This is a genomic window from Niveispirillum sp. BGYR6 (assembly GCF_027568365.1).
Lineage (GTDB): Bacteria > Pseudomonadota > Alphaproteobacteria > Azospirillales > Azospirillaceae > Niveispirillum.
In genome coordinates this window covers 1-56,878 of record NZ_JANLNL010000005.1, presented here as the reverse complement: position 1 = coordinate 56,878, position 56,878 = coordinate 1, and the positions used below count along the sequence as shown (strand labels likewise).

At 63.6% G+C, this 56,878-nt stretch carries 48 protein-coding genes and 2 pseudogenes (1 of these 50 cut by a window edge); 21 read left to right on the top strand and 29 right to left on the bottom strand.

The features are described from left to right. The 5 genes from trpS to PCJ49_RS12665 all read right to left on the bottom strand — a co-directional run. Positions 1-551: the 5' portion of a tryptophan--tRNA ligase gene (gene trpS / locus PCJ49_RS12685; RefSeq protein WP_269911227.1), read on the bottom strand. Its footprint begins 451 nt before the window's first position; only the first 551 of its 1,002 coding nucleotides appear in the window; the start codon lies at positions 549-551; its stop codon lies beyond the left edge, outside the window. Between the two features lie 101 nt (positions 552-652). Next, positions 653-2,224: a murein biosynthesis integral membrane protein MurJ gene (gene murJ / locus PCJ49_RS12680; RefSeq protein ID WP_269911226.1), complete on the bottom strand. Its 1,572-nt coding sequence runs from the start codon at positions 2,222-2,224 to the stop codon at positions 653-655. A gap of 278 nt (positions 2,225-2,502) precedes the next feature. Further along, entirely contained in the window at positions 2,503-3,246 is a 744-nt protein-coding gene (locus PCJ49_RS12675) for a DUF599 domain-containing protein (RefSeq protein WP_269911225.1), read from the bottom strand. 10 nt (positions 3,247-3,256) lie between these two features. Beyond that, positions 3,257-4,768 carry a pentapeptide repeat-containing protein gene (locus tag PCJ49_RS12670; RefSeq protein WP_269911224.1) on the bottom strand — a complete coding sequence of 504 codons (1,512 nt, stop codon included), beginning with the start codon at positions 4,766-4,768 and terminating at the stop codon, positions 3,257-3,259. A gap of 139 nt (positions 4,769-4,907) precedes the next feature. After that, complete coding sequence (locus PCJ49_RS12665; RefSeq protein WP_089288703.1) at positions 4,908-5,327, bottom strand: polymer-forming cytoskeletal protein; 420 nt, start codon at positions 5,325-5,327, stop codon at positions 4,908-4,910. 329 nt (positions 5,328-5,656) lie between these two features. Between PCJ49_RS12665 and PCJ49_RS12660 the strand changes: the two genes are divergently transcribed. From PCJ49_RS12660 to PCJ49_RS12640, 5 genes are all read left to right on the top strand, one after another. After that, positions 5,657-6,826, top strand: coding sequence for an aspartate aminotransferase family protein (locus tag PCJ49_RS12660; protein ID WP_269911223.1), 1,170 nt, complete (start codon positions 5,657-5,659; stop codon positions 6,824-6,826). Further along, positions 6,826-7,740: an ornithine carbamoyltransferase gene (gene argF / locus PCJ49_RS12655; RefSeq protein WP_269911222.1), complete on the top strand. Its 915-nt coding sequence runs from the start codon at positions 6,826-6,828 to the stop codon at positions 7,738-7,740. The genes PCJ49_RS12660 and argF overlap by 1 nt, the downstream gene beginning before the upstream one ends. Continuing rightward, positions 7,737-8,711 (top strand): Hsp33 family molecular chaperone HslO, encoded by a 975-nt coding sequence (locus PCJ49_RS12650; protein WP_269911221.1) that lies wholly within the window; start codon positions 7,737-7,739, stop codon positions 8,709-8,711. Before argF ends, PCJ49_RS12650 begins: the two co-directional genes overlap by 4 nt. Positions 8,712-8,920: 209 nt before the next feature. Continuing rightward, the gene (locus PCJ49_RS12645) at positions 8,921-9,361 is read left to right on the top strand and encodes a hypothetical protein (protein WP_269911220.1); all 441 of its coding nucleotides are present in this window, start codon (positions 8,921-8,923) and stop codon (positions 9,359-9,361) included. 79 nt (positions 9,362-9,440) lie between these two features. Beyond that, positions 9,441-9,629, top strand: a complete 189-nt coding sequence (locus PCJ49_RS12640; protein WP_089288708.1) for a hypothetical protein — start codon at positions 9,441-9,443, stop codon at positions 9,627-9,629. A gap of 63 nt (positions 9,630-9,692) precedes the next feature. Here the strand turns inward: PCJ49_RS12640 and PCJ49_RS12635 are convergent, their stop codons facing one another. Both PCJ49_RS12635 and PCJ49_RS12630 read right to left on the bottom strand, forming a co-directional pair. Further along, on the bottom strand, positions 9,693-10,931 hold the full coding sequence (locus tag PCJ49_RS12635; RefSeq protein ID WP_269911219.1) for a murein transglycosylase A: 1,239 nt from the start codon (positions 10,929-10,931) through the stop codon (positions 9,693-9,695). A 53-nt stretch (positions 10,932-10,984) separates the two neighbouring features. Further along, positions 10,985-11,674, bottom strand: coding sequence for a Tim44/TimA family putative adaptor protein (locus PCJ49_RS12630; protein ID WP_347710434.1), 690 nt, complete (start codon positions 11,672-11,674; stop codon positions 10,985-10,987). Positions 11,675-11,895: 221 nt separating this feature from the next. Here PCJ49_RS12630 and PCJ49_RS12625 point away from each other — a divergent pair, with 221 nt between their 5' ends. Continuing rightward, positions 11,896-12,417 (top strand): FxsA family protein, encoded by a 522-nt coding sequence (locus PCJ49_RS12625; protein WP_269911218.1) that lies wholly within the window; start codon positions 11,896-11,898, stop codon positions 12,415-12,417. A gap of 354 nt (positions 12,418-12,771) precedes the next feature. On the opposite strand, the gene PCJ49_RS12620 is transcribed toward PCJ49_RS12625, so the two are convergent. From PCJ49_RS12620 to PCJ49_RS12605, 4 genes are all read right to left on the bottom strand, one after another. Continuing rightward, a complete protein-coding gene (locus PCJ49_RS12620) occupies positions 12,772-13,170 on the bottom strand; it encodes a hypothetical protein (protein WP_269911217.1) in 399 nt (132 codons plus the stop codon). Positions 13,171-13,440: 270 nt separating this feature from the next. Next, positions 13,441-14,850, bottom strand: coding sequence for a hypothetical protein (locus PCJ49_RS12615; protein WP_269911216.1), 1,410 nt, complete (start codon positions 14,848-14,850; stop codon positions 13,441-13,443). Next, positions 14,847-15,719, bottom strand: coding sequence for a hypothetical protein (locus PCJ49_RS12610; RefSeq protein ID WP_269911215.1), 873 nt, complete (start codon positions 15,717-15,719; stop codon positions 14,847-14,849). Before PCJ49_RS12610 ends, PCJ49_RS12615 begins: the two co-directional genes overlap by 4 nt. A gap of 170 nt (positions 15,720-15,889) precedes the next feature. Further along, positions 15,890-16,072, bottom strand: a complete 183-nt coding sequence (locus PCJ49_RS12605) for a hypothetical protein (protein ID WP_269911214.1) — start codon at positions 16,070-16,072, stop codon at positions 15,890-15,892. Between the two features lie 320 nt (positions 16,073-16,392). Here PCJ49_RS12605 and PCJ49_RS12600 point away from each other — a divergent pair, with 320 nt between their 5' ends. The 4 genes from PCJ49_RS12600 (at position 16,393) to truA (ending at position 21,117) form a co-directional block, all read left to right on the top strand. Continuing rightward, positions 16,393-19,125 (top strand): EAL domain-containing protein, encoded by a 2,733-nt coding sequence (locus tag PCJ49_RS12600; protein WP_269911213.1) that lies wholly within the window; start codon positions 16,393-16,395, stop codon positions 19,123-19,125. Positions 19,126-19,241: 116 nt separating this feature from the next. Then, positions 19,242-19,505, top strand: coding sequence for a glutaredoxin 3 (grxC, locus tag PCJ49_RS12595; protein ID WP_269911212.1), 264 nt, complete (start codon positions 19,242-19,244; stop codon positions 19,503-19,505). A gap of 14 nt (positions 19,506-19,519) precedes the next feature. Then, positions 19,520-20,350, top strand: a complete 831-nt coding sequence (locus PCJ49_RS12590) for a carbon-nitrogen hydrolase family protein (RefSeq protein WP_269911211.1) — start codon at positions 19,520-19,522, stop codon at positions 20,348-20,350. A gap of 8 nt (positions 20,351-20,358) precedes the next feature. After that, a complete protein-coding gene (gene truA / locus PCJ49_RS12585; protein WP_269911210.1) occupies positions 20,359-21,117 on the top strand; it encodes a tRNA pseudouridine(38-40) synthase TruA in 759 nt (252 codons plus the stop codon). 6 nt (positions 21,118-21,123) lie between these two features. On the opposite strand, the gene PCJ49_RS12580 is transcribed toward truA, so the two are convergent. Further along, positions 21,124-22,185 carry a lysine-2,3-aminomutase-like protein gene (locus PCJ49_RS12580; RefSeq protein ID WP_269911209.1) on the bottom strand — a complete coding sequence of 354 codons (1,062 nt, stop codon included), beginning with the start codon at positions 22,183-22,185 and terminating at the stop codon, positions 21,124-21,126. Between the two features lie 133 nt (positions 22,186-22,318). After that, on the bottom strand, positions 22,319-22,873 hold the full coding sequence (ogt, locus tag PCJ49_RS12575) for a methylated-DNA--[protein]-cysteine S-methyltransferase (protein WP_269911208.1): 555 nt from the start codon (positions 22,871-22,873) through the stop codon (positions 22,319-22,321). A gap of 132 nt (positions 22,874-23,005) precedes the next feature. Here ogt and PCJ49_RS12570 point away from each other — a divergent pair, with 132 nt between their 5' ends. Together PCJ49_RS12570 and PCJ49_RS12565 are read left to right on the top strand one after the other, a co-directional pair. Next, complete coding sequence (locus tag PCJ49_RS12570) at positions 23,006-24,190, top strand: MFS transporter (RefSeq protein WP_269911207.1); 1,185 nt, start codon at positions 23,006-23,008, stop codon at positions 24,188-24,190. An 81-nt stretch (positions 24,191-24,271) separates the two neighbouring features. Next, positions 24,272-24,628 (top strand): hypothetical protein, encoded by a 357-nt coding sequence (locus PCJ49_RS12565; protein ID WP_269911206.1) that lies wholly within the window; start codon positions 24,272-24,274, stop codon positions 24,626-24,628. A 77-nt stretch (positions 24,629-24,705) separates the two neighbouring features. Here PCJ49_RS12565 and PCJ49_RS12560 read toward each other — a convergent pair whose 3' ends face one another. Then, positions 24,706-25,005, bottom strand: a complete 300-nt coding sequence (locus PCJ49_RS12560) for a DUF805 domain-containing protein (RefSeq protein ID WP_269911205.1) — start codon at positions 25,003-25,005, stop codon at positions 24,706-24,708. 185 nt (positions 25,006-25,190) lie between these two features. Beyond that, a complete protein-coding gene (locus PCJ49_RS12555; protein WP_269911204.1) occupies positions 25,191-25,814 on the bottom strand; it encodes a glutathione S-transferase in 624 nt (207 codons plus the stop codon). Positions 25,815-25,958: 144 nt separating this feature from the next. Between PCJ49_RS12555 and PCJ49_RS12550 the strand changes: the two genes are divergently transcribed. Continuing rightward, positions 25,959-26,516, top strand: coding sequence for a hypothetical protein (locus PCJ49_RS12550; protein ID WP_269911203.1), 558 nt, complete (start codon positions 25,959-25,961; stop codon positions 26,514-26,516). A gap of 195 nt (positions 26,517-26,711) precedes the next feature. After that, a complete protein-coding gene (locus PCJ49_RS12545) occupies positions 26,712-29,426 on the top strand; it encodes a bifunctional acetate--CoA ligase family protein/GNAT family N-acetyltransferase (RefSeq protein WP_269911202.1) in 2,715 nt (904 codons plus the stop codon). 21 nt (positions 29,427-29,447) lie between these two features. Here PCJ49_RS12545 and PCJ49_RS12540 read toward each other — a convergent pair whose 3' ends face one another. Both PCJ49_RS12540 and PCJ49_RS12535 read right to left on the bottom strand, forming a co-directional pair. Further along, the gene (locus PCJ49_RS12540) at positions 29,448-30,479 is read right to left on the bottom strand and encodes a 2-dehydropantoate 2-reductase (protein WP_269911201.1); all 1,032 of its coding nucleotides are present in this window, start codon (positions 30,477-30,479) and stop codon (positions 29,448-29,450) included. A 19-nt stretch (positions 30,480-30,498) separates the two neighbouring features. After that, complete coding sequence (locus tag PCJ49_RS12535) at positions 30,499-31,041, bottom strand: Mpo1-like protein (protein WP_269911200.1); 543 nt, start codon at positions 31,039-31,041, stop codon at positions 30,499-30,501. Between the two features lie 115 nt (positions 31,042-31,156). Between PCJ49_RS12535 and PCJ49_RS12530 the strand changes: the two genes are divergently transcribed. Beyond that, complete coding sequence (locus PCJ49_RS12530) at positions 31,157-31,780, top strand: TetR/AcrR family transcriptional regulator (RefSeq protein ID WP_269911199.1); 624 nt, start codon at positions 31,157-31,159, stop codon at positions 31,778-31,780. 3 nt (positions 31,781-31,783) lie between these two features. On the opposite strand, the gene PCJ49_RS12525 is transcribed toward PCJ49_RS12530, so the two are convergent. The 3 genes from PCJ49_RS12525 to PCJ49_RS12515 form a co-directional block, all read right to left on the bottom strand. Continuing rightward, positions 31,784-33,061: a DUF445 domain-containing protein gene (locus PCJ49_RS12525; RefSeq protein ID WP_269911198.1), complete on the bottom strand. Its 1,278-nt coding sequence runs from the start codon at positions 33,059-33,061 to the stop codon at positions 31,784-31,786. Between the two features lie 181 nt (positions 33,062-33,242). Next, positions 33,243-35,057 (bottom strand): DUF885 domain-containing protein, encoded by a 1,815-nt coding sequence (locus tag PCJ49_RS12520; protein ID WP_269911197.1) that lies wholly within the window; start codon positions 35,055-35,057, stop codon positions 33,243-33,245. Between the two features lie 100 nt (positions 35,058-35,157). Beyond that, complete coding sequence (locus PCJ49_RS12515) at positions 35,158-36,843, bottom strand: HAMP domain-containing methyl-accepting chemotaxis protein (protein WP_269911196.1); 1,686 nt, start codon at positions 36,841-36,843, stop codon at positions 35,158-35,160. 456 nt (positions 36,844-37,299) lie between these two features. On the opposite strand from PCJ49_RS12515, the gene PCJ49_RS12510 reads away from it, so the two are divergent. Together PCJ49_RS12510 and PCJ49_RS12505 are read left to right on the top strand one after the other, a co-directional pair. Then, positions 37,300-37,632 carry a hypothetical protein gene (locus tag PCJ49_RS12510; RefSeq protein WP_269911195.1) on the top strand — a complete coding sequence of 111 codons (333 nt, stop codon included), beginning with the start codon at positions 37,300-37,302 and terminating at the stop codon, positions 37,630-37,632. Then, the gene (locus PCJ49_RS12505) at positions 37,629-38,171 is read left to right on the top strand and encodes a helix-turn-helix transcriptional regulator (protein WP_160106229.1); all 543 of its coding nucleotides are present in this window, start codon (positions 37,629-37,631) and stop codon (positions 38,169-38,171) included. Before PCJ49_RS12510 ends, PCJ49_RS12505 begins: the two co-directional genes overlap by 4 nt. 100 nt (positions 38,172-38,271) lie before the next feature. Here the strand turns inward: PCJ49_RS12505 and PCJ49_RS12500 are convergent, their stop codons facing one another. Beyond that, positions 38,272-39,957: a methyl-accepting chemotaxis protein gene (locus tag PCJ49_RS12500; RefSeq protein WP_269911194.1), complete on the bottom strand. Its 1,686-nt coding sequence runs from the start codon at positions 39,955-39,957 to the stop codon at positions 38,272-38,274. A 311-nt stretch (positions 39,958-40,268) separates the two neighbouring features. Here PCJ49_RS12500 and PCJ49_RS12495 point away from each other — a divergent pair, with 311 nt between their 5' ends. Together PCJ49_RS12495 and PCJ49_RS12490 are read left to right on the top strand one after the other, a co-directional pair. Beyond that, positions 40,269-41,285, top strand: coding sequence for an LLM class flavin-dependent oxidoreductase (locus tag PCJ49_RS12495; RefSeq protein ID WP_269911193.1), 1,017 nt, complete (start codon positions 40,269-40,271; stop codon positions 41,283-41,285). A 508-nt stretch (positions 41,286-41,793) separates the two neighbouring features. Continuing rightward, positions 41,794-42,228, top strand: coding sequence for a septal ring lytic transglycosylase RlpA family protein (locus tag PCJ49_RS12490; protein ID WP_269911192.1), 435 nt, complete (start codon positions 41,794-41,796; stop codon positions 42,226-42,228). 6 nt (positions 42,229-42,234) lie between these two features. Here the strand turns inward: PCJ49_RS12490 and nadC are convergent, their stop codons facing one another. The 3 genes from nadC to nadA all read right to left on the bottom strand — a co-directional run bounded on the left by nadC (position 42,235) and on the right by nadA (position 45,961). Then, positions 42,235-43,086: a carboxylating nicotinate-nucleotide diphosphorylase gene (gene nadC / locus PCJ49_RS12485; RefSeq protein WP_269911191.1), complete on the bottom strand. Its 852-nt coding sequence runs from the start codon at positions 43,084-43,086 to the stop codon at positions 42,235-42,237. Positions 43,087-43,110: 24 nt separating this feature from the next. Then, a complete protein-coding gene (locus PCJ49_RS12480) occupies positions 43,111-44,736 on the bottom strand; it encodes an L-aspartate oxidase (RefSeq protein WP_269911190.1) in 1,626 nt (541 codons plus the stop codon). A gap of 211 nt (positions 44,737-44,947) precedes the next feature. Further along, positions 44,948-45,961, bottom strand: a complete 1,014-nt coding sequence (gene nadA / locus PCJ49_RS12475; protein WP_269911189.1) for a quinolinate synthase NadA — start codon at positions 45,959-45,961, stop codon at positions 44,948-44,950. Between the two features lie 131 nt (positions 45,962-46,092). Between nadA and PCJ49_RS12470 the strand changes: the two are divergent. After that, positions 46,093-46,824: pseudogene (locus PCJ49_RS12470) on the top strand (RNA pseudouridine synthase); the annotation flags it as partial. Positions 46,825-47,071: 247 nt separating this feature from the next. Here PCJ49_RS12470 and PCJ49_RS12465 read toward each other — a convergent pair. The 5 genes from PCJ49_RS12465 to PCJ49_RS12445 all read right to left on the bottom strand — a co-directional run bounded on the left by PCJ49_RS12465 (position 47,072) and on the right by PCJ49_RS12445 (position 56,189). Next, positions 47,072-47,398 carry a putative quinol monooxygenase gene (locus PCJ49_RS12465; protein ID WP_269911188.1) on the bottom strand — a complete coding sequence of 109 codons (327 nt, stop codon included), beginning with the start codon at positions 47,396-47,398 and terminating at the stop codon, positions 47,072-47,074. After that, a complete protein-coding gene (locus PCJ49_RS12460) occupies positions 47,398-47,904 on the bottom strand; it encodes a GDYXXLXY domain-containing protein (protein ID WP_269911187.1) in 507 nt (168 codons plus the stop codon). The genes PCJ49_RS12465 and PCJ49_RS12460 overlap by 1 nt, the downstream gene beginning before the upstream one ends. Continuing rightward, positions 47,901-49,112, bottom strand: coding sequence for a DUF2157 domain-containing protein (locus PCJ49_RS12455; RefSeq protein WP_269911186.1), 1,212 nt, complete (start codon positions 49,110-49,112; stop codon positions 47,901-47,903). Before PCJ49_RS12455 ends, PCJ49_RS12460 begins: the two co-directional genes overlap by 4 nt. Positions 49,113-49,195: 83 nt before the next feature. Further along, a complete protein-coding gene (locus PCJ49_RS12450; protein ID WP_269911185.1) occupies positions 49,196-52,816 on the bottom strand; it encodes a Calx-beta domain-containing protein in 3,621 nt (1,206 codons plus the stop codon). 250 nt (positions 52,817-53,066) lie between these two features. Then, positions 53,067-56,189 (bottom strand): M10 family metallopeptidase C-terminal domain-containing protein, encoded by a 3,123-nt coding sequence (locus tag PCJ49_RS12445; protein ID WP_269911184.1) that lies wholly within the window; start codon positions 56,187-56,189, stop codon positions 53,067-53,069. A gap of 551 nt (positions 56,190-56,740) precedes the next feature. On the opposite strand from PCJ49_RS12445, the pseudogene PCJ49_RS12440 reads away from it, so the two are divergent. Next, positions 56,741-56,878: pseudogene (locus PCJ49_RS12440) on the top strand (IS5/IS1182 family transposase); the annotation flags it as partial.

The window sequence follows — 56,878 nt, the reverse complement described above, 5'->3', positions numbered from 1 at the left end:
GTGGCTTCACCCAGGATTTGCGGTTCCGGCAGGGGGAAATAATCCTCGCGCTTGTAATAGCGGTTGAAGGCACCGGCAATGTCGCGCGCCAGTTCCAAATGCTGCTTCTGGTCCTCGCCCACCGGCACATGCGTGGCCTTGTAGAGCAGGATGTCCGCCGCCATCAGCACCGGATAGGCGTACAGGCCCAGAACGGCATTATCCTTCTGCTTGCCGGCCTTTTCCTTGAACTGGGTCATGCGGTTCAACCAGCCCAGCGGCGTATGGCAGGCCAGAATCCAGTTCAGCTCGGCATGGCCGGCAACGGCCGACTGGTTGAACAGGATGTTCTTTTCTGGATCAATGCCGGCCGCGATATAGGCCGCCGCCACTTCGCGGATGTTGGAGCGCAGCACCTCAGGATCATGGTCGATCGTGATGGCGTGCATATCCACAACGCAGAAAATGGCCTCATAATCGTGCTGCAGGCGCACCCAGTTGCGCAAAGCCCCCAGATAATTGCCGAGGTGCAGTTGGCGGGTGGGCTGCATACCCGAAAAAATGCGGTTCATGGGTCTGGTTCCCGAAGGATGTTTCGCTGGTGGAGGGCGAGGGCGCCGGCCCCCCGATGGGACCGGTCGCCCGCAGATATGGCGTTGTCAGGCAATGCCGGTCAAGCGGCTGGCGGTGCGCCCCCGCCCCGCCGACGCAGCAAACCTTTCAGTTCCCCCAGCCGGGCGGCCCCCAGCGCCAGGCAGAACAAGCCATAGCCAACCATGGCGGCCCCGATCAGCCCGGCCAGCGCCAGCACCTTCACCCCATGGGTGGTGCTGTACAGCCAGGGTTGCAGCGCCCAGCCCAGGCCCCAGGCCAGCCCGCCCATCAGGGCGGCGGCGGCCGTGATGCGGGCCAGCCGCCCGGCCAGCCTGGGGTCCAGGTGCAGCAACCCGCGCCGGCGCAGGCCGATGGCCAGCAGCAACACGTTCAGCCATGCCGTCAACCCCGGTGCCAGGGCCAGCCCGACATGGCCCAACGGCCCGATCAGGGCCAGGGACACACCGACATTGCCCAGCAGCACCACCACCGCCACCCGCACCGGCCCCTTTGTATCCTGCCGGGCGAAATAGGCGGTGGAGAGGATCTTGGCGGCGATGAAGGCGGGGATGCCGATGGCATAGGCCTGCAGCGCATCCGCCGTGGCCGTTGCTGCCTCCGCCCCAAAGGCCCCACCTTCGAACAGCACATGGATCAGCGCATCGGGAATGGCGATCAAGGCCACCGCCGCCGGCAGGCCCAGCAAGGCGGCGAACTCCATCCCGCGCGACAGGCTGTTACGCGCCCCTTCATGATCTTCCGCCGTGATCTGGCGGGACAGCAGGGGCAGCAGGGCCGTACCCACCGCCACGCCCACCACCGCCATGGGCAGCTGGTTCAACCGGTCGGCATATTGCAGATAGGAGACAGCACCCGTGGGCAGCCAGGTAGCCAGATTGGTGCCGATCAACAGGTTGAACTGATAGACCCCGGCCCCCAGGATGCCGGGGGCCAGCAGCGCGAACAGCTTCTTCACCCGCGGTGTCAGTTTGGGCCGGCGCAGCCGCACCACCATGCCGGCCCGCCGGCAGGCCAGGATCATCCAGACCAGTTGCGCCACACCGGCCACCGGCACGCCCCAGGCCAGCACCCAATGCACCGGCAGCCCCAGCGGCTGGCTGGCCAGCAGGCCGGTGATCTGCACGATGTTCAACAGCACCGGTGCCGCCGCAAAGGGGCCATAGCGGCCCAGCGCGTTGAGGATGGAGCCCAGCAGAGCGGTCAGCGAGATCAGCGCCAGATAGGGGAACATCACCTGTGACATGGAAACGGCCAGGGCGAACTGGCCGGGATCGTCGGTGAAACCCGTCGCCATGACGGAGACGACCAGCGGCATGGAAAGCGCCATCACCGCGCTGAACAGCAGCAGCAGGGCCACCATGAAGGCCAACGCCTCTTCCGCCAGCCCCTTGGCGCTGTCATGCCCTTCCTTCTGCAGGGTGCCGCTGAACATGGGCAGGAAGGCCGCCGTGAAGGCCCCCTCCGCGAACAGGGAGCGGAACAGGTTGGGCAGGCGGAAAGCGACAAAGAAGGCATCGGCCGCCGGCCCCGCCCCCAGATAGCGCGCCATCAGCATGTCACGCACAAAGCCCAGAACACGGGACACCATGGTAATGCCACCGACCGTGGCGATGGCGCGGGCGAAACTCATGATGGGTGACCGGCTTTCATGGGGTGTGGGGGGATGGTTGATGCCGGCGGCGGCCCGGCTTTCCCTAGCATATCCGTCACCCCGGCGCAGGCCGGGGTCCAGGATCGTAGATCAATATGCCTGCCATTCTGGACCCCGGCCTTCGCCGGGGTGACGGTGAAGAAAGCCGGGGTGACGGTGAAGAAGGAGGCAACGAGAGCCAAAAAGCTCTCTTGTCGGTGCCGCGTTCGTCGCCCCCGCTTACCCCAAAACCAAGGCGGGGAAAAGGCGGGTTGGGGTTAAATCCCCTTGCCCGGGCGGTCACGCGCCTGGGGCGGGCTGTCGCCGATGCCGTAGGAGGAATAACGCGCGATGGCGTCGAAGGCGGCGGAGCGGAATTGGCGGCGCCACAAAACATAGGTCACCAGCGTGACCAGAGCGATGAAGATGTAGGGGTGCACCAGCCAGCCCAGGCTGGCAAAGGCGTAATAATAGCCGCGCAGGCCCCGGTTGAAGCTGGTGATGGCCAGCGTCATCATCTTGGCGGCTGCCTTGGCGGTGATATTGGCCTCGTCCCCCGGCTCCAGCGGGGCGGCCCCCACCAGGGCGATGGTGTAATTGAACTGCCGCACCGCCCAGGTGAAGCAGAAGAAGCTGTAGACGAAGATGCCCAGCAGCAGCACCAGCTTCAGCTCGAACAGGTAACGGTCCGTCTGCATGGTGAAGCCCAGCTCCATCACCTTCTGATGCGAGGCCTCTGCGGAGGCCAGCACGCCCAGCAGACCCGCCAGCACCAGTACCGTGGTGCTGGCGAAGAAGGAGACGGAATGGATCAGATGGCCGATCAACATGCTGTCCATCACCCGGTTGTCCCGGTACAGCATGTTGGTCATCCAGCGGATGCGGATACGCAGCATATGCTGGTTCAGGCTGACGGGCGTGCGATTGCGGCGGTCGGTCAGCCAGCCATAGCCCCACCAGAGCAGGCTGAACCAGACCAGGGCCGCAATATCCAAGGGGGGCAAAGCAATCGACGGCATCATGATGCCAGCATCATCCCATTCGGTAGCGGGGCGCAACCAGCCCGTTGAGGTAGGTTTTCAGTTCCGCCGTCAGCGGCGCGAATTTCAAGGAGATGGTGCGCTCGGCCCCCTCGATCGCCACCACCTCGGCCGTAACCGGCACCGGGTCGCCGGCACCGGGGGCGGCGATCAGCAGGGTCATGCTCTCCCCCTCCCGGAACAGGGCCGGGTCGGCATCCAGCGCCACGCCGCCAAAGGACCAGTTGCGCGTTCTGGCGGCCCCCTTGCGGCTGCCCACCACCAACACCGGCTGGCTGAACCGGCGCAACCGGCGGCGTTGGGCATTGTCCTCCCCGGCGGCCGTGCGGGTGGCCCCGGTCAGGTCAGCGCCACGCAGGTTCAGCCCCGTGGTGATGGCCCCGCCCAGATCGGCCTTGCGCAGGATGGCGCCGGCCAGCACGGCGTTGGTCAGGTCCGCCCCGCGCAGGTTGGCCCCTTCCAGATTGGCGGGCCAGGTGCGGCCGCCGGCCATGGGCTGGGTGGTGACCTGGGCGCCGGCCAGATGGGCACCGGCCAGGTTCACCCGGCGCAATGTAGCCCCGGCCAGCACTGCACCATCCAGCATGGCATCGCGCAGGTCGCTATAGGAAAGATCGGCCATTTCCATATGGCTGTCGGCGCAATCGGCCCCGGTCAGGCGGCAGCGGCGCAGCCGGGCGCCGGCAAGATTGCGCCCATGCAGCACAGCCACATCCAGTTCGGCCATATCCAGATCCAGCCGGGCGCCGCGTGCCCCGCCGCTGTCGATCCAGGCTTCATGCGCATCGACCATGGCGGCAAGCTCGACGGCCGGCACAGGACGGCGCGCCGGTTCAACCAGGGCGGCCATGGCGCCATCGGGCAGGTGCCGCCCGCGCGACAGCATGTCCGCCTCCACCATGGTGCCAGCCAATTGCGCGCCCGACAGGTTGGCCCCCGACAGGTCCACCCCCAGCATCACGCATTTTGACAGGTCGGCGCCGGACAGGTCAGCATCCATCAAATCCGCCCCGGTCAGGTCACAACCGGTCAGCTTGGCGGCACAGAGGATGGCGCGTTCCAGCCGCGCCTCCGTCAGCACGGCCGCCCCGTCACGGCGCTTGGCGCCGCTGCTGTCGGTCAGCGTGCCGGACCGGAAATCGGCCCCACGCAGAATGACATCGGCCATGATGGCGCGGTGCAGGTTGGCCCCGCGCAGATCGGCCCCGGTCAGGTTAGCGGATGACAGGTCCGCCCCCTCCAGATCGGCGCCGAACAGGTCAGCCCGGCTGAGATCGACCCCTTCCAGCACACAATTGGACAGGTTGGCCCCGGCCAGCCGCGCCTCTGCCAGCCGGGCGCCCTTCAGATTCAGCCCGGACAGATCCTGGAATTGCAGTTCGGCCCGGCGGCCGCCCTTGCCTTCCTGCCATTGCCGGTGCAGGCCCAGCTCCCGGCGTAGAAATTCCAGATCGCGGGCCGGCGCGCCGGCGGCTTGTGTGGCGGTGGTGTGTGTGCTGCTCATCGGGGGCTCAAGCGGCAGAAGGCGTGGCAAGGGCCGCACACTATACCGGTATTCCGCAACAATATATCTAAAATGCAATCAATTCAGTCACCCCATCTGTCCGCAGGGGAGATCGCGGACAGATGGGAGAAACAAAGCCTCAAGCGCCGGCCTTGCCGGTCTGCAGCGTGCCGGTGACGGCGCCACCATCGGCGATGGAGATGCGGCCATAGCGGATGGTGCCTTCCACCTGGCCGGTTTCACCCACGGACAACATGCCCGTCACCTCAATGGTGCCGGTGGCGCGGCCATTGACGCGCATCTGTTCCACCTTGGCCGTGCCTTCAAAATGGCCGCCCTCGGCCACTTCCAGGATCTTGATCTCGCTCAGCGTGACATCAACCAGCCGCCCGGCCACATGCAGCGTATGGCAGTGGGAAATCTTCGCCCCCTCGATCCGCGCTTCGGTGGCGATGCTGGTGATGCCGCCCGTGGCGGGGGTGCCGTCGGCCACCGGTTCGGTGATGCCGTTGAAGCCGGGGCGCTGGAAGCTGCGCGGGTCCAGAATATCGTTCGGCATAGCCTTGAGCACTCTCCGCCTGTGGGCTGGGAAACCCGGATGTCGCACCTGATCCGGCCGACGGGGCCACAGCAATTTCGGCCGGATGCAGCACCATGGCCTGCCCCCGTCACCGAAATGTCAAATGCCCCCGCCTGACCTGTCGTTTCGGCTCCATTCATAAGCTGAAAGGGTTAAATCCGCAACGCCTCTTGCCCGTATCACAAGAGGGATGCGTGCGGTTGCGTTGACAGGCCCCGCGCGTGCGAACAATAGTCGCCGCTCTGGCGGAAATTTACTTTTCGCGCATCCGCCCGCCACGACACTTTCTGCTGTCAGGAGTATGTCCCGTGATCCCAGTCGTGATGCCCACCTATTCCCGGATCGACACCGTGTTCGAACGGGGTGAAGGCGCCTATCTGTGGGACACCAACGGCCGACGATTCCTTGATTTCACCGCCGGCATCGCGGTGAACGCCCTTGGCCACGCGCACCCCTATCTGGTGGAAAAGCTGGCGGAGCAGGCGGGCAAGCTGTGGCACACCTCCAACCTGTTCCGGGTGGCGGGGCAGGAAAAGCTGGGTGCACGGCTGAAGGAACTGACCTTTGCCGACACCATGTTCTTCACCAATTCCGGCGTGGAAGCCTGGGAATGCGCGGTGAAGACGGTGCGCAAGTACCATCATGACACCGGCCACCCGGAAAAGACCCGCTTCATCGTCGTGGGCGGGGCCTTCCATGGCCGTTCCACCACCGCCATCGCGGCCGCCAAGTCGGAAAAGATGGTGGGCGGTTTCGGGCCGCTGCTGGATGCGTTCGATCAGGTGTCTTACGACAATCTGAACGAGCTGCGCGCCGCCATCACCCCGGAAACGGCCGCCATCATGGTGGAACCGATTCTGGGCGAAGGCGGCATCCGCCCGGCCAGCATTGAGTATCTGAAGGCACTGCGCGCCACGGCCGATGAATTCGGCCTGCTGCTGGTGTTCGATGAAATCCAGTGCGGCGTCGGCCGTACCGGCAAGCTGTTCGCCTATGAGTGGGCCGGCATCGAACCGGATGTGATGTGCATTGCCAAGGGCATTGGCGGCGGCTTCCCCGTCGGCGCCTGTCTGGCCACGGAAAAGGCCGCCACCGGCATGGTGCCCGGCACCCATGGCAGCACCTTTGGGGGCAACCCGCTGGCCATGGCCGTGGCCAATGCCGTGCTGGATGTCATCACCGCCCCCGGTTTCCTGGATCAGGTCACCCAGACCGGCGACCTGCTGAAGGGCAAGCTGGAGGAACTGGTGGCCCGCTATCCCACCGTTCTGGCAGAGGCACGCGGCAAGGGCCTGATGCTGGGCCTGAAATGCGTGGTGAATTATGCCGATATGGTGACCCGCCTGCGTGAAAACGGCCTGCTGGTCGTGGGGGCGGCGGATAATGTGGTGCGCATCCTGCCGCCGCTGACCATCGGCGAAAAGGAAGTGACCGAAGCGATGGAAATCTTGGAAAAGACCTGCCGGGAGTTCGCATAATGGGTTCCACGAGCCAGGTTCGCCATTTTCTGGATATCCACCAGCATGATCTGGCCAGCCTGCGCCGGATGCTGGACAGTGCCGCCACGATGAAGCGCGGGGCCGGGGCGGAAAAGCCGCTGCTGGGCAAAACCCTGGCACTGATCTTCGAAAAGCCCAGCACCCGCACCCGTGTTTCGTTTGAGGTGGGGATGCGCCAGCTGGGCGGTGAGGTGATCTGCCTGACCGGCAAGGAAATCCAGCTGGGCCATGGGGAGACGATTGCCGATACGGCGCGCGTGCTCTCCCGCTATGTCGATATCATCATGCTGCGCACCGATCATGAGGCGAAGCTGCATGAGATGGCGGCGGCCGCCAGCGTGCCGGTGATCAACGGGCTGACCGACAGTTCGCACCCGGTGCAGATCATGGCCGACATCCTGACCTTTGAGGAACGCAAGGGTTCCATCAAGGATGCGGTGGTCTGCTGGACCGGCGACGCCAACAATGTCTGCGAAAGCTGGATCCATGCGGCGGTGCTGTTCGATTTCGAACTGCGCATCGCCTGTCCGGAGGAATTGTCCCCCCCGGCAGCCACCATGGACTGGGTGCGCCAGCATAATGGCCGCGTCAGCATCACCCGTAACGTGGAAGTGGCGGCGGCGGATGCCGATGCCATTGTCACCGACACCTGGGTATCGATGCATAATAAGGACGGCCAGCGCCGTCACAATCTGCTGAAGCCATATCAGGTCAACGCCCATGTCATGGGTCTGGCGAAAAAAGACGCCATATTCATGCATTGTCTCCCGGCCCACCGGGAGGAGGAGGTGACCTCCGCCGTGATCGACGGCCCGCAATCAGCGGTCTGGGATGAGGCGGAGAACCGTATGCACGCCCAGAAGGGCATTCTGACCTGGTGCCTTGACCGATGACTTCGTCTGAACCCGTGGCGGGCGGCCCCCGCCACGATACCGATCTTGTTTCGTCTGAATTCGATATCGTCCAGCCCTTCCAGCTCGACAGCGCCTCCTTCCGGGGGCGTTTTGTCCGGCTGGGTCCGGCGCTGGACGAGATCCTGACCCGTCATGCCTATCCCGTGCAGGTGCAGCCGCTGCTGGCGGAAACCATCCTGCTGGCAACAACGCTGGCCTCTGCCCTGAAATATGAGGGGATTTTCACCCTTCAGACCAAGGGCGACGGGCCGGTCGCCTATACCGTCTCCGACGTCACTTCGGTCGGCGATATGCGCGGCTATGCCCGTTTTGATGCCGACCGGCTGGCGGCGCAGATGGAGCATAAGGGCTTCCAGGCCGATCTGGGGTCGCTGCTGGGGGCGGGTTATGTCGCCTTTACGGTGGACCAGGGCGAACATACCGAACGCTATCAGGGCATTGTGGAACTGCGCGGTGCCGCCATGGCTGACGCCGTGCGCCATTATTTCCGCCAGTCCGAACAGATGGCCACCGCCATCAAATCCTTTGTCGGTAAGGACAAGGACGGCAAATGGGTCGGTGGCGCCATCATGCTGCAGGCCCTGCCGCCGGAAACGGCGGGCGTGATGGCTGAACATGTCCAGGGCAGCCGGGAAGAAGACTGGAATCGCGCCGCCATCTTGCTGGAAACGGTGACGGCGGCCGAGTTGCTGGATGGTGGGCTGGCGGCCAATGACCTGATCTACCGTCTGTTCCACGAGGAAGCGCCGCGTATTTACGAACGCACCGCCCTGCGGGCCGGTTGCCGCTGCTCGCGGGAGCGGGTGGAAAATGTGCTGCGCAGCCTGGACCGGTCGGAACTGGACGATCTGCGTGTCGAGGGGGAGGTGCGGGTCAGTTGCGAATTCTGCAATTCCACCTACGCCTTCGATGATGCGGCGCTGGACAAGGTGTATGGCGGCGGCTTCTGACCGGCCGGCTTCGGGTACCGCTCTGTGGAAGGCTTGTCCTTCGACAGAGCGGAGGCTGGCGACCGCCAGCCCGGCGCCCATGCGCCGCAAGCCAAGCCGCCGGATGGCGGCGCCCGGCGCTTGAGGGACATTTCTAAATATTGCCCTTTGCCGATTGCCGCCCCATCTGCCTGGATGGGGCGGCTTTCTTTTGCGGGAGTTGGCGGAAGATGATCTCAGCGATCAGGTTTGGCGGGGCGGTACTGGCCCTGGCGCTGCTGGGTGGTTGTGCCGGCAGAACGGATGTGCGGGCCACCGCGCCATCGCAGCTGGCCGGCATGGCGGAAACAGCCCTGTTCTCCTGCGCCGGGGTGCCCGACCGCCAGGGAACGGCCGCCGATGGCGCCCGCATCTATGTCTATCAGCGCACGGCCGGGCAGAAGGATGCCCCCTCCGTGCAGATCGGCCTGGGCGGCGGCGGGCGGCATGTCGGCGGTGGGCTGGGCATCAGCCTGCCGGTGGGCAGCCGCCCGCCCGATGGCTGTGAGGCCACCTTCACCGTGCGGGATGGCAAGGTCGCCAGCCTGTTTTTCACCCCGGATCAGGATGACCGCGACGCCTGTTATACCATTGTCGAGAATTGCCTGCCGGCCATTCCTGCCCGACAATAGGAACCGCAGGGGTCCTGCCGGTTGGGGGCGGTGGGGTGATTGCCGGCAGAATGGCGGAATTCCAGGGGTTTAGCAGAAAATGCGTGGGCAAGAGGGTGATGATGGGCGCGACATGGCCAGCGGGGGCCGTCGCGTGCAGGTGGATAATCCGGCACCGGCACTGACGCCGGAGCAGCTGTTGCAGGCAAAACAGGCCGAACGCATCCGCGACTTGGAGCGGTTGATGCGTGCCGCCATCGGCTTTGCCCGCGACGGATCGTCGCAGTAACATCAAGGGGCATGGGAGATGCCCCTTGATATTTTCCTGTGCCTTCAGGCGCCGGGCGCTGCCTCAGCTCACCGGTACGGTCACACTGCGCGGCAGCAGCAGCCAGTAACGGCCCTTGCTCTTCATCAGGCCGGCGCGGGTTTCGGCATCCTTGCCATGGCCCCAGAAGACGTCACCGCGCACGGGGCCACGGATGGCGCCGCCGGTATCCTGGGCCACCATCAGGCGGCGGATGCTGGTGCTGCTGTTCAGCGGGTCTTCCGCTTCCAGCCATAGCGGCATTCCATAGGGCACAAAGCTGCGATCCACCGCCAGCGACCGGCCGGGGGTGAGCGCCACGCCCTGCGCGCCGACCGGGCCTTCGCCCTCCAGCTGGCGAAAGAAGACATAGGACGGGTTGGTCTGCATCAGGGCCAGGGCCTGGGTGGGATTGGCATCCAGCCAGGCGCGGATGCTCTGCATGGAGACCTGATCCTTGGTCAGCGCCCCGCGCGCCACCAGCTCCCGCCCGATGGCGACATAGGGATGGCCGTTCTGCCCATCATAGCCGACGCGGATTTCCCGCCCGTCGGGCAGGGTCACCCGGCCTGATCCCTGAATGGCCAGGAAAAACGCGTCGATGGCATTATCGACATAGAGCAGTTCCAGCCCCTTGCCGGCCAGCGATCCGGCATCAATGGCCTTGCGGTCATCATAGGGTTTCAACTGGCCGTTCTGCACCCGGCCGGCGATGCGTTCGCCCTTCAGGTTGGGGCGGAATTCACCCAGATCGACCATCACCAGATCGGCCGGCCGCTTGTAAAGCGGGGTCTGGTATGGCCCCTGCCGTTTCAGGCTGCCGCGCAGCGCGCTTTCATAATAGCCGGTGAACAGGCCCTGGCTGTCGCCATTATTACCGGCGACAAAGGGTTGGAACCAGCGTTCCACCCAGGCGCGGGCGGCCGCATGGTCGCCCGGTTTCAGCTTGGACAGGGCAGCGCAAGGAGCCTGCCAGTCGGCAATGCGGCCCAGCATTCCATCCGGCCCCAGCGCGCGGTCGGCCGGCTGGCGCACCAGCCTGTCGCAGCTTTTCACCATGGCGGGGATGGCATCGGCCTGCCGGTCCTGTGCCCAGCCGGGCAGATCGGCAAAGCGCGCCGGTTTCAGGGTCAGCTTGGCCGGCGGTGCCTCCGGGGCGGTGGGGCCAGCGGGGGCGGTTCCCGGCTTGGGCGGCTGTTGCGGCGTCTGGGCGCAACCAGACAGCAGGGCGACGGACACGGCAACGGCGATGCCGGCCAGCGACAGACGGGACGGACGACGCATCAGCAAACCCCGGCGAGATCAGGCATGGAAACAGGCGGACGGCTGCGGGTGGCTCAGCCGGGGGTGCGGGTTTCCACCAACAGCCAGTTGGGGGTGCTGGCGCGGGTATTGCGCTGGAAGGTCCAGATATCCACCACCTCTTCCTGGGTGGCGGGATTGCCTTCCACGATGGTGCCGGCGGAATCGCGGGTCACATGGGTCTGATAGCTGGTGATGGCGACGGTGCAGATGGCGGTACGGCCATCCAGCCGGGCCTCTGTCAGGTCCACGCTTTCAATCTTGTGGATGCGGCTCTCCAGCACCTCACCCGCCTGCTGGCGCTGGCGGATGGCGGCGGCGAACTGGTCATAGATGTCATCGGCCAGCAGCGGGCGCAGGGTGGGCGTATCGCCGGCGGCAAAGGCGCCGACAATCATCTCAAACGCGGCGCGTGCGCCGGTCAGGAAGCCCTTTTCGCTGAAATTGGCATCGGCGGACTGAATCTGGCGCACCCCGTCGGCCACGGAAATCGGGCCATCATCGGGGAAGCTGACCGGTTCTGCCACGCGGCGATCCGGCAGGGGGATGACATTGTCAGCCTCTGCCGCCGGCGCGCTGTCGCCCTGGCGCTGCACATAGGGGTTGGGGCGTTCGCGCTCCTCCCCATGGCGGCGGCCCAGCACGCTGCGCAGCCGATAGATGAAGAAGGCCGCGACCGCCGCGAAAATCACAATTTCCAGCAAGACGCTTCCTCCGCCCATCATGAACCATCCATTTCAAGTACCAATGCCATAACGCCTGTCATCCAGATCGGGTCCATTTCACAACAGGCCTTCAATCGGACGGGTCGGCCCCTTACTTAAACCTTGTCGGACGCGGACAACCCATCAAGGATGTTTTGCGTCCATAACCCGGTCAAACGGGGTGCCTGTCACAGATGTTAGTACTGTAGATAGGCCTTGACCCCGGAAAGAGCAAGGAGCCCATGCGTTTCCTGTTACCCCTGTTGCTGCTTCCCCTGATTGAGATCGCTGGATTCGCCTGGGTGGGCAGCCAGATCGGCGCCTTGAACACAGTGTTGCTGGTGCTGCTGTCCGGCGTGCTGGGCATCCTGCTGTTGCAGCGCCAGGGTCTGGGGGCCCTGCGCAAGGCCCAGGGGCGCCTGCAGCAAGGCCAGCCGCCCCTGCAGGAGGCGTTTGACGGGCTTTGCCTGGCGCTGGCCGGTATCCTGCTGCTGATCCCCGGCTTTCTGACCGACATCCTGGCCCTGCTGCTGTTCCTGCCGCCGGTGCGTCAGGCCATGTTCCGGCGCATGGGCAAGTTGATGCAGGAAGGCAAGATGCATATGTCGGCCAGCGCCACCGATGCCCAGGGCACCCGCCGCACCACCACGGTGATCGATGCCGATTATGTGGAGGTGCAGCGCCCTGGTCCGGCGGTCGGGGATGATACGCCGGACCTGCCGCCCCCGGACAGCCGCTGGCGCCCGCCGGGCAACCAGGGCTAAGGTCGGAGGGGGAAGCGCCAAGTCGCCGTCCAACGGGCGGCCCGGCGCTTACCGGAAAGCAAGCTGTTCAAGAGTCCGTCCAAGAACTTTCATTTCTTTTCCAATCTCTTAACCGTCATTCCCGCGAAGGCGGGAATCCATACAACAGCGCGGATTTTGGATTCCCGCCTTCGCGGGAATGACGGTGGAGAAAGGTCACGGGTTCGAAAGACGCGATAACTTTCCGGACAGACACTCAAAAATAAAAAACTCAGCAAGCTAGCAATATTTTGCAATCAAAAGGAGCAAAAATTATTTTATTTTTCTTAAAATCAGCCATTCCACTCTTCGTCGGCCTTCAGTTTGCATAAAATACTACTCAGATGACCCCAATATTTCTTGTACCACGACATGAAGCGCATTAATTTCCTCAACGGAAACAACAAAATCTACGACTTTTTCCGAAACAACAATCCCAGATAACTCTATCGAAAATTTAAGTTTGTCGTTCTCCCGATCACAAATAACAAAAAACTCACTATCGTCTACATAGAAACTAGAATGATGATCTTTTTGATTGTTAATAATTTTTTTAAGTATATTAATAAGAGATAAAAAATTAAATGCGAAACTTATTGATTCATTTCCTATAATATATCCTATCGCATAAACATTATTGGAATAATTTTTCCCTAAAAAATGCGAAATTTCAGGCAAGTATAGATCAGCCGCCATCCCCAACATGCTGACTTCAATGCGCTTAATAATATTCATTATATCCTCCAACTGAAAAAATTGAACTTTGAACTGCGGTGGCACTCATCACGCTTTGCCGGAGGGAGCAGCGGCGACACAGGCCCCCATTCCGCGTCCGCCAAGTCGCTCAGTTAACGAAGGTGATCCCGGTTATGAAGGGCGCGGTTATCGGGCGTCCACATGACCATGGTTCAAAAGTTGACGCCCGCGAAAGAATCACACCACCATCACCGCATAGAACCCATTTCCTATCTCACTGCAACAATTGGACACCTTCCCGGACGGACACTAAGAGGCCAGCGCCAGCAGGGCGTTCAGGGCTTCCTGCGGGCGGGCCAGACCCGGCAGGGACAGGTCCGCCGCCCCGATCATCAGCAATTGTTCGGCCGCCGCCACCGCGCCAATCTGCCGCCCATAGGACAGCACCTGTTCCCGCGAGGGCAGGCTGTCGATCTGGCCATTGCCATAGATCAGCAGCGGCAACACCCGGGCGGCGGGATCGGCCCGCATCGCCATGGCCGCCGCCCCCAGCAGCGCCCGCCAGCAGGGGGAGCGCAGCGCCGGGCGGTCGGTTGGCTCCAGGGTGCGCATTTCCGCCCCCTGTGCCTCCAGCACCCAGCGATGGCCGCACAGATCCTCCGTCGCCACCAGGGCGACCAGACCGCCGGCCCCCTGGCCGACGGCCACCAGCCCGGACCCCTTGGCCAGGGTCACCGGGCCGGACATCCGTTCCAGCCGCGGGCGCAGGGCGTTCAGCACGCTGTCCACCGCCTGGGCCAGGGCTTCCGCCCCGGCGGGCTGGGCCAGCCGGTTCCAGGCACCGAACAGCAGCCCCGCCAGATCGGGGGCCGCCGTGCCGTCGGCCACGGGGGCCGGCACCGGAACCGCAGCGGGGGCCGTCTCCACAGCGCGCAGACGCCGCTCCAGATCAGCCAGGGCCGGGCCATGGTCGGGGCCGGGTGTGCCCGCCATCACGCGCGGGGCGTTTTCCAGCGTGCTCAACCGGCGGTTCAGGTCGGACAGCGCCGGGGCATAATCCGGGGTGATGGGGGGCGGCGATACCTCTGCCGCTTCCACCGGCAGGGGCTGACCGGCACTGACGCTCTTAAGGTCGGACCGCAGGTCGCGCACATCCAGCTGCAATTCCCGCGCGGCCGTGGCCAGCCGCACGATATTTTCATGCATTTGGCCGATGATGGCGTTCAGCTGATCCTGGCCGACAAAGCCGCCGGTGGGCACCGGCAGCACCGGGGCGTCGCCGCCCTGGGCCACGGTCTGGCGGGCGGAGGCTACCCAGGATTCCAGCCCGGCCAGCCGGTTCAGCGTGTCGGTCGCCATGCGCGACACCCGCTCCAGCTCCTCCGGATAGCGGGAGACCTGCTGGCTGACCACGCCGGTCAGATGGGCCAGGCGTTCGCGCAGATCCTGGATGGACTGGCCCAGGCTGTTGATGCGCATGGTTTCCGGCAGCTGCACCACGGCCGAATGCATGGCCGCCAGATCGGAACGGAAATCCCGCAGGCGGGAACCGACATGCAGCGCCAGATCGCGCACGATGGCTTCCGCATAATCGAAGGGATCGACCGTATCCCCCGCCACCGGTTCGGGAACGACGCTGGTGGTCAGTGCGCCTCCGGTGCCATCGCCGCCCTTTTGCTGGTGGGCCGCATCATTGACGTCGCTGGAAGGGATGCTCATGGGGCGGCCTCGTTGGCGGAAAGGTGGTCGGTGAGAGCGGCCATCAGGCGGGCACGCCGGCTTTCCGCATCGGCGCGGGCCAGGCGGGGCAGGCTGGCGGATTCTGCCGCCGGCACGCTGGGCGGTGGCGCGGGCACCGGGGGTGGGGCATCCGGCGTGGTATCCGCGACCAGGGGCGACAGGTCCACCGTTACCGGTGCTGGGGCCGGTGCATTGTCAATGGCAGGGGGGGCCTTTGTAACCTCCTCCCTGGCCTTGGCCTTTGGCTCTGCCCGCGCCGGGATGGTGGGGGCCGGGCCGGGGCGTGGACGCGGCGGCAGGGGAGCAGCCGCCACCATCGCCGCAACAGAGGCCGCCGGGGTGGCGGCCGTCGCCCCCGGCATGACCGGCGGCGGACCCAGGGGGGCCGGCCGGGGAGGGGGAGGCGGTGGCGGTGCCGGGGTGGCTGTCGCGGCAGCCGATGGCTCCGCCCCCGCCGGCTGCTTGTGCTTCAAGGAAGCCAGGGGCGGCAGGATCGGCCCCTTGGGCATCAGCAGCGGGTCATTCCTGTCCGTTTCCGGGATGGCGCCACCGGCCAGATCGCCCAGCAGCTTGCGCAGGGCGGCCGCCTTGGTGCCCTTCTGCACTTCCGCCCGTTGCAGGGCGCGCTGGATCAGGCCGGGTTCGGCCGACAGCTGCAGAAAATTCACCTGATCCGGGGTCAGCGTTTCCAGCCGGTGAATCAGATCGCCGATGACATCCTGTCCGGCCACGAACCGCCCCAGTGTCTCAATGGCACCGGTGACAACCGTGGCATCGCGCACCGCGCGGGAGGAGAAGACGGGCCCCGGCGGCTCCCCCAGACCGGAAGACGCCGGCTGGGACGGCACAGGGGGGGGCGCCACCGGGGGCGCAGCCAAGGGGACGGACGCCGCCACGCTGCTGGCCGCGGGCTCCTTCTCCGCCTCACTGGGAGGGGGGCGTATTTCCGGCCTGGACGCCGGTGCGGCGGGCGCAGGCGTTTCTGCCTTTTGCCCGGTCAGGCGACGCAAAAAGCTCATCATGGCCGTCCCCCGATCAGAATAGTCGACAAAGCGGCGATGATATCGGCGATGTGCCCCTGACCATGCGGGTCTCGCCGGCCGAACTTCTTGCCGCCGATATCCGCGCAGGCGGCCGGTCCGCTGGTCGGCTCCAAACTGTCGATCCACATTGTTGGGGCGCACTCCAACCAGAACATCATTTTGCCGTTATCGTTAGCACGGGCGGCACTGCCTATGCAATTTCGCTACCTCTCCCTGTACCGATTATCCTTCCGTATAGGCATCCCTTCGAGAAGATGTTGCAGTGCCGGGGGGAAACATCGCATTCTTGTCGCCCGCGAAACGGCACGCCTGTGCACTCTATTCATGGTCCGACGTGTGGTTATGATGAGGAAACCTTTTTATCCCCAATCATTTCTTAACCTCCGTTGGGTAGCGTTTCGATATATGAAATTGCCCTATATCCTGTCGGGCAGGATTTTGTGATCTCCACGCGTTGAAGATGAAGGCCCCTCAGCCGATGGTGACCCCACCTGATCCTGTTTCCCTGTCCGATGGTCAACCGGCTGCCAGCTCCTGGCCGGGGCTGATGGATCATATCCAGCCGCATGGCTGGCTTCTCGTGCTGCAGGGGGATGATCTGCGCATCATCCAGGCCAGCGCCAATGTGGAACTGCTGGCCGGCCAGCCCCTGGCGGCGATTCTGGGGCAGCCGGTGCGGGCGGTGATCGGGCGCGCCGCGGCCAATCTGCTGGGCCGTGCCCTGGCCAAGGCGGAACCGGACGGGCTGGGTCCGTTACCGGTTACGGTCGTCAGCGGCCGGGGACGGCATCGGGTGGCCATGCAGGGCCATTGGGATGCCGGTGGATTCGTGCTGGAGCTGGAACCGCTGTCGATGGGCAATGCCGCCAATGGCGCCATCAACGGTTTCGGCACGGCCATCCGGCGGTATCGCCATATCAGCGATGTGGCGGCGCTGTCCGCCGCCATCACCCATGATGCCCGGCTGCTGACCGGTTTTGACCGCGCCCTGATGGTGCGGCTGGCCGGTGCCGCCCCGCCGGAGGTGGTGGCCGTGTCCTGTGCCAGCGCCGCGGTGGAGGATGGCCCCCCGTTCCAGCCGCTGCCGCCCTCTATCCTGGCGCTGCTGGAACTGAACCGGGTGCGGCTGCTGCTGGATATCCATGCCCCGCCGGTGCCGGTGCTGCCCGTCCTCAACCCTGTGACCGGTCAGCCCATCAACCTGTCGCGGGCGGCCCTGCGCCCCGCCACCCGGATGTTCGAAGCCCATGCAAGGGCGCGGGGCGTGCGCACCGTGCTGATTGTCTCCATCCTCTGTGGTGGCCGGCTGTGGGGTTATCTCTGGTGCGAAAGCCGGCGGCCGCATTCGGTGGGGCTGCATGTGCGCGCCCTGTTCGAAGGGCTGGGGGAGATTGCCGCCGCCCAGATCGGCGCGCTGGAGGAACGCACCATCACGGTGCTGCGCAGTGCCGCCAATCGCGGGCTGGCCCGGATGGGCCGCCTGCTGCGCGAACATGCCAGCCTGATTGATGGCATTGCCGCCGCCCGCACCGTGCTGGGCGAAATCCTGCCGCATGACCAGATGGCCATCAGCATGGATGGCCGTAGCTGGAGCAGCGGCGGCGGGCCGTCGCCTGCCCATTGGCTGCGCCTGCTGGATGCGGCGGCCACCGGCCGGCGCGACGGGCTGCGCTGGATTGAACGCGCCGCCGGATCGGTTGACCAGGACGAGATCGGCATGGCCGATGTGCTGGATATTGAGTTGCATGGCAGCCACCTGCTGCTGCTGCGCCAGGCAGGCCGCCGCTGGTCGCCGCTGGAACTGGAGGTGGCGCAGGAACTGCACCACCTGCTGGCCGACCGGCACGCGGAACTGTATCGCCGCCGCACCGAACAGCAGCTGCACAAGCTGGCCAATTTCGACCGCACCACCGGCCTGCCCAACCGCGACCATCTGCTGCGCGCGCTGGAACAGGCGCTGGCCGTGGGGATGGAAGTGGCGGTGGCGGTGATCGGCCTGGACCGGTTCCGCTATGTCAAGGCAGCCCTGGGGGAGGCGGCGTCCGACCAGCTGCTGGCGGCGGTGGGCCAGCGTCTGCGCGGGGCGGTTTCCGCCGGCGATCTGCTGGCCCGTATCGACACGGGCGAGTTTGCCGTGCTGCTGGTGGAGGATGGGGCCGCCCGTTTCGATGCGCTGGCCGCGGCTGTGCGCGATGCGCTGCGCACCTCCTTCCCGCTGGAAGATCGGGAAATTTTCGTCACCGGCAGCCTGGGTGTCGTCACCCATTGCGGCAAGGAGGAAGCGGCCGCCGAAATGCTGCGCGATGCGGAAATCGCCAGTGCGGAGGCAGAGGCCGCCGGCGGCGGCGGGCGGCGCGTCTTTGATGCAGCCATGCGCGCCCGTCTGACCGAACGGCATGATCTTTATGACCGGCTGCGCCAGGCCATCCAGGGCAATGACGGGGTGCGCGTCGTCTATCAGCCGATCATCCGCCTGTCGGATGGCAAGCTGGCCGGGTTTGAGGCGTTGGCCCGCTGGACCGACCCGGAACGCGGCCCCATTCCGCCCACGATCTTTGTGCCGGTGGCAGAAGAAACCGGCCTGATCGTGCCGCTGGGCAACCATATCCTGGTGCAGGCCTGCCGGCAGGTGGTGCGCTGGAACCGGGACCGGCAGCAGCCGATCTATGTTTCGGTGAACCTTTCCCCCTATCAGCTGGACCCGTCGCGCCTGGATATTGCCCGCTGGGTGCAGGGCGTGCTGGAAATGACCGGCTGCAAACCGGAATGGCTGCATCTGGAAATCACCGAAAGCGGCCTGATCGGCAGCGGCGGGGCCGCGCCGGGCGCCTTGAAAAGCCTGCGGGCGTTGGGGGTGGCGCTGGCCATTGATGATTTTGGCACCGGCTATTCCTCGCTTGCCTATTTGCAGGAACTGCCGGTCGATACGATCAAGATCGACCGCAGCTTTGTTACCCGCATGGAAGGCAGCGAGAAGGGGCTGGCCCTGGTCAGCGCCATCCTGCATATCGCCGGCATCATGGAATATGGCGTGGTGGCCGAAGGGGTGGAAAACCCCGCCCAGGCCAGCCTGTTGCGGGAAATGGGCTGTGACCGGGCCCAGGGCTATCATTATGCCAAGCCGCTGGAACAGGATATGGCCACCGCCATGGTTTATGAATATGACATCGGTGCCAATGGCCTGCCGTCCGGGGCGTCGGCAACGGCGTGAGCCTTATCGCTGCGCTGCCCTTGCCGGCACGAAAGGGTGCTTTGCAGCGTAACGGGGTTTGCGCCGACGTCCGGCATTGTCATATTGATGAAACCTGCCATTGCCGGATGAAACCGATGCCCAAGATCGAGATTTATACCAGCCCCTGGTGCGGCTACTGCGCGCGGGCCAAGAAGCTGCTGGATGCCAAGGGCGTCAGCTATGATGAAATCGATGTGGATGCCCAGCCGCGCCGTCGCCCGGAAATGGTGGAACGTGCGGGCGGCCGTACCTCCGTGCCGCAGCTCTTCATCGATGGCCAGCATATTGGCGGTTGCGATGATACCTATGCCCTGGAAAAGGCCGGCAAGCTGGATGGCCTGCTGGGCCTGGCCGGCTGAGGGTTGATCCGACCATGACCAGCCCCAATACGCTGCGCGCCGCTGTCATCCAGGTCAATGCCGGGCCGGAGATCGAAGCCAATCTGGTCCAGGCCGGTGCCCTGGTGCGCGGGGCCGTGGCCGATGGGGCGCAACTGGTCTGCCTGCCGGAAAATGTCTCCCTGATGGCCCAGGGGCGGGAGAAGATCCTGGCCCGGGTGAAGCCGGAGGAAAGCCATCCCGGCGTGCCCTTCTTCCGCGATCTGGCCCGGGAAACCGGCGCCTGGATCATGACCGGCACGCTGGGCTGTCTGCTGGAGGATGGAAGGGTAGCCAACCGCGCCTTCGTGGTGGCCCCCAATGGCGATATCGTCGCCCGTTATGACAAGATCCACATGTTCGATGTCGATCTGGCCGGCGGCGAAAGCTACCGCGAAAGCGCCACCTATCGGCCCGGTGAACGGGCCGTGGTGGCGCCCACGCCCTGGGGCGGGCTGGGCCTGTCCATTTGCTATGATGTGCGCTTTGCCTATCTGTTCCGCGCCCTGGCCAAGGCCGGGGCCAGCCTGATCACCGTGCCCGCCGCCTTTACCGTGCCCACGGGCCGGGCGCATTGGCATGTGCTGCTGCGGGCGCGCGCCATTGAGACGGGGTGCTTCGTGCTGGCCCCGGCCCAGACGGGGCTGCATGATGGCGGGCGCGGCACCTATGGCCATTCCCTGATCATCAGCCCCTGGGGTGAGGTGCTGGCCGATGCCGGGGAAGGGGTGGGCCATGTCATCGCCGATCTGGACCTGGACAAGGTGGCGGAGGCACGGTGTATGGTGCCCAGCCTGGGCCATGACCGGTCATTCCAAGGGCCGTGACCGGTAACATGGCACAGCGCTGGAAAATCACCGTCGAGTTCGATGGCAGGCCGTTTTTCGGCTGGCAGCGGCAGGATCATGGCCCTTCCGTTCAGGGTTGCCTGGAGGAGGCAATCCGCCGCTTCTGCCAGGAAACCGTCACCGTTCATGCCGCTGGCCGCACCGACAGCGGCGTCCATGCCCTGGCCATGGTGGCCAGTTTCGATCTGGAAAAGCCCGTGGCGGCGGACAAGCTGCGCGAGGCGTTGAATTTCCACCTGAAACCCAACCCCATTGCCATCCTGAAGGCGGAAGCGATGGAGGGGGATTTCCATGCCCGGTTTTCCTGCATCGGCCGGGCCTATCTCTACCGCATTGTCAACCGCCGGCCCCCCTTGACGCTGGATGCCGGCAAGGCCTGGCTGGTGCTGCATCCGCTGGATGCCGAGGCCATGCATGAAGCCGCACAGCGGCTGGTCGGCCAGCATGATTTCACCAGCTTCCGCGCGTCGCTCTGTCAGGCGCAGAGCCCGGTGAAGACGCTTTCCCACCTTTCCGTCAGCCGGGTGGGGGAGGAGGTGCAGATCATCGCGCGGGCGCGCTCCTTCCTGCACCATCAGGTGCGCAACATGGTGGGCACCCTGAAGCTGGTGGGGGAAGGCCGCTGGACCGCCGATGACGTCTCTGCCGCCTTGGCCGCCCGCGACCGGTCAGCGGCGGGGCAGACATCACCGGCGGATGGGCTGTATTTCACCCATGCCTTCTATCCGGGGGATGAGGGGGTTTAGGGTCGCCTATCCCCGATAGGGATGCTGGTTGCCGCGTGGGTCTTCCACCAGCCACTCGCCGTCGTCACCCTGCGGCGTCAGATAATCCTGGGTCAGCGGCACCTTGCCATGGCCGCCGGGTATATCCAGCACATAGGTGGGCTGGCACAGGCCCGACACATCGCCGCGCAATTGCCGCATCAACTCGCGGCCTTCCGCCACGCTGGTGCGGAAATGGCTGGTCCCTTTGGCCAGATCGCCATGATGCAGGTAATGCGGCTTCACCCGTGCGCTGATCAGCGCGCGGAAGGTGCGGGTCAGCGTGTCCACATCATCATTCAACCCGCGCAGCAGCACGCTTTGCGACAGCATGGGGATGCCGGCATCCACCAGCCGCCCAATGGCGGCCAGCTGATCGGGGCCCAGTTCGCGCCAATGGTTGGCGTGCAGCATCACCCAGGTGGGAATGCGGGCCCCCTTCAGGGCGGCCACCATCTCCGCATTGATGCGGTCGGGGTCCACCACGGGCACGCGGCTATGGATACGCACCAGCCCCAGATGCGGGATGTCATTCAGCCGCGCGATCAGGTCGCCCATGCGGCGGGGCGACAGGATCATCGGGTCGCCACCGGTCAGGATCACTTCCCAAATCTGTGGGTTATCCTGAATATAGGCGATGGCGGCTTCCAGTTCGCCCGCATCCAGCGCGTCCGACCCTGGCCCCACCATTTCGCGGCGGAAGCAGAACCGGCAATAAACCGGGCAGGCATGGACCGGCTTCAGCAGCACCCGGTCATGGTAACGATGGGTGATGCCCTTGACGGGGGTAAAGGGCTCATCCCCGATGGGATCAGCCAGTTCCTCCGCCGTCACCAGCAATTCGCGCGCATCGGGCAGAAACTGGCGGCCCACCGGATCGTCCGGGTCCGTCGGGTCGATGCGGTCGGCCATGGCAGGCGTCACCGCCACGGCAAATTGCGCCGCCACCCGTTCCAGGGCGGCAACATCGGTGGGTGCCACCAGCCCATGATCGGCCAGATCGGCGGGGTGGCGCAGGGTCTTCTGCGGGGTCTGCTTGTCGCGCGGCATGATGGGGGATTAGGTGCCGCTTGCCCGTTCCCCGGTCAAGGGGCGGTGGGGCGGGTGCTGCCATGCCGGGTTGGAGCCGGGTGCGTTCAGCCGGAAACGCACCCGGCTCCTACTCCTTGTTCAGCGAGCAGATTCACGCTCCAGAGCGATGCCGCTTTTCCGCGATCTGCTCTAACAGCGGCAAGCCTGCGGCGGATTCATGTGCCAGCAGCCAGCGCTTGCGCTCCAGCCCGCCGGCATAGCCGGTCAGCGTGCCATTGGCCCCGATGACCCGGTGGCATGGCACGACAATGCCGATCGGGTTGGCCCCATTGGCCAGCCCCACCGCCCGCATGGCCGTGGGCTGGCCCAGCCGCCGGGCCAGGTCGCCATAGGTCACTGTCTGCCCGGCAGGGATGGCGCGCAGGGCGTGCCAGACGGATTTCTGAAAATCCGTGCCGTTGGTGGCCACCGCCACCCGGTCCAGCGCCGTCAGGTCACCGGCGAAATAGTCCGCCAGCGCCTGGGCCAGCGGGGCGGGTGTGGGCGCATCGGCCAGGGTGACGGGGCCGTAATGCCGGGCCAGCAGCCTGTCCATCCGTTCCCGATAATCCAGAAAATCCAGCGCCCGCAGCTGGCCTGCGGCATCCGTCACCAGCAGGATACTGCCGATGGGGCTGGCGAATTGATGCAGGAACAGCGGCGACATGGGCGCATCTCCGGTAAGGCACGGCTGGCATAGTGCCACCACGCGGTTTTATCGCCAATGGCTTGACCAGGGGGAAGGGATGGGGGCATAAACACATCCTATATCGGAATTATTGTGTATAAGGTGATTTTTATGGCCCGTATTCTGGTCTGTATCCTGCTGGTGATGGGCACCCTGCTGGGCATTGCGGGCGTGGATCTGGTGCTGCCCGCCCTGCCGGACATGGCGCTGTGGCCCGATGGCGGGGTGGCCAAGGCGCAATTGGTGATCGCCGCCTATATTGGTGGCACGGCGGCGGGGCTGCTGCTGTTCGGCAGCCTGGGCACGCGGGTGGACCGGCGCTGGCTGCTGCTGTTTTCCATCCTGTCGCAGCTGCTGCTGTCGCTGGCCTGTGCGGCGGTGGAAAATCTGGATGTGCTGATTGGGCTGCGACTGCTGCAGGGGCTGCTGGGCGGCGCGCCGGCCGTTTTCGCGCCCGGCATGATCCGCCGCCTGTTCGATGAAAAGGGGGCGATGCGGGCGCTGGGCGCGCTGGGCAGTATTGAGGCGCTGGCCCCCGCCCTGGCCCCGCTGGCCGGTGCCGGGCTGGTGGCGCTGGGCGGCTGGCGGCTGCCCTTTCTGGTGACGGGCGGGCTGGGGGTGCTGGTGGCACTCTGCCTGTTCGCCGGGCGCGGCCTGTTGCCGGCGGGGCCGGCGCCGCGCACGCTTGGCTCCTATCCCCGGCTGCTGGGTGACCCGGTATTTCTGCGCTATGCCCTGTCCCAGTCGCTGCTGCTGGGCGGCCTGCTGGTGGTGGTGTTCAGCGCCCCGGCCGTCATCACCCACAGCATGGGCGGGGAAATGGCGGATTTCATCTTGATGCAGATGATCGGCGTCACCCTGTTCATCCTCTGCGCCAATCTGGCGGGGCCGCTGGCTGGCAGGATCGGGGCGGAACGGCTGATCCTGATCGGCACCCTGTTGGCCCTGGTTTCTGCCCTGCTGCTGCTGGCCTATGCGCTGGCGGGTGGCAACAATCCCCATCTGCTGCCGCTGCTGCTGGCGCCGATGAATATCGGGCTGGGCCTGCGCGGGCCGCCGGGTTTCCTGCGCGCGGTGATGGCCGGGCGGGGGGATGATGACCGGGCGTCCGCCCTGGTCATTCTGGCCATCACCCTGTTTGCCGCCGCCAGCACCGCCCTTGTCGCCCCCTTCCTGGGCCAGGGGCTGATCACGCTGGCCATCGGGGCGATGGTGATGCAGCTGGCCGCCACCGCCAGCCTGCTGGCCCTGCCGCCTTTACCCAGCCCCATGCCGGCCGCCGCGGCGGGGGATTGAGGCGGCCGGCCCTATTTCCCTTGCCGCTGATGGCGATGCAGGGTTCAATCAGCCGGGGTTAAGGTTAATGGGGAAACCAGCATGACTTATTCTGTGGGAGAGGGCGGGACCAGATCGCGTGAGCTGGTCATCATCGTCCATGCGCTGAACGTGGCCAGCTGCTTTGTCGGCCTGACCGGGCTGGCCGCCCTCATCATCGCCTATCTGAAGCGGGGGGAGATAGGCAGCGACCTCTGGTACGGTCACCTGACTTTCGCCATCCGCACCTTCTGGATCGGGTTTGTTGCCAGCCTGATCGGCATTGCCACCAGTTTTATCGGCATCGGCTTTCTGATCCTGATGCTGGTTTTTGTCTGGTATCTGGTGCGCACCATCTTCGCCCTGCTGAAGGCGATCGAGAATAAGCCGATCCCCAATCCTGACAGTTTTCTGATCTGATATCGGGCTTTGACAAGAAAAAGGCCGGCCGTTTCCCCACGAAGCGACCGGCTTTTGTTTTTGTCACAACCGGGATGTCAGGCGGTGACGAGTTTTGGATTGGGGCCGTATTGATTATCCGCTGCTTCACTGTCCATGCAGTAGAAGACGATCAGCACAATGGCCCCCAGCAAAGGAACAAGGCAGATCAGCGTCCACCAGCCGCTGCGCCCGCTGTCATGCAGACGACGGATGCCTACAGCCAGGGATGGAATGAACAAAGCCAGTGAATAGATCAAACCAAGGACACCGATCGATCCATTCCCAACCATCATCCCGGTTACACCATCCACAACGCCCAGGATAATGGCGATGATGGTGGTGAACAGCACAAACATCCAATATTACTTGCGCCGGGCGCGGCCGCTGAAATCTGCATATTGGCGCAGAACCTTAAGATACCAATTCACTTCATCCCCCCTGAAAATGAAAGCGAATTAAGATATCAGATGCACAACCCCAACGTCAATTCACGCCCATTAACTATTCCATCTAGGGATACAGCGCGAAAGTGTTAGGGTGATCAGGCCTTGTCCGCTGCCTTGGCCACCGCGCGCTGATAGGCCGGGCGGGCCTGCATGGCCTGCAGCAGCCGGCTGATATGCGGGCTGTTCTGCGCATTCAGGCCGGCGCGCATCACCGCCACCTCCAGCGGAAAGCTCATCATGATGTCGGCGGCGCTGAACTGGTCACCAGCCAGCCAGGGGCTGCGACCGGCTTCCTGTTCCACATAATCCAGGTGCAGCTTCACCTGTTCATTCACCATGCCCCGGATCGGCAGGGCCAGGATGCCCATTTTGCCGGCAATCAGCTTCAACAGCAGCTGCGGCATCAGCGAGCCTTCGGCATAATGCATCCAGTAGCGATAGCGCCAATGCGCCTGCGCATCCGTAGCGGCCGGGGCCAGATGGGGGGCGTGGGCGGCCAGGATATATTCGATGATCAGGCCGGTTTCGGCCAGCACCTGGCCGTCCATCTCCACGATGGGCAGCTTGCCCAGCGGGTGCAGATTGCGCAGCGCCAGCGGCGCGCGCATGGTCTTGGTGTCCCGCTTGTGGCGCACCACCTCATAATCCAGGCCCGCCTCCTCCAGCAGCCAGAGCACGCGCAGGGAGCGGGAAATATTCAGGTGATGCACGCGGATCATAAATCGTCCCCCCAATGATTTTCCTATCCGGAATAGCACGGGCGTGCGCTTTGTCAATCAGCCGTGATGGGACGGTTCGTCCCCTTGGAAAGGGATGGCCGACGGCCTTATCATCCACGCCTTGCAGCGTTGCAGGAACCGGCCATGCCCCTGTCCCGTGCCCGCCTTGTTTACCGCCTGAAAGCGGGTGCCCCGCTGCTGCTGGCCCTGCTTGCCGGCGGTTGCGTGCCGGCCCCGGCACCGACCCCCATGGTCTGTGCCGGGCTGGACCAGTGCCGGATGGCCGATCCCTGTGTGGATATCCGCCGGGCCGGGGTGGCGGCGGGCAAGCTGCCCTTTGCCGACCGTCCGGCGATGGCGGTGGCCTTTGACCATGCCTGCCAGGGCAGCACCATCGGCGCCTTCCTGATGGCCGATGCCTTTGACCATGGCAGCGGCGGCTTGCGGCGCAATGATGATCTGGCCGCCCGTTTCTACCGGCTGGCCGCCACCCCGCCGCCGCCTGTCCGCCCCGGCCTGCCCTTGCCCTCGCGGGAGCCGCCGCTGGCCGAGGCTGCCTATCGCCTGGGCCTGATGCATTGGGAAGGGCGCGGCGTGCCGCAGGATCTGGCCGCGGCCAGCATCTGGCTGTCGCGGGCCGCCAATGCCGGGCATGAACAGGCCAGGCTGGCCCTGAAGGGGCTGGGGCAGAGGGCCAAGTGATCCGGCGGCCCCCTGATCATCCCCGTCACAAAATATTCATCGGCCGAACGCCCGGTAGCAAAACAAACCTGACAGGGGATTGACCCATGTCATCGCCTTACCAATGGCGGGGTTTATGGTGCGGCCATGATCTGTCAGCATCACCCGCAGCGTCGTGACCAGACGATGGGTTGAGCCAGCGAGAAGGAACGCCCGATGACGATCCGCAACCTGGACCGGCTGTTCAAGCCGCGCTCTGTCGCCCTGATCGGGGCCAGCCGCCGTGACCGGTCGGTGGGCAAGGTGATTGCCCGCAACCTGTTCAATGCCGGGTTCGAAGGCCCGGTCATGCCGGTGAACCCGCGTGAAGACAGCATCGAAGGCGTGCTGGCCTATAAATCCGTTTCCGACCTGCCGGTCGTGCCCGATCTGGCCGTCATCGCCACCCCGCCCGCCACCGTGCCGGGCCTGATTGCCGAACTGGGGGCCAGGGGCACCAAGGCCGCCGTCGTCATCACTGCCGGTTTCGGGGAGATGGGGGAAGAAGGGCGCAAGCTGCAGCAGGCGGTTTTGGATGCCGCCCGCCCGCATCTGCTGCGCGTCATCGGGCCGAACTGCCTGGGCATCATGGTGCCGGGCCAGGGGCTGAATGCCAGTTTCTGCCATGTGCCGCCGCTGAAGGGCGATATCGCGCTGGTCGCCCAGTCAGGTGCCATCGTCACCTCGGTGGTGGATTGGGCCACGCCGCGCGGCATCGGCTTTTCGCACCTGATCTCGCTGGGCGCCATGTCGGACGTGGATTTCGGCGACATGCTGGATTATCTGGCCCAGGATGCCGGGGTGCGCGCCATCCTGCTCTATGTCGAAGCCATCACCAGTGCGCGCAAATTCATGTCGGCGGCCCGCGCCGCCGCCCGTTCCAAGCCGGTGATCGTCATCAAGGCCGGCCGCAGCGAGGAAGGCTCGCGCGCCGCCTCTTCCCATACCGGTGCGCTGGCCGGGGCCGATGCCGTCTATGATGCCGCCTTCCGCCGCGCCGGCATGTTGCGGGTGGGCGAGCTGGACGAGCTGTTCTCCGCCGTGGAGACGCTGGCCACCGGCGTGCATATCAAGGGCGACCGGCTGGCCATCCTGACCAATGGCGGCGGTGTCGGCGTGCTGGCCACTGATGCGCTGATCGATGGCGGCGGCAAGCTGGCGCAATTGTCGCCGGAGACGCTGGAAAAGCTGAATAAGGTGCTGCCAGCCACCTGGAGCCATGGCAACCCGGTGGACATCATCGGTGACGCCGATGGAAAACGGTACGCCGATGCGCTGAACATTCTGATGGATGATCGCGGCTGTGATGCCGTGCTGGTGCTGAACTGCCCGACGGCGGTGGCCGATGGGCGCGATGCCGCCCAGGCTGTGGTGGCCGCCGTGCAGGCGCGCAACCAGCGCGGCGGCGGCGACCGCAAGGTGCCAATCCTGACCAACTGGCTGGGCGAACAGCAGGCGGCCCCGGCGCGCAAGCTGTTCGATGTGGCGCGCATCCCCAATTACCATACGCCCAACCAGGCGGTGACGGCCTTCCTGCATCTGGTACGCTATCAGCGCAACCAGGAACTGCTGATGGAAACGCCGACCAGCGTGCCCGAACAGTTCGATGTGGATATGGCCGCCGCCCGTGCCCCGATAGACGCCGCCCTGAAGGAAGGGCGGCCCTGGCTGTCGGAATATGAGGCGAAGGAGGTGTTGCGCGCCTATGGCATCCCCTGCGTGCAGACGGTGATCGCCGCCAGCCCAGCAGAGGCCGAACGCGCCGCCAAGCGGCTGGGCGGGCGCATCGCCCTGAAAATCCTGTCGCAGGATATCACCCATAAATCCGATGTCGGCGGCGTGGCCTTGAACCTGCTGCCGGCCCAGGTCTGGGCGGAGTCCGAAGCCATGCTGGAGCGGGTGCGCAGCGTCTATCCAGAGGCCCGGATCGAAGGTTTCACCGTGCAGGAAATGGCGCACCGGCCGGGGGCGCATGAACTGATCGTCGGCATGGTGGATGACAGCCTGTTCGGGCCCGTCATCCTGTTCGGGGCCGGTGGCACGTCGGTGGAGGTGGTGGGCGACAAGGCGCTGACCCTGGCGCCGCTGAACCTGAACCTGGCGCATGAGGTGATGGCCCGCACCCGCGTCTATAAGCTGTTGAAGGGCTATCGTAACCGCCCGGCGGCGGACCTGGATGCCATCGCCCTGTCGCTGACCAAGATCAGCCAGCTGGTGATCGATTTCCCGGAAATTTCAGAGCTGGATATCAACCCGCTCTTTGCCGATGAAACCGGCATTCTGGCGCTGGATGCCCGCATCCGCGTGGTGCCGGTCACCGAACAGGCCCGCCACCGGCTGGCCATCCGTGCCTATCCGAAGCGGTTGGAACATAAGGTGACGCTGCGCGATGGGCAGGAATTCCTGATCCGGCCGATCCGGCCGGAGGATGAGCCGCTGATCCATGATCAGGTCTCTCATACCAGTGTAGAGGATTTGCGCCTGCGCTTCTTCGCGCCGCTGCGCCGCCTGTCGCACCAGTTGGCAGCCCGGCTGACGCAGATTGATTATGACCGTGAAATGGCCCTGGTCGCCGTCCCGACCGGCATGATGGATGCTGATGGCAAGGGCCCCGTCTATGGCGTGGTGCGCATCACCGCCGATCCCAACCATGAAAGGGCCGAATATGCTGTGCTGGTGCGCAGCGACATGAAGGGCAAGGGGCTGGGATCGCTGCTGATGCGGGAAATCCTGGCCTATGCCAAGGATCGCGGCATCCATGAAGTGTTCGGGGAGGTGCTGCGGGAGAATGTCTCCATGCTGGGCCTCTGCCGCGAACTGGGCTTCGCCGCCCATGACAATCCCGATGACCATGGGATTGTTGAGGTGAGCGTGAAGCTGCAGGGCGGTTGAGGGAGGGGGCGGCCGGGGCCTTTATCCGCCCGGCAGCGCCGCCCCCGAAACAGCATCGGCAGGCAGGCGGGGGGAACCGGCCCCCGCCCGTTCCGCCTGTTGTACCAGGGCCAGCACACGGGCGCAGGTGGGGGCGGCGCGGGCGGGGTTGTGGCCCAGCCGTTGCGCCAGGGCCAGCACGGCCCCCTGCAGACGGTCGATCTCCGTCCGCCGGCCGCGTTGCAGATCTTCCCACATGGAAGACCGGGCCAGCGGGTCCATGCGCAGCATGGCACCGGCCAGCCGGCGGAACAGCCAATCCGGCAGGCGCAGCACAAAGGGCAGCAGGGCCGGCTTCACCCCGCTGACCTTTGCCGGGCGGATACCGGCCTGATGCAGCAAAACCAGCGCCTCCGCCATCTGGGCGGCCAGCAGGCAGCGCCAGCGCCGGTCCGCCACCTGCTGCACCAGCGGCAGGCCGGACAGGGCGTTCAGGCCATTATTCAGGTTCAGCAGCAGCTTGCCCCACAGCACCGCCTCCATGTCGGTGCGGCCTGCCACGGGCCAGCCGGGGACGTTCAGCGCGGCGGCCAGCCCCGGCAGATCATCGGCCAGCATCACCGTGCCGGATGTGCCGCGATGAAAGCGGCCATCCGGCATCTGCACAATATTGAAGGGCACCATGCCCGCCAGCACCCGCCGCCCCGGCAGCAGGGTGGCCAGCCGTTCGGCATTGCCGATGCCGTTCTGCAGGCTGATCACCGGGGCATCGGCGGGGGCGAAGGCGGCGATCAACTGGCCGATATCATCCGTATCGCCGCCCTTCACCGTCACCAGCACCAGCCCGGCATCTGCCATGGCCGCTGCTGGATCGGTGGCCAGCCGCAGGCTGCCGGGGGGCAGTTGCCAGTCGGCCCCATCCAGATCGGACAGGCGCAGCCCGCCGGCCAGCCGTTCGGCCAGCGACGGGCGCAGCAGCAGGGTGACGGGCAGGCCCGCCCGGGCCAGACAGCCGCCGGCATGGCAGCCGACCGATCCCGCCCCGGCCACCAGGATGCGGCGGCCGGGTGCCAATTGCCAGGGGCCCATCCGTTCAGGCCGGATGGTGGCGGGCGTGGCCCTTTGCCGCCGGGCCGGCAATGCCGGAGCGCACCAGCTGATCCACCTCCGCCTCAATATTCTTTTTGAAACCAAAGGCGAAGAAGCCCTCTGCCATCAGGAACAGCGGGGCCATGAAGATTTGCAGGATATTGGCCGTCAAGGCCGGCTTGTTGCCTTCAAACTTGTGGCCCAGCAGCTGGATGGCCCAGCCGCCGACAAAGGCCACCACGCCGATGGCGGCGGCCGTGCCACCATCCATCCGGCTGACCTGATCGGCCAGCCAGATCGTCGGGATGGCCACCACTATCAGTGCCGTGCCGATCACCAGATCCAGGCTCAGGTAATACAGCGCCAGGGCCGCCACCAGCATCATGCCTACGCTGACATCCATCCCCGCAATGTCGAACCGGGCATAGGAGGCGGCCAGGATCAGCGAGAAGACGATGATCGGCACGCCGAAATAATGCGTCAGCCGGTTATGCGGGTGCTGGTGATAGGCGGCATAGAACGCCATGGTACGGGCCAGCCGGGTCATATCGTGGTTCCTCCCTGGATGATTTTATAAAACAGACCGATTGGTTTGTTTTTACATCAGGCGGTGCGGCGTGGCAATGATGTTGGCGGGGATAAACAGCCGGGATATGGGAAAAATGGTGGAAGTGGTGGCCACGCGGCGCAGCCAGCCGGAACGGCGGGAGGAGATGCGGCGCCGGCTGGTGGCGGCGACGCTGGATGCCTTGGCGGATCATGGCCATGCCGGGGCCTCACTGTCGGTGATCCTGGACAAGGCCGGGGTTTCCCGCGGGGCCTGGGCACACCATTTCGACACCAAGGCGGAAATGCTGGCCCTGGCGGCGGAAGGGCTGCTGCGCGAAGCGGTGGCCAGTGCCGGCACCCTGTCCCCCGCCTTGGCACCGCCCAGCGACGGGCCGGCCGCGCTGGGCGTGCTGCTGGAACAGGCCTGGGCCCGCTTCTATGAAGGCCGCCACCGTGACCTGCTGTTTGAGGTGGCACTGGCCGCCCGCACGGATGCGGAGCTGAAACAGCGCCTGGCCCCCATTTTCAGCGATTTCATTACGGCCGTCGGGCAAAGCTGGGGACTGGCCCTGCGCCCACGCCCCGGTGCGGGGGCGGCTCTGGCCGATCTGATGGTGCTGACCGTTTATATGTTGCGCGGCATGGCCATGCAGGAACTGGCCGCCGGCCCCAGCCCCGACCATGCCCGCCTGCGGGCCCTCTGGGCCGGGCTGTTGGGCGAACAGGTTGGCTTTTGAGCGTCAGCCCAGCCAGCCATTCAGGGCGAACAGCACACCGCCAATTGCAGCCCCCAGGATGGTGCCGTTGATGCGGATAAATTGCAGGTCACGCCCGACGCGGGTTTCCAGCCGGCGGGTGAATTCCCCCACATCCTGCGCCTTCAGCGTGCCGGTGATGAAACGGTGAATACCGCGTCGCCAGCGGGGAATCGCCGCCTGGAAGGCCTGTTCGACACTATGGTTGACGCGCCCGCGTATCGTCGGGTCGGCCAGCTGCTGGCCCAGCGAGCCGACAAAGCCCTGGACCAGTTCACGGATGCGCCCATCATCGCGGGCCATGTCGCTGAGAATGGCTTGCCGCAGCCCGCCCAGCAGATCGCTGATCAGCGGCCCTATGCTGTCCGGCCCCAGCAGGCGCCGGGCGGCGGCGATCAGCCGGTCAGCCAAGGGGCTGCCCTGTTCGATCTCCGCCGGCAAAGCCTCCAGCCAGCGGCGCAGATCCTGCCCGGCCGGGCTGTAGGGGCTGCGCAGATCATAAAGATGGCCCAGCAGCGCCTCTGTCATCGTGTTGGCCAGGGATTTATCCACCGAGGATGGCATCCACCAGCGCGATCGGCCCGACACCACCTCTTCCAGCCAGCCGCGCCTTGTATGGACGAAATCGATCAGCCGGTCGGCCAGTTCCGTCAGCAGCGGTTCCAGATTGTCGCTGCGCAGCAGGGCGCGCAGGGCCTGGGCTAGCACGGGCCGCAGGTCGGCCAGCTCCATGCCGCGCGCCATGGCTGTCAGCAGCGTGTTGCGCACCGCCGCCTCATGGTCCGGGCGCAGCAGCCCCGGCAGGGCGCCGATCAGCAGGGCTGTCAGCCGTTCGCGGGTCTGTGGATCATCCAGCAGGCGGCCGATGCGGGCGGCCGGGTCCATGCGGCGCACCTGTTCCACCAGCATGGTGGGTTCCAGAAATTCCCGGTCAATATAGGTGGCGATGCCGTCGGCGATGCGGTCGCGGTTGCGCGGCACCAGGGCCGTATGCGGGATGGGCAGGCCCAGCGGCCGGCGGAACAGGGCGGTGACGGCAAACCAGTCGGCCAGCCCGCCGACCATCCCCGCCTCTGCCACCGCCCGCAGGCCCGCCGCCACGCCGGGCGGCAGCAGGCCGGCATGGCTCACCCCCCAGCCCGCCGCCGCAACGGCCAGACAGCCACCGGCCACCCAGCGATAATGGCGCAGTTCCGCCACCAGAGCGGCATTGCCATCATCGGGCGGCAGCGACACGGGGGCGGGGGCGGCAGGTTCGGCCATGGGCATCGGCTCCGTTCTTGGTCCTTCCATAACAGGTTAAGCGCCGATATGGGGCCGGCGGGCCGGATTTACCCGCCGGTTACATGATTTTTTCCGGCAAAGGGGGACGCCTTTCCCGGAAAGATGAGGCAAGACTCAAGAAAAATGAGCCTGAACGGCCTGATCACGCCTAATTTCCCGCTCAAGCCTTGACCCAAGACTCAACCTGTTCGGCCAGCACATCCAGCGGCAGCCGGCCATGGCGCAGCACAATATCGTGGAAGCCCTTGATATTGAACCGGCTGCCCATCTGCCGCTTGGCCGCCTGCCGCAGTTCCAGAATCTTCATCATGCCGATCTTGTAGGCGGTGGCCTGCCCCGGCCAGCCGATATAGCGGTCGATTTCCCGCGTGGCCCCGTCCACATCCATCGGGGTGTTTCCCGTGAAATAATCGATGGCCTGCTGGCGATCCCATTTCTTGGCATGGATGCCGGTATCCACCACCAGCCGCACGGCGCGCCACAGCTCCGCCACCAGCCGCCCGTAATCACTGTAGGGGTCCTGGAAGCCGCCCATCTCCTTGGCCAGCTGCTCGGTATAAAGTGCCCAGCCCTCGCCATAGGCGGAATAGCCGCCGCCGAATTTCTGAAAATCCGGCACGCCTTCCAACTCTTGGGAAATGGCGACCTGCATGTGATGGCCGGGAATGCCTTCGTGATAGGTCAGCGTCTCCAGCCCGAAGATCGGCCGGGCCCGCATGTTGGACAGGTTGGCATAGAAGATGCCCGGCCGTTTGCCATCGGGCGACGGGCCGTTATAGAAGGCGCTGGGCGCCGATTTCTCCCGGAACGGCTCCACCGCCCGCACCTCCATCGGGGCCTTGGGCTGCAGGCCGAACCAGCCATCCAGCCGGGCGCGGATGAAATCCGTATAGTCCTGCGCCTGTTTCAGATAGGCGGCCTTGCCCTCTGCCGTATCGGGGAAATAGAACCGGTCATCGTCGCGGGTATAGGTGAAAAAGGCCGTCAGATCGCCCTGAAAGCCGACCTTGGCCATGATGGCGCGGATTTCGCCCTGCACGCGGGCCACCTCTGCCAGCCCGATGCGGTGCACCGCCTCGGCGGTGAGCGGCAGGGAGGTCCAGCGTTTCAGGCAGGCGGCGTAATAGGCCGGACCATCCGGCAGGCGCCAGACCCCATGATCCGGATTGGCGCGCGGGGCCGCCCCCTGCAGCCATTTGATTAGCGATTGATAGGCGGGCGCCACCGATCCGGTCAGCGCTGCCTCCGCCGCGGCCAGCAAGGCCGGCTGCTCGCCTTCCGGCAGCTTGGCCAGCTTGGCCTTCAGGTCGGCATAAAGCGGCGCATCCACCGGGGCCGAGGGTTCGAAGGGGCGCCCGTCAATCTGGTTACGGCAAGCGCTGATCAGGTCGGGGAAGAAATAACGCGGCGGCAGTACGCCCGCCTGATCGGCCAGCCGCAACCGTTCCTCCACCTGCCCGAAATAGCGCGGAAACTGGCTCAACCGGCTGAGATAGGCCTGGAAATCGGCCACGCTCTCCACCTTATGCTGGTTGATCAGCTGGACGGGCAGGTTGGTGTGCGGCCCGCTGACCAGTGTCAGGGCATAATCATGGTGGCGCCAGGGATAATCGGCCCGCGCCTGTTCCAGCCGCAAGCGCAGCAGCCGCGCATAAAGCCTTGCCTGGGGCGACAGGTCGGGCGTGGTCAGCCGGGCCAGTGTCGCCAGATCGGCCGCATCGCGTTCATGGTCGGCGGCGCGGCGGGCGGCGCTGATATCATCCAGCTGGTCATAGCCGGTCCTGCGGCCCAGCTGCAGCGCCCGCAGCGGGCTGGCGGCGACGTCGCGTTCAAAGCTGGCCTGGAAGAAATCATAGAGCGCCCTGTCCGCCGAACCGGGTGCGGCCTGGGCCAGGGCGGCCAGCGGTAAGGCGGAAAGGCAGGCGCCGGCGGCGACAGCGCCACCAGCGGCCAGAAAATCACGGCGATGCAGCATTTTTTTATCCCTGTCCGACGGTTTGTGCCGGCAAGGGTGCTGGAAAAGGGCGGGAAGCGTCAACCACCGGCGAGCCTCGCCCTTTTCCAGCTGGCAACGCTTATCCGGCGCGGATGCGCTGGATGAAGCCATCCACTTCACGCCGCAGAGTTTCCGCCTCCCGCGACAGGGTGCCGGCGGCATCCAGCACATTGCCGGCCGACTGGCTGGTGCTCTGCGCGGTTTCCTGAACCCCGCTGATATTGCTGCTGATTTCCTGGGTGCCGACGGCGGCCTGCTGCACATTGCGGGCGATTTCGCGCGTCGCCGCATCCTGTTCTTCCACTGCCGCCGCGATGGTGGTGGCGATCTCGTTGATCTCCCCGATGGTGCGGGTGATTTCCAGGGTGGCGCTGACGGCGCTGTTGGTGGCCTGCTGGATGCTGTTGATGCGGGCGGAAATATCCTCCGTCGCTTTCGCCGTCTGGCTGGCCAGGCTCTTCACTTCCGATGCCACCACGGCAAAGCCCTTGCCGGCATCGCCGGCGCGGGCGGCCTCAATCGTGGCATTCAGCGCCAGCAGGTTGGTCTGGCTGGCGATCTCGGCGATCAGCTTCACCACCGCGCCGATGGCATCGGCCTCGGCGGCGAGGTTCTGAATGGTCTGGTTGGTGCCCTGGGCCCGCTCGGCCGCCGTGCGGGCGATATTGGCCGAGGCACCAACCTGACGGGTGATCTCCCCGATGGAGCTGGTCATCTCTTCGGCGGAGGCGGCGACCGTCTGCACATTGGCGGAGGTCTGTTCGGTGGCGGCAGAGACGATGCTGGTCTGGCTGCGGGCCTGTTCGGCCCCGGCGGCCAGCGATTGGGCATTGGCGTTCAGCTCGGTCGCGGCAGAGGCCACCAGCGACACCACCCCCATCACACTGGATTCGAAATTATCGGCCATCTGCAACATGGTGCGGCGGCGTTCTTCCGCCGCCCGTTCTTCGGCCCGCTGGGCCTCCGCCTCCAGTTCCCGGGTGCGAATGGCATTGGCCTTGAAGGTTTCCAGGGCGGTGGCCAGCTGACCAATCTCATCCCCCCGGCCCAGGCCGGGCACGGCGATGGTCAGGTTGCCGCCGGCCACCCCCGTCATGGCGTCGGTCAGGCTGCCGATGGGGCCGGAAATGGTGAAGCGGGCGATATAAAAGGCAAGACCACCGAACAGCAACAGCCCGGCAATCGTCACGCCATAGACAAGGTTGCGCGTATCCACCGCCGTGGCGGACAAGCGGTCAGACTCTGCAAACATCCCATCCCGGATGCCATCCGCCACCTGCCGGCTGCTGTCGCGCAGCGCGTCAAGCTGGGGGTCGAACCGGCTGATGATCAGCGGCAGCGCTTCAGCATCCTTATCGGCCAGCAGCAAGGGGGCGATGGTGCGATATGTCGTCACCACCTGATCGAATTCCCCTTCCAGCCGGTTGATCTGGGCGGTGAATTGCGGTGCCACCTCTCGGGTGCGGCGAAAGGCTTCGCGCTGGTTGATGATGTTCTGTTCCGCCCGGTCCGCCGCTTCTTTGATGGTGTCGGCATCATCGCGGGCCATCATGCGGTAAACCTGCCGCCCCAGCGCGGTCACCTCCCGGCTGCCGCGCGCCAGTTCCACCGCTGCCGATGCCTCCTCACGGGTCAGACCGGAATATTCAGCATCGGCCTGCGTCAATCGCATATTGGCAAAGATACTGATCGCTAATACCAGCACGCCCAAAAGCGCGATGATCGACAGTATCCTGACGGAAATGCTGAAATCCGAGAGCTTCATCGACCCACTCCTTAAGCAAAGCGCATGTTAAACTGGGTTTGTTTCTTGTTTGGAAAACAAACAACAGTTAAACCTTACAAAAGTAACCTATTCTATGTTCTCGAATGAGAAATACGATCAGTTTGGTTGTTTTTAATAATTAAAGTAATAGATAAATTGTCCTATTAATCCATTTGTCCTATGCCAGTCGATATTAGGGTGCCCATGGCTGAACAGGCGGAACACCCCCATGCTCTGGCGACAGGGGCAGTCATGGATGGCGACCGCCTTTCTGTCACTGGCGCCATGGGCAGTGACTGATAACGCGGCAGGCAATTCTTTTATGGCGCTGTGCTATCTTTTCAGCACAACAGGGGCCGACACGGCCCTTCTTGAGCCCTTGCCAGCCGAATGGAGTTGAAAAACAGTATAACCGCCCTTCCCACCTTCCAAAGGAAAGGGAGGCAGCCCCCTTTAATGCCGGGCGACATGCATCAATGCGGCCTGACAGAAATCGGACCTAAACAAGTGGCCAAAGGCCCCGGCATTAGGACGGCGGAGAGGTTTTTGCGTCTTCAGGGTTCCATGGGGAAATGTCCAGAAATGCTGACGAAGCTAGAGATGCATCAAAAATTATTCGATTTCAACCATAAAAATTTCCAAATAGCACCAGAAATTGGACTGTCTAACGCTGAAATCTTTCAAAAAACACATCCAGACCCTACCGGCAAAAATGGCTTAACTAACGGATTTTACTACATAAATGGAATATCCTATTGCCATGTCGGGCTAGGGAGGGGAACGATATGACCGTCTCCAATCGTTTCCGCTCCCTGCGCGAAAAATGGTGCCTTAGCCAGACAGATATGGCCAACCGAGCGGGTGTGACGCGCAACAGCTGGCAGCGTTACGAGAAAGGCGAACTGCCAAACGGGGAGACCTTGCTGCGGCTGGCGGAACTGGGCGGCAATGTGCAATGGCTGTTGACCGGCCAGGGGCCGATGCTGGTGGAGGCCGTCGCGCCCCCGGATGCCGCCAGCATCCCCGATAATGGGGATGCCAGGGCCGTGATGTCCTATCTGCAGGCGGAGAATGCGCGCCTGACTGTCGCCCTGTCCCAGGCGCAGGGCGCCCTGCTGGCGGAACGGGCCCGACGACAGCAGGGGTTGGCGGAGATGCGCCCCTTGTTGGCTGCCTGTGTCACAGCGGTGGATCACCTGAAACAGCAGCCGCATGTGCAGATGAATGCGCAGCAGACGGCCGATCTGATCGTGGGGATGCTCAATCAGATACAGCTGGCGCCCAGCGACAGTTTGGCGGTCCCGGACGTCACCCCAGCAGCCCCATAAATAAAACCCGGCCGGCATTGGGGGTGCCACCCAATGCCGGCCGGGCCGGTGCCGATTGTTGCCCCCTTTCCCGCTGGGGGAAAGGGGGGCGATATGATGATCAGGCGGCGCGGACACGCTGAATGAAGTTGATCACCTGCGCCCGAAGGGTTTCTGCTTCGCGTGACAGGCTGCCGGCGGCACCCAGCACGCTGCCGGCCGACTGGCTGGTTTCGTGGGAAGTCTGCTGCACGCCGGTGATATTGTCGGCGATTTCCTGGGTGCCGACGGCGGCCTGCTGCACATTGCGGGCGATTTCGCGGGTCGCTGCATCCTGTTCTTCCACCGCCGCTGCAATGGCGGTGGCGATCTGGTTGATCTCCGCGATGGTGCGGGTAATTTCCAGCGTCGCGGTCACGGCATTGTTGGTGGCCTGCTGGATGCTGTTGATGCGGGCGGAGATATCCTCCGTCGCTTTCGCCGTCTGGCTGGCCAAGCTCTTCACTTCCGACGCCACCACGGCAAAGCCCTTGCCGGCATCGCCGGCGCGGGCGGCCTCAATCGTGGCATTCAGGGCCAGCAGGTTGGTCTGGCTGGCAATCTCGGCGATCAGCTTCACCACGGCGCCGATGGCGTCGGCCTCAGCCGCCAGATTCTGGATGGTCTGGTTGGTACCCTGGGCCCGCTCGGCCGCCGTGCGGGCGATGCTGGCAGAGGTGCCGACCTGGCGGGTGATCTCCCCGATGGAGCTGGTCATTTCCTCCGCGGAGGCGGCGACCGTCTGCACATTGGCGGAGGTCTGTTCGGTAGCGGCCGACACGATGCTGGTCTGGCTGCGGGCCTGTTCGGCCCCGGCGGCCAACGACTGGGCATTGGCGTTCAGCTCGGTCGCGGCAGAGGCCACCAGGGAGACGACACTCATCACGCTGGATTCGAAATTATCCGCCAGGGTCAGCATGGCACTGCGGCGTTCTTCTTCCGCCCGCAGCTCAGCGCGCTTGGCCTCTTCTTCCAGTTCACGGGCGCGGATGGCATTGTTCCTGAACGTTTCCAGACCGGCAGCCAGCTGGCCGATTTCGTCACCCCGCCCAAGGCCCGGCACAATGATGGTCAGATTGCCACCCGCCACCTCTGCCACGGCCCCCGTCAGCTTGCCGATGGGGCCGGAAATGGTGAAGCGGGCGATGTAAAGGGCCAGACCGCCGAACAGCAGCAGACCCAGTGCCGACAGTGACAGGATAAGGTTGCGGGCGAAAATAGAGTCTGCCGTAAGCTGGTCGGAATTTTCGTTCATATTCTTACGAACCAGATCGGTCAGCTTGACATTATTATCCCGCAAAGCATCAAGCTTGGGATCGAATTTTGCATTTAAAATAGACAGGGCTTCTTCATTCTTGTTGGCCAATGCCAAAGGCTTGATCTGATCGTAATCGCGCATCAAGTCCTCAAACCGACCCCGCAACTGTGCAATTTCATCGGCATGTTCGGGTATAATTTTGGCGACACTCTCATAAGCCGTCAGCACAGCGTCACGGTTGCGACTGACGTTCTCGACCGCTGCCTGCATCCGGGCATCGTCTGACTGGGCAATAAGCTTGTAGGTCTGGCGACCAACGGCGGTGATGGCGCGGTTGGCGCGGGCCAGTTCAATCGTGGCCGTGACGTCGCTGGCCAACAGGTCACTGTAAGCATCATCGACCTTCGTCAGCCGCTGGCTGGCGAAGAGAGAGACAAACAGTGTCAGCAGTCCCAGCAAAATGATGACGCCGAGAATACGGGCAGAGATACTGAAGCGAGAGAGGTTCATCACGGCACCCTGACAGGAGGTGGTTAAATCCCGAGCAGGATCAGGCGCATTTCTTCAATAGTCATGGACGAAACAGGTTACATATACATCGGTATAGGAAATCATCGATTTGATTGCGCTAACATTCATCGGGGATCAGTAAATTTTCTGGCAAATATAATAATCCCCTGCCCCATCATTATTTTATTTCAATCATGTTGAAATTTCCCGTCCCTTCAACACGGTCCGCCCACCCCCGTGTGCCCCATCACAGCCGGCCTGGGCTGCCGGCCTTATGCTGATGGTTCATTATTGAGCCGGATGCCGCCGCTATGAATGCCATCCCCTTTTCCGTGCTGGACCTGTCGCCCGTACCGCGCGGGGCCGATGTCGCCCAGGCGCTGCGCAACAGCGCCGATCTGGCCCGCCATGCCGAGGCGCTGGGGTATCAGCGCTATTGGCTGGCCGAACATCATGCCATGCCCGGCATCGCCAGTGCCGCCACCGCGGTGGTGATCGGCCATGTCGCCGCCGCCACCAGCCGCATCCGGGTGGGGGCGGGCGGCATCATGCTGCCCAACCATGCGCCGCTGCAGGTGGCCGAACAGTTCGGCACGCTGGAAGCGCTGTTCCCCGGCCGGATCGATCTGGGGCTGGGCCGCGCACCGGGTACCGATGGGGCGACGGCGGCCGCCCTGCGCCGCACCCTGGCCGGCTCGGGCGACAGTTTTCCGCGCGATGTGGTGGAACTGCTGGGATATTTCGGCCCCGTGGATGCGCTGGCGCGGGTGCGCGCCGTGCCGGGGGAAGGGATGGACATCCCGGTCTGGATTCTGGGATCGTCCCTGTTCGGGGCGGAACTGGCGGCGGAACTGGGCCTGCCCTATGGTTTCGCCTCCCATTTCGCGCCGGATTATGTGGTGGAGGCGCTGGAGCTGTACCGCTCACGCTTCCGCCCCTCTGCCCGGCTGGCCAAGCCCTATGCCATGGTGGGCTTGAATGTCTATGCCGCCGATGATGATGAAACGGCCCGGCTGCTGTTCACCTCCATCCAGCAGCAGTTCCTGGCCCTGCGCCGGGGCAATCCCGGCCTGTTGCCGCCGCCCGATGCAAATGTGGAAGCCGGCATGGCCCCGCATGAGCTGGCGGGCATCCGCCGCGCCCTGGGCTTTGGTGCGGTGGGCGGGCCGGAAACGCTGCGCGACCGGCTGACCGCCCTGCTGGCCTTGACCCGGCCGGATGAGGTCATCGTCGCTGCCCAGATTTACGACCATCAGGCCCGCATCCGGTCTTATGAAATCCTGGCCGGGGTGCTGCGGGAGATGGGGCTGATGCAGGCCGGCGGATAGTAAGTGTCTGTTTGGAAGGTTTTCCTTCTTTTCAAAATCTTATACCAATCCGCCGAGGGTTTGACCCTTGGTGGATTGAAGGCCGGCGACCGCCGGCCCGCCGCACGTGCGGCGTAAGCCAAGCTGCCGAAGGCAGCGCCCGGCGCATTAGGGAACGCAAAATCTCCCTGGATCGGTCACGATCAAGGGAGATTGGTATTACTGTATCCTCACCGTCACCCCGGCGAAGGCCGGGGTCCAGAATTACAGGCGCTTTGCTTTACGAACTGGACCCCGGCCTTCGCCGGGGTGACGGTGAAATTGAAATCAAACCAGACTTTCTAGACAAACAGTAAAAATTCCTTAATGTCGGCATAAAGACTCAATATGGGAATCAATATATCCGCATAAAAATCTCCTTATTTTTCGTCAATCAGCCCCAATAAACCCAGTATAAATGGATTTTTATTTGGCATCCGGTCGATGCGGGCGTAGATGAAACGCCGTTCTTTCTGGACGGAGTATCATCATGCGGTCCCTGTTATGTGGGGTCGTTGCCGGTCTGTCGGTCCTGTGGGCGCCGCTGACCCAGGCGGCGGCACCTTGCCGGGCAGAGGCAGGCCAGGGCGCCACCGCTTCCTGGTATGGGCCGGGCCATCATGGCCGCCCCACGGCCAGTGGGGAGATTTTTGACCGGACTGCCCTGACCGCCGCCCATCGCTGTCTGCCCTTTGGCACCCTGTTGACGGTGGTGGCGGTTGAAACCGGGCAGAGTGTGCAGGTTCGTATCAATGACCGGGGGCCGTTTCGGGCCGGGCGCGATATCGACCTGTCGGAAGCCGCCGCCCGGCAGTTGGGCCTGACGCGGCGCGGGGTGGGCCGGGTGCGGCTGGCCCTGGCCGGTCCCACCCCCATCTGTCCCGCGCAACGCCCCTGTGGCGGGGAAAACAGGTCGGCGCGGTGAGGCGGATCAAACCGGCTCGAAATCCAGGCCGATATCGAAATTCTTCACCGAATGGGTCAGCCAGCCCAGCGAGATCAGGGTAACGCCCGTCTCCGCGATGGCGCGGATAGTGTCCGGCGTCACCCCGCCCGATGCCTCGGTAATCATGCGGCCATCCACCATGGCAACGGCGCGTTTCAGGGTGGGCACATCCATATTATCCAGCAGCACGGCATCGACCTTCAGGTCGATCAGCTCGGCCAACTGGTCCAGATTATCCACCTCCACCTCGATCTTCACCATATGGCCGACGCGGGCGCGGGCGCGTTCCACCGCCGCGCGCAGGCCACCGGCGGCCACGAGATGGTTATCCTTGATCAGCACGGCATCATGGAGGGCGAAGCGGTGGTTGCCGCCACCGCCCACCCGCACGGCATATTTCTCCAGCCCGCGCAGGCCGGGGGTGGTTTTGCGGGTGCAGACGATCTGCGCGCCGGTCCCCTCCACCTTGTCCACCAGTCGCCGCGTCTCGCTGGCAATGCCGCAGAGCCGGCCCAGCAGGTTCAGCGCCACCCGTTCCGCCGACAGGATGGGCCGCGCGGCACCCTCCACCACCGCCAGCACCGTGCCGGGGCCGATACGCTGGCCATCCGCCGCGTGGCGGGTGATGCGCAGGCTGGGGTCCAGCACGGTGAAGGCGTGCAGGGCTGCATCCAGCCCCGCCACCACCCCATCATGCCGGGCGCGGAACAGGGCCTTGGCCTGCGCCTCGGCGGGGACACAGGCATCCGTCGTCAGGTCGCCCGCCAGCCCCAGATCCTCCGTCAGCGCGTCACGGATCAGGGCATCATACATCAGCGGGTAAAGCGGCAGGCTCATCACAACACCGGTTGTCAGGGAAATTCAGGGATGGGGCAGGTGGCTGTTCTGGTTCTGCCGGCCTTGCTTGGCGGCATCATCCAGCAATCCTGCCACGGTCTGGCGCAGGCGGCGGCGCCAGTCGGCCCGCGTATCGGGCCAGTCGGCCCGCTGGTGGGCACCCCGGCTTTCCTGCCGGGCCACAGCACCGCGCAGCACCAGCCGCGACACCAGCAACTGGTTGCGCAAGGCGCCGGCCTGCATCACCGTGTCATGCCCCGTGCTGGCGATGGGGATGGCGGCGATGCGGGCTTCCAGCGCATCCAGCCCTTGCTGAGTGCGGGCAAGGCCGGCAGCATCACGCAACAGCCCCGCCCCTTCCGCCATCAGGCTGGCGGCCTCTGCCATGGCTTCCTTTGCGGCGGCGGGGCCAGGGGCGATGGCCGGTACATCGGGCAGGGCCACCGGCAAAGCCGGGCTGGCGGGGCTGGCCAAAATCGCCTCCGCCGCGCGTTCGGCGAAAACCAGTGCCTCCAGCAAGGAATTGCTGGCCAGCCGGTTGGCCCCATGCACCCCGGTGCAGGCCACCTCCCCCGCCGCATAAAGGCCGGGGATGCTGGTGCGGCCATCGGCATCGGTCAGCACGCCGCCCATATGATAATGCGCCGCCGGGGCTACCGGGACGGGGGTGGTGGCCGGATCGATCCCGGCCGCCGCACAGATGCCGGCTACGGTGGGGAACTGCGCCGCCCCGCCGCGCGCCCAGATGGCCCGCAAATCCAGGAACACAGGCTCCCCGGCGGCGATGCGCCGGCCAATGGCCTTGGCCACCACATCGCGTGGGGCCAGTTCCGCCCCCACATGCTCATCACGCATGAAGCGGCGGCCCGCCCCATCCAGCAGATGGGCCCCGGCCCCGCGCAGCGCCTCTGTCAGCAATGGCACCTGACCGACCGTGCCGGCGGCTAGCGCCGTGGGGTGGAACTGCACAAATTCCATATCGGCCAGCACCGCCCCGGCGCGGGCCGCCATGGCCTGGCCGTCGCCCGTCGCTTCCACCGGGTTGGTGGTGTGGCGGTAAAGCTGGCCGATGCCGCCGCTGGCCAGCAGCAGGGCGGGCGCGCGATGGAACACCCAGCCGGCATCGCCATGATGGGCCAGCACACCCGCCAGCGCCCCCTTGCGATCCAGCACCAGATCCCAGGCAAAGGCATCGACCTGCACATCAATATGCGCCGCCCCCCGCACGCGGGCCGCCAGATCGGCCACCAGGGTACGGCCGGTGGCATCGCCGCCGGCGTGCAGCACACGGGCCACGCCATGGGCCGCCTCCCGCCCCAGGCAGAGCTTGCCGGCGGGGGTACGGTCAAACGGCATCCCCTCGGCGATCCAGCGGCTTAACCGGCTTGCCCCTTCCCGGGCCAGCAGATCGGCCATATCGGCATCGGTCAGCCCGGCCCCGGCCACCACCGTGTCGGCCGCATGGTCGGTGGGGTTATCAGCGGGATCAACCGCCGCCGCCACCCCGCCCTGCGCCCAATGGCTGGACCCGCCCGGCAGATCGCCCGTCTTGGTCAACAGCGTCACCCGACGCGGCGCCAGACGCAGCGCCGCCACCAGCCCGGCCATCCCGGACCCGATGACAATCACATCGCTCTGCCGCATCTCCATGATGGTGCTGTTCCTTATGAATGGGTGCCGGGGTGGGCCTTTGAGGCGGATTCTTCCGGTGCAAATTGGAGAAGCACCTAGCTCTCCTCTCTTCCGTCACCCCGGCGAAGGCCGGGGTCCAGGGGCCACAGGCATTTTGCTCTACGATACTGGACCCCGGCCTTCGCCGGGGTGACGGTAAAGGGAGCGGTCAGGCATGAGGTTATCCCCCTTACTTCTTCCCCACCGCCAGCATCCGTTCCACCGCCAGCCGGGCGCGGCCGGCGATGGCGGGGTCGACATGCACCTGGGGCTGCATGGTCTGCAGGCTCTCCAGAATGTTGGACAGGGTGATGCGGCGCATGTGCGGACACAGGTTGCAGGGGCGGACAAATTCCACCGCCGGGTTGGTGGCCGCCAGATTATCCGCCATCGAACATTCGGTGATCAGCAGCACCCGCTTGGGCTGCTGGCCTTCCACATAATCCTGCATCTTGGCGGTGGAGCCGACGAAATCCGCCTCCGCCAGCACATCGGGCGGACATTCCGGGTGCGCAATGATGGTGATATCACCCTTGAACTGGGTGCGGTACGCCTTCAACTGGTCGCCGGTGAAGCGTTCATGCACCTCGCAATGGCCCTTCCAGGCGATCACCTTCTTGGTGGTCTGGGTCGCCACCCACTTGGCCAGATATTCATCGGGGATGCACAGCACCTCGTCACCGGGCAGGGAGTTGATCACCTCCACCGCATTCCCGGATGTGATGCAGACATCGCTTTCCGCCTTCACTGCCGCCGAGGTGTTGACATATGTCGCAATCGGAACGCCTGGGTAACGTTCGCGCAGCAGCCGCACATCGGCGGCCGTGATGCTGTCGGCCAGCGAACAGCCGGCATCCATGGCCGGCATCAGCACCACCTTTTCAGGCGAGAGAATCTTGGCCGTTTCGGCCATGAAATGAACGCCGGCCAGCACGATGACATCGGCATCCGTTTCCGCCGCCTTGCGGGCCAGCAGCAAACTGTCGCCCACAATATCGGCCACCGTGTGGAAGATTTCCGGTGCCTGGTAATTATGCGCCAGCACCACGGCGTTGCGTTCCCGCTTCAGCTTGTTGATGGCGTGGACCAAGGGGGCATGGAAGGGCCATTCCACAGCCGGAATGACATCGCGCACCCGATCATAGATCGGCCGCGTCGCCTCGGCGATCTCAGGTGTATAGGCCAGATCGGCAGCAGCGTGCATCAACCCAACTCCAACGGGCCATCCCGGTAAAGCGGTCGGGAAGGCGCTTTGTGACGAACCGGACGCTCGCCGCGAACATGCAGGGTGCCGGGCGGTACCCCTTATGCTCGAATTGAGCATTACTCTCCCTTATGCTCGCCCAGAGTATAAGGGGTGTCAAGCCCCAGCCCCCACCCTGTCACGCGCCTGTCACAGTGCGGTCAGAACCGAATCGCATATGTGCAGCGCAACATTGTTGCTGTTTTTGGCTCCCGCAAACACCGGACCGCCAGCCAGCACCCGGCCATCCCTGCCAAGGTGGTGGAGACGGCGGCTGCCGCGTGCTAGAGGGAAATGCCCCCTCCCAACCCCGCCGGATGATGATGACCGAGGAAGAATTGCTGGCCCGCCTGCTGTACCGCGACGGGTTGATGCTGGTGCTGGACAAGCCCGCCGGCATTCCCGTTCATGCCGGGCCGGGCGGCGGCGATAATCTGGAAAGCCATTTCGATGGCTTGCGCTTCGGCTTTCCCAACCCGCCCTCGCTGGCCCATCGGCTGGATCGGGATACGGCCGGCTGTCTGGTGCTGGGCCGCCATCCCAAGGCATTGCGCAAGCTGGGCATCCTGTTTCAGGAAGGGCGGGTGGCCAAGACCTATTGGGCTGTGGTGGCCGGCCAACTGGCGGATAACAGCGGCAAGATCGACCTGCCCCTGAACAAGATCAGCGATGCCAAGCGCGGCTGGCGCATGGTGGCGGACAGGGAGAATGGCCAGCCCAGCGTCACACTCTGGCGGGTGCGCGGGCGCGGGGAATTGCCGGGCGTCGGCCCCATCGCCTGGCTGGAACTGAACCCGAAGACCGGCCGCACCCACCAGATCCGCGTGCATACCCAGTCGCTGGGCTGCCCGGTGCTGGGCGACCCGATCTATGGCGGGCGGCCCGATGGCACCGGGCTGCCGTTGCATTTGCTGTCGCGCGCCATCACCGTGCCCATCCAGGCGACGAAAGACCCGGTGACGGTAACGGCCCCGGTGCCGCCGCATATGCGCGCCGCCTTGCTGGCCTGCGGCTGGGGCGATGAAGATCCGGCGACGCTGAACCCACCGCCCCCGCCCCGGCCGGAACCGGTCAGTCCCGCAGCAGCGGACGCGTCACCAGCCGGCGCACCGCGATCCGCCCGGCCTGCTGCTGCCCCTCCAGCCAGGTCCGGAAAGCCTGGAAATGGGCCGTCCCGTGATGGTGGGCGAAAGCGCCCTCGCCCTTGAATTCTTCCCACAGATAGAACACAGCGGGGTCATCCGGCCCCGTTTCCTCCTCCGGGCTGCGGGCCAGACCGAAGGTGAGGTTTTGCGGTTCCTGGCGGCTGCCCGTCACATTGGCGGAGACGCGTTCCAGAAATTCCGCCACCAGATCGGGCGCCACGGCCAGCCGCACCAGCCTGCCTTCAAAAACCATCACTCATCCCCTTTGATATCGGCGACGGGCACCCCGTCCACCTGTAGATCACTGATCCCGATTTCCCCATCGCCCTGGAAATGCAAAGCGACGGAGAGTTTCTGTTCGCCCTTGCGCAGCCGCCTGTCCAGGTCCGCCGCCTTTTCCTGCGGCACATAGATGCGCAGGACCCGCAGCGGGTCAGCCATTGGATAGCGGCAGGAGCCTACCTCCAGCCGCTGGCACGATGCCAGGGGGCGGGTGGCGGGCTGCCCCGGCGGGCCGTTTTCCGGCTCCACACAAACACAGGCGGGCGCGTCGCCGGGCGGCAGGCCCAGCTTCAGTCGCGCCTGCAGATAATGGCCGCGCAACAGGTCGCGCGGGTCAAAACCCTGGATTTCCACCCGCGTGCTGGGGGTGCCGGCCTGTCGGGTGGCGATCAGCCCGGCCCAGCCGGCCAGCACCAGGGTGGGCAACAGCAAGGCCGCCAGCAGCAGCAGGGCGGGGCGGGACATGGCGGCCTTCATTGTGCGTCCTCCGTCACCTTTTCCGTGCCCCAGGCCATGATCCGCCGCGCCCCCAGCGCCAGGGCCAGCAGCACCGCTCCGCCGATCACCAGACCAAAGCCGGTGGCCAGCAGGCCGCCCGTCGCCTCCAGATAAAAGATGAAGACCCGCAGCGCGATCAGCGCCACCGCCAGCTTGAAGAAGCCGGGCCGCTGCGCATCCAGCGCCAGTTTCCCCAGCGCCACCCAATAGAGGCAGAACAGCACCCCGGTGACGATGGCAGAGGGCGACTGGCTGAGGATGAAGGGCAGCACCGCCAGCCCCGGCGACAGGGCCAGCGCCAACCCGAACAGCCGCCGCGTGCCCGTGCGATCCGCCGGGCAGAGCCAATGCGCCCCGCCAATGGCAACAAAGCCGACGAGCGCGGCAATGGTGGCATCATTGACCATTGCCGGCGGTGGCACCGCATCCAGCAGCAGGCGCAGCACCAGCAGCACGAAGCTGGTGGCCGCCACCAGCGTGGCCACCGCCGCCCGGCCAATATGCCGTGCCCAGGAAGGGTCAAGCGGCGGCGACAGGACGCGCGCGGCATAGAGCAGGGCGAAGGCCAGCATCACCGCCGTGCCGGACAGGCGCCATTCATGCAAGGTCTGCCAGTAATCCGACAGTTCCACCGACAGCCACCATACCAGCCCGCTGAGCCAGAGGGAGCGATGCAGCGGCGCCCGCACCGCCATCAGGGTGAAGGGCGTGACCAGCAGCAGCCAGCCGCGCAACAGCCCGGCCAGATCGCCCTGCAAATGAAAGCTCTGCCCGATATGGGCGATCAGCGCCAGGGTGGAGAGGGAGAGCAGCAGCAGGGCGCCTTCCAGCCGGAAGCGTGGCATCCCCTTGGCCGCCCCGTGCCCCCGCCAGACCCAGGCCGCCCAGCCCAGTCCCAGGTTAAGGGCCAGATGCAGGCCCAGACGCAGGGGGATGGGGATGGCATCCCAATTGGCGGCGATGATGGCGATGATGCCCAGCGCCATGGTGAAGAAGCCCAGAATGGCCAGGGCGGCCGGCAGGCGCGGCCGGTGGCGGGCTGCCTCGAACGCAGCGATGCGGGCGGCGGTATCGGCATCAATCAGCCCGACCCCCTGCCAATCCGTCAATTGCCGGACCAGCCCGCCGGGCAATTCCGCTTCAGCGGCTGGTTGCCCGCCACCCATTCGCCACGCGCCCTTCATCATTCCAAGATGATCCCCCTGCCATCAGGGGGCCAGTGTGACGCGCCAAAGGGCCGGTATGCAACCGGCCCTTTGGGTAATCAGCCTCAGGCGGCGAGGTCGTAGCTGATGCTGGCCGCATCCTCGGCCATGCCGATCATAGCCAATGCCGGTGTCGGCAATTGATAGGCCGCGCGGCCCTCTGCCTTGCCTGCATAGATATAATGGTTGATCAAGGCGGCATGGTTTAGCCCGAAAGTATTGAACAGATCCGGGTTCAGCGCGGCATAGGTTTCCGCGTCGAAGCCGGTGGTGCTGCGCCCCTCCGCCCGACCGTAGTTGATATAATGGCTGATCAGCGCCTCGGTGTTCAGGCCGAAGGCATTGAACAGATCGGGGTTCAATGCGGCATAGGCCTCCGCATCAAAGCCGCCGGTAACCCGACCTTCGGCCTTGCCAGCATAGATATAATGATTGACCAGGGCGGCATGATTGGTGCCGAAGGTGGCATAGAGATCGGGGTTCTGGGCCGCATAGGCCAGCGCATCGAACCCTTCCGTCAGCCGGCCTTCCGCCTTGCCAGCATAGAGGTAATGGTTGGTCAGCGCCGCCTTGTCCAGGCCGAAGGCATAGAACAGGTCTGGGTTCTGGGCGGCATAGGCCTCTGCATCAAAGCCGTTGGTGGTACGGCCTTCCCCCCGGCCATTATTGATGTAATGGCGCAGCAGCGCCGCATCATCATTCCCGAAAGCGTAAAACAGGTCGGTATTCAGGGCCCGATAGGCGTCGGCGGAGAAGGCAGACTGGAAATCATCATTCAGGATGGTGCCGGTGGCAGCACTGGTGGCCAGGATGGCCCCGCTGGGCTGGCTGATGATACCGGTCAGCGTCTCATTGCCTTCGACCTTGATATCCCCATTGACCAGCACATTGATCACCGTGCTGCGGCTGCCGGCGGCGATGGTATAGGTGCCCGACACCGCCTGGAAATCCACACCGGCTGTCGCCGTCAGCCCCTTGGTGGCGAAATTGAACGTGACTGCCTGGCTGCTGGCTTCCGACAGGGAAACAGTGAAGGACAGCGCCTTGGTTCCGGAGTTGCCTTCGCGCACGCTGGAACCGGTGATGGAAAGCGCCGGGAGCTTCAAGGAAGTGGACGATATGGTGTAATCACCCTCCCCAGCTTGACCTTCAACCGAGAGATAATAGCGACCGGAGCTCGTTGGGGTGAAGCTCGTAGCGCCCAAGGCTTTCGTGCCAGTGATTGATGAACCCGCAGCGTCATGCAGGCTCAAAAGAACGGAGGGAAGGTTGCCATTGGTCGATGCATTAAACTGATAGGCATTGCCCGCAGTCAAATCAACGGCAAACCAGTCAACGTCCTTCACCGTTTCTATGATGCCGGAAATTTTATTTCCTGGGATCAATTTTCCAGTGGTGGAGGTGTTGGCGGCATAATCATCAAAAATCAGCTTTTTCGCCGACAGGCTATATTGCCCGGTGCCCTTCGCCCCATCGACAGAGAGATAATAGCGCCCCGAACTGGTCGGGGTGAAACCTGCGGTCCCGGCTTCACCAATCTGTGCCCCCAGCGCATTGTGAAGATGCAGTTGAACCGAAGAAAGGTTACCGCTGGTCGAAGCAGAGAACTGATAGGTGGAGTCGGCGGTTAAATCGACAGCAAACCAGTCACTATCATTCTGCACTTCGATGATACCAGTGGTCTGCCCGCCCACTGTCAACGTGCCAGTTGTTGATATGCTGGCCAGATAATCATCGACGGCTGTTTGCTTTGCTGACAGCGTGTACCCTCCCGTCGTCGCACCGCTGACAGAGAGGTAATAGCGCCCGGAACTGGTTGCTGTGTAACCGGTCGTCCCCGTCCCTGCGGTACCGGTGATCGATGAACCGGAAGCATCATAGAGACTTAAAGTCGGGGATACGCTGCCGCCACCAAACGAGCCTGAGAATTCATAGGTGGTACCGGCAGCCAGGTCGACGGCGAACCAGTCTGCATCATTTGCGGTTCCCAGGGTCCCAGAGGTCTGTCCCCCGATCGCCAACTTGCCCGTTGTGGAGGTGTTGGCGGTGTAATCATCCATCACTGTCTGCGTTGCCGACAGCGTGTAACTTCCGGTTCTCGGCGCATTGACGGCAATATAATACCGGCCGGAACTGGTTGGTGTTAAATCCATGCCTCCCAAAGAGGAGGTAACGCCCGTATCGGCGCCAGAAGAATCCTTCAATCTGAAGAAAAGGATGTATCCGTCACTGTTGCTGTATGTACCGGAGAATTTGTAGCTCGTACCAGCGGTCAAGTCGACCGCGAACCAGTCCGAATCGCTTGACGTTCCCAGAACACCGGTGGCCTGTCCGCCGATTGCCAACTTGCCTGTCGTTGATATGTTGGCCGCATAATCATCGGCGATTACCTGCTTTGCCGACAGTGTGTAATTCCCGGTTTTCGAACCAGAGACGGAGAGGTAATACCGGCCCGAGCTGGTGGGGGTGAAACCTGTCGTTCCCGACGACGAGGTATCGGCAATAGAGACACCAGCAGCGTCCTTCAAGCCCAAGAGGGGAGTACTGCCGCCGCCATCAAATGAACCTGAGAATTCGTAAGCCGTACCAGCGGTCAAGTCGACCGCGAACCAGTCCGAATCGCTAGGCGTCCCCAAGAGGCCGCTGGCCTGCCCACCGATGGCAAGAGTGCCCGTCGTTGAGGTGTTGGCTGCATAATCATCGGCGACCGCTTGCTTTGCCGACAGGGTATAATCCCCGGTTTTCGGACCGTTGACGGCGATGTAATAGCGGCCAGAGCTGGTTGGCGTGAAATCCATAGCCCCCAAGGACGAGGTAACGCCAGCATCGGCACCAGAAGCATCGCGCAATCTAAATGACAGAATATAGCCATTACTGTTGCCGTATGCGCCTGAGAATTCGTAGGCGGTACCAGCGGTCAGATCGATAGCGAACCAGTCGGCATCATTTGCCGTTTCAAGAACACCGGTGGTTTGGCCGCCGACTGTCAGCTTGCCGGTGGTCGACGTGGTGGCTGCATAATCATCAGAAACGGTCTGAGTGGCGGTGAGCGTGTAAGTTCCCGATGTTAAGCCATTCACGGAAACGTAATATCGGCCGGAACTGGTGGGTGTGAAACCGGTGGTTCCCGAGCTGATTGTGTTGCTGACATATGTGCCAGAACTGTTGTAGAGGCCCAAAGTCGGGGAGTAGCTCCCGCTTGCAAACGCCCCTGTGAAGGCGTAGGTCGTGCCAGCAGTCAGGTCGACAGCGAACCAGTCGACGTCATTTGCCGTTTCAAGAGCACCGGTGGTTTGGCCGCCGACTGTCAGCTTGCCGGTGGTCGACGTGGTGGCTGTATAATCGTCAGAAACGGTCTGAGTGGCGGTGAGCGTGTAAGTTCCCGATGTTAAGCCATTCACGGAAACGTAATATCGGCCGGAACTGGTGGGTGTGAAACCGGTGGTTCCCGAGCTGATTGTGTTGCTGACATATGTGCCAGAACTGTTGTAGAGGCCCAAAGTCGGGGAGTAGCTCCCGCTTGCAAACGCCCCTGTGAAGGCGTAGGTCGTGCCAGCAGTCAGATCGACAGCGAACCAGTCGACGTCATTTGCCGTTCCCAGCACACCGGTGGTTTGGCCGCCGATGGCTAACGTGCCCGTCGTTGACGTGCTGTCCGTATAATCATCTTGTAAGACGTTCGACATTTTTTACTCATATGCGATAATAAGCTATCTAAAAAGATAGACGATTCAATATCTGCAACCAACATAAAAACCGGCCGCCTGTCTGGCGGTCGGTATTTTCAATGCATACCTGTAAGTGGAAGCCACATGCTCACAGAGCGCGAGTATGTCGTTGACGGCTCTGTCGCTACGCTGCCTTAGTCGCTGCCAAAGGGCCGGTATGCCACCAGCCCTTTGGTTCACGAGTATCAAGTGGACATAAGATCACGCCTTAGGCAGCAAGGTCATAGCTGATGCTGGCAGCATCATCGATCATGCCGACCATGCCCAATGCCGGTGTCGGCAACTGATAGGCCGTGCGACCTTCCGCCTTGCCGGCATAGATATAGTGACTGACCAGCGACAGATGGTTCAGGCCGAAAGTGTTGAACAGATCGGGATTCAACGCAGCATAGGTTTCCGCATCAAAGCCGGTCGCTGCGCGTCCTTCGGCGCGCCCATAGTTGATATAATGGCTGACCAGAGCATCCGTATTCAGACCAAAGGTGTTAAACAGGTCCGGATTCAAGGCGGCATAGGCTTCCGCGCTGAAGCCGCTGGTCGCCCGATCCTCAAAGCGGCCGCTGTTTACGTAATGGCTGATCAGGGCGACCCGATTGTTCCCGAAAGCGTAATACAGGTCCGGATTAAGTGCGGCATAGGCAACAGAATCGAAACCTTCGGTGACGCGGCCTTCTGCCTTGCCGGCATAGAGATAATGGTTGGTCAAGGCCGCGCTATTGAGGCCAAAAGCATTGAACAGATCCGGATTGAGCGCGGCATAGGCCTCAGGGTCAAAACCACTGGTGACCCGTCCTTCCGCGCGCCCGCTATTGATATAATGGCGGATCAGGGAACCATCATCATTCCCGAACGCGTAAAACAGATCGGCATTCAAGGCCCGATAGGCATCGGCAGAGAAGGCAGACTGGAAATCATCATTCAGGATGGTGCCGGTGGCGGCAGCGGTCGCAACCGTTGCCCCGCTGGGCTGGCTGATGATACCGGTCAGCGTCTCATTGCGTTCGACCCGAATATCGCTGTTTACCAGAACATTGATCACGGTGCTGCGGGCGCCCGCGGCGATGGTATAGGTGCCCGACACTGCCTGGAAATCCACGCCGGCTTGGGCTGTCCCGCCCTCTGTGGCGAAATTGAATGTCACGGCTTGTGAGCTGGCGGCAGACAGGGAGACGGTGAAGGACAGTGCCTTCGTTCCCGCATGACCTTCCCGCACGCTGGAACCGGTGATGGAAAGTGTTGGCAGGGTCGGCACCTCCAGCGTCACCGTCTGGTCGCTGAAGACCAGCTTTTCAATGCCGTACAGCACGTCCGTGCCATCCGTGCGCGACGTATCGGCAACGGTCAGCACACCGTTATTGTTGCTGATCTGGTAACCGGCGCGGGCACCGCTGAACACGGCACTGTCGGTCCCGTCGCCACCATAGAGGGTGTCATTGCCGGCCCCGCCGACAAGACGGTCATCACCGGCATCGCCAAACAGGCGATCATTTCCGTCATCCCCACTCACTGTATCGTTGCCGGTGCCGGCGAACAAATCATCGGACCAACGGCTGCCTGTGAGCGTCAGTGGATTGTTTTCGGTAGAAAAAATAAAATCTGCTGCCGTCAGGATGCCCTTGTCCACACCGGCGATCAACAGGGTGGAAGCATCCCCTTCATTGCGGGTGCTGATCAAGGCACCCCCAGGGGTTCCAGTGCTTTGACTGGTCAGTTCCAGCAGGGTGGTGAAGCTGCGAATTCCCAAAGCGGAAAGGTCGATCTTATCCTGACCCCGGACGAAATCAGCAACGACATCTGCATTACCGTAGCTCGGCGCCTTCTCCATAACGAAGACGTCATTGCCAGCCCCGCCGTAGAACGTGTCGTTGCCCCCGCCACCGACCAGACGATCATTGCCGGCATCACCGAACAGGCGGTCGTTGCCATCGCCCCCCATCAACGTATCATTACCCAACCCACCAAACAGGTCATCACGATAGTTGGTGCCTGTCAGGGTTTGGGCTGCGCTATTGGCAGAGAAAATGAAATCGTCAGCGGTCAACAGGTTACGATTTCCCCCGAATGTCAGGGTGTTATCGTCTGATTTATAGTAGGTACTGATTGTCGTCGTTTGGCTGCCGTCGCTGGCCTGACCGCTGCTGCTGATCAGCAACAATGTGTCGAGGCTGACAATGCCCAACCCGGCAACGTCAATTTTGTCTTGGCCCTGGGCAAAATCAGCAACAAGGTCGTCGTTACCCCAGCCTTGCCGTTCGAGAACGAACACATCATTACCCGTGCCGCCATACAGGGTGTCTCCGCCCGCACCCCCAACCAGCCGATCATTGCCAGCATCGCCGAACAGGCGGTCATTGCTGTCTCCACCAGCCAACGTGTCGTTGGCAGCACCGCCGAACAGGTCGTCTCTGTTTCCAGTACCAGTAATAGAAATGGCGTTGGTCCCGGGACTGAAAACGAAATCACCTGCCGTCAGCAACAATGGGTTGATTCCCACTGTCATAGAGTTGAGGTAACCGTTATAATTGGTACGGATTACTGTGGTTAGATTTCCATCGCTTCCCTGCACAGAGCTTGCCAAAGACAGGAGCATGGACAAGCTGGATATCCCAAGACCAGAAACATCAACCTTGTCCTGACCCTGAGTAAAGTCTGCCACGACATCGTCGTTATCATAAGCCTGGCGTTCGAGAACAAAAGTATCGTTCCCGGCCCCACCGAACAGGGTATCGGCCCCGCCGCCCCCAACCAGCCGATCATCCCCCGCATCACCGAACAGGCGATCATTCCCGTTACCACCAACCAATGTGTCCTTGCCGCCCCCACCGAACAGATCGTCGTTGGAACCGGTACCGGTGATGGATTGTTCAGCCTGCATATTGTTTGAGAAAATGAAATCACCATCCGCTAGAAGGGTGCTGTTGATGCCAATTTGTAATGTATTGAGATATCCACTGTAAGTGGATGTTAATAGTGTAACTTGGCTGCCATCAATCGCCTGTGTGGATTTTGTCAACGATTTCAGTACAGAGAAGCTACTGATTCCAAAGCCACTGACATCAATCTTGTCCTGTCCCTGGGTAAAATCTGTTATAATATCATAATTATCATATCCGACGTCACGTTCGAAAACAAACACATCATTACCGCTGCCGCCAGTAAGCGTGTCACGATCATAGCCGCCTACGAGCCGGTCACTACCATCTTCACCCAGCAATTGATCATCGCCGCGGCCGCCAAGCAAGGTGTCGTTACCGGCTCCACCGGTGATCACATCTGCGCTGGAGCTTCCGGGCAGGCTATCATTGCCATTGGTCCCACCAATGTTGCTCATTTTCGTGAATCCTTCGGCCCAAGGTTTTATATGTAGAGTCGATATTTTCCATCGGCAATTTCAGCATAATTTATCAGGAAATGTATCTCAACATTTAACGGTGGATTTTTAAAATATTTAATAAATTTATAAAATAAATAGTTATCTAGATTTTCTATGTATGTTTGTTTTTGTTCTTTGTTTATAATGAAAATTACATATTTGTGTATATTTAAATTTATTTTCAATAAAAAACGCAATATGAAATGAAGGTTATATTTGTATTCTATTTTTTTATTTTATAATTATTTACATGACTGCATCGTCGCTGATGCCCGAGGTCAAGGGCTCACTCGGCCATCTTCCGCCTGGATACAGGGTCCGATTGCTTAAGAGTCTATGGTGAGCCGCTACCGTACGACCCACGCAGAGACGTTGGAATCACTGCTTTGTTTCCCTAAAAATATCACTTACCGGCGGGCCAATAAAAAGGCCGGTACCCTTGGGGGTACCGGCCTCAGACTGCTGACAAAGCCCTCGCCTATGGCGGGGGTTTTTGATTCACTGTGTTTATGCTTAAGCCCCAGACGCCCCAACAGACGGAACTTGAGATGGTGACGATCGCGTCGCTTGTTCCGTCGGATCACCTGCTGCGGAAGATCGACGCGGCGTTGGATTTCAGCTTCATCCGGGACCGTGTCGCGCACTTG

Excerpts from the sequence above, each read along its gene's own strand:
- argF (WP_269911222.1), top strand. The coding sequence starts at position 6,826 with ATGGGTTCCACGAGCCAGGTTCGCCATTTTCTGGATATCCACCAGCAT.
- PCJ49_RS12460 (WP_269911187.1), bottom strand. The coding sequence starts at position 47,904 with ATGAAGGCCGCCATGTCCCGCCCCGCCCTGCTGCTGCTGGCGGCCTTG.
- PCJ49_RS12630 (WP_347710434.1), bottom strand. The coding sequence starts at position 11,674 with ATGATGGGCGGAGGAAGCGTCTTGCTGGAAATTGTGATTTTCGCGGCG.
- PCJ49_RS12580 (WP_269911209.1), bottom strand. The coding sequence starts at position 22,185 with ATGCCGCGCGACAAGCAGACCCCGCAGAAGACCCTGCGCCACCCCGCC.
- PCJ49_RS12590 (WP_269911211.1), top strand. The coding sequence starts at position 19,520 with ATGACCAGCCCCAATACGCTGCGCGCCGCTGTCATCCAGGTCAATGCC.
- PCJ49_RS12640 (WP_089288708.1), top strand. The coding sequence starts at position 9,441 with ATGCGTGGGCAAGAGGGTGATGATGGGCGCGACATGGCCAGCGGGGGC.
- PCJ49_RS12570 (WP_269911207.1), top strand. The coding sequence starts at position 23,006 with ATGGCCCGTATTCTGGTCTGTATCCTGCTGGTGATGGGCACCCTGCTG.
- PCJ49_RS12465 (WP_269911188.1), bottom strand. The coding sequence starts at position 47,398 with ATGGTTTTTGAAGGCAGGCTGGTGCGGCTGGCCGTGGCGCCCGATCTG.
- nadA (WP_269911189.1), bottom strand. The coding sequence starts at position 45,961 with ATGCACGCTGCTGCCGATCTGGCCTATACACCTGAGATCGCCGAGGCG.
- nadC (WP_269911191.1), bottom strand. The coding sequence starts at position 43,086 with ATGAGCCTGCCGCTTTACCCGCTGATGTATGATGCCCTGATCCGTGAC.
- PCJ49_RS12620 (WP_269911217.1), bottom strand. The coding sequence starts at position 13,170 with ATGAATATTATTAAGCGCATTGAAGTCAGCATGTTGGGGATGGCGGCT.
- ogt (WP_269911208.1), bottom strand. The coding sequence starts at position 22,873 with ATGTCGCCGCTGTTCCTGCATCAATTCGCCAGCCCCATCGGCAGTATC.
- PCJ49_RS12530 (WP_269911199.1), top strand. The coding sequence starts at position 31,157 with ATGGTGGAAGTGGTGGCCACGCGGCGCAGCCAGCCGGAACGGCGGGAG.
- PCJ49_RS12525 (WP_269911198.1), bottom strand. The coding sequence starts at position 33,061 with ATGGCCGAACCTGCCGCCCCCGCCCCCGTGTCGCTGCCGCCCGATGAT.
- grxC (WP_269911212.1), top strand. The coding sequence starts at position 19,242 with ATGCCCAAGATCGAGATTTATACCAGCCCCTGGTGCGGCTACTGCGCG.
- PCJ49_RS12510 (WP_269911195.1), top strand. The coding sequence starts at position 37,300 with ATGCCGGGCGACATGCATCAATGCGGCCTGACAGAAATCGGACCTAAA.
- PCJ49_RS12490 (WP_269911192.1), top strand. The coding sequence starts at position 41,794 with ATGCGGTCCCTGTTATGTGGGGTCGTTGCCGGTCTGTCGGTCCTGTGG.
- PCJ49_RS12550 (WP_269911203.1), top strand. The coding sequence starts at position 25,959 with ATGCCCCTGTCCCGTGCCCGCCTTGTTTACCGCCTGAAAGCGGGTGCC.
- PCJ49_RS12665 (WP_089288703.1), bottom strand. The coding sequence starts at position 5,327 with ATGCCGAACGATATTCTGGACCCGCGCAGCTTCCAGCGCCCCGGCTTC.
- PCJ49_RS12500 (WP_269911194.1), bottom strand. The coding sequence starts at position 39,957 with ATGAACCTCTCTCGCTTCAGTATCTCTGCCCGTATTCTCGGCGTCATC.
- PCJ49_RS12505 (WP_160106229.1), top strand. The coding sequence starts at position 37,629 with ATGACCGTCTCCAATCGTTTCCGCTCCCTGCGCGAAAAATGGTGCCTT.
- PCJ49_RS12495 (WP_269911193.1), top strand. The coding sequence starts at position 40,269 with ATGAATGCCATCCCCTTTTCCGTGCTGGACCTGTCGCCCGTACCGCGC.
- PCJ49_RS12600 (WP_269911213.1), top strand. The coding sequence starts at position 16,393 with ATGGTGACCCCACCTGATCCTGTTTCCCTGTCCGATGGTCAACCGGCT.
- PCJ49_RS12445 (WP_269911184.1), bottom strand. The coding sequence starts at position 56,189 with ATGAGCAACATTGGTGGGACCAATGGCAATGATAGCCTGCCCGGAAGC.
- PCJ49_RS12675 (WP_269911225.1), bottom strand. The coding sequence starts at position 3,246 with ATGATGCCGTCGATTGCTTTGCCCCCCTTGGATATTGCGGCCCTGGTC.
- PCJ49_RS12555 (WP_269911204.1), bottom strand. The coding sequence starts at position 25,814 with ATGATCCGCGTGCATCACCTGAATATTTCCCGCTCCCTGCGCGTGCTC.
- PCJ49_RS12605 (WP_269911214.1), bottom strand. The coding sequence starts at position 16,072 with ATGATGTTCTGGTTGGAGTGCGCCCCAACAATGTGGATCGACAGTTTG.
- PCJ49_RS12515 (WP_269911196.1), bottom strand. The coding sequence starts at position 36,843 with ATGAAGCTCTCGGATTTCAGCATTTCCGTCAGGATACTGTCGATCATC.
- PCJ49_RS12650 (WP_269911221.1), top strand. The coding sequence starts at position 7,737 with ATGACTTCGTCTGAACCCGTGGCGGGCGGCCCCCGCCACGATACCGAT.
- PCJ49_RS12565 (WP_269911206.1), top strand. The coding sequence starts at position 24,272 with ATGACTTATTCTGTGGGAGAGGGCGGGACCAGATCGCGTGAGCTGGTC.
- PCJ49_RS12625 (WP_269911218.1), top strand. The coding sequence starts at position 11,896 with ATGCGTTTCCTGTTACCCCTGTTGCTGCTTCCCCTGATTGAGATCGCT.
- PCJ49_RS12560 (WP_269911205.1), bottom strand. The coding sequence starts at position 25,005 with ATGTTTGTGCTGTTCACCACCATCATCGCCATTATCCTGGGCGTTGTG.
- PCJ49_RS12670 (WP_269911224.1), bottom strand. The coding sequence starts at position 4,768 with ATGAGCAGCACACACACCACCGCCACACAAGCCGCCGGCGCGCCGGCC.
- PCJ49_RS12635 (WP_269911219.1), bottom strand. The coding sequence starts at position 10,931 with ATGCGTCGTCCGTCCCGTCTGTCGCTGGCCGGCATCGCCGTTGCCGTG.
- PCJ49_RS12615 (WP_269911216.1), bottom strand. The coding sequence starts at position 14,850 with ATGAGCATCCCTTCCAGCGACGTCAATGATGCGGCCCACCAGCAAAAG.
- PCJ49_RS12455 (WP_269911186.1), bottom strand. The coding sequence starts at position 49,112 with ATGATGAAGGGCGCGTGGCGAATGGGTGGCGGGCAACCAGCCGCTGAA.
- PCJ49_RS12535 (WP_269911200.1), bottom strand. The coding sequence starts at position 31,041 with ATGACCCGGCTGGCCCGTACCATGGCGTTCTATGCCGCCTATCACCAG.
- murJ (WP_269911226.1), bottom strand. The coding sequence starts at position 2,224 with ATGAGTTTCGCCCGCGCCATCGCCACGGTCGGTGGCATTACCATGGTG.
- PCJ49_RS12545 (WP_269911202.1), top strand. The coding sequence starts at position 26,712 with ATGACGATCCGCAACCTGGACCGGCTGTTCAAGCCGCGCTCTGTCGCC.
- truA (WP_269911210.1), top strand. The coding sequence starts at position 20,359 with ATGGCACAGCGCTGGAAAATCACCGTCGAGTTCGATGGCAGGCCGTTT.
- PCJ49_RS12450 (WP_269911185.1), bottom strand. The coding sequence starts at position 52,816 with ATGTCGAACGTCTTACAAGATGATTATACGGACAGCACGTCAACGACG.
- PCJ49_RS12480 (WP_269911190.1), bottom strand. The coding sequence starts at position 44,736 with ATGGAGATGCGGCAGAGCGATGTGATTGTCATCGGGTCCGGGATGGCC.
- PCJ49_RS12645 (WP_269911220.1), top strand. The coding sequence starts at position 8,921 with ATGATCTCAGCGATCAGGTTTGGCGGGGCGGTACTGGCCCTGGCGCTG.
- PCJ49_RS12520 (WP_269911197.1), bottom strand. The coding sequence starts at position 35,057 with ATGCTGCATCGCCGTGATTTTCTGGCCGCTGGTGGCGCTGTCGCCGCC.